This is a genomic window from Trinickia sp. (assembly GCF_051954495.1).
Lineage (GTDB): Bacteria > Pseudomonadota > Gammaproteobacteria > Burkholderiales > Burkholderiaceae > Trinickia.
In genome coordinates this window covers 1-47,489 of sequence record NZ_JBQCHR010000152.1, presented here as the reverse complement: position 1 = coordinate 47,489, position 47,489 = coordinate 1, and the positions used below count along the sequence as shown (strand labels likewise).

Below are 47,489 nucleotides of genomic sequence, written 5' to 3'. Positions count from 1 at the left end.
GCTCCGTTATAAAGCGATCGCGCACGGGGCGCAGTTCGAGGAAGTGAACGAAGCGTTTTCTTCCGTAACCTGTTCTGCGTGCCATGCGCGCAGCGGCCCTAGCGGGCTGAAAGGCTTGCGAATAAGAGCATGGCGGTGCGGTGGTTGCGGTTGTGTACATGATCGCGACATCAATGCTGCGCTGAACATTCTCCGATGCGGACGTGCATCGCCAGTTGTGGGAATCACCCGTCTTTAGGCGGGCGAGGACGTCAATGAAGGTTCTCCCTGATAGGTCGAATGACGTTCGCACGTTGTGCGTGCATGGCCTGAACGCCGGCATGTGCGCGCGGTAGCGCGCGTCGTCTTTCTTCTGCCTGCGCGAGCTTACTCCGTTGCGAGGTGCTCGTGCAGTCGCACCCTAGTGCAATTATTCGATTGCTCTAGCGTCCCAAACTTCGAACCCATAGCGTCGCGCGCGATTCTGATTGGGGGCGCCTCACGCGTCACTTCGGGTCTGCACCAGAGGCGCCCTCTAACGGTTGATAGCTGCACAGGAAGACGGGCGCATGTTCTGATGTGTCCATGCAATCGGTCGATTGCGTTCTTCCCGCCGTACTCGTATTCAATTCGTCATTCGCCACCATGAAAGCCACGCATTGGTTTGCGACGGCGCTATTCGCGCTCGTCCTCGTCGCATCACACGCCGCGCACGCGGCGCTCATTGCCTCCGACGTCAAGCTGGCTCCGGTGCAAGCCCTCACGCGCCAGCTTCCGGCCGAAATCGAATCGCTCGATCCCGCGCATATCGAGTCGTGGTCCGCCAATACGGTCGGGCTCGATCTGTTCGAAGGTCTGACGCGCATCGATGCGAGCGGCGCCGTCGTCCCCGGCGTCGCGCAGTCGTGGACGCGCATCGGGCCCGACACCTGGCGGTTCACGCTACGCCCGGACGCCAAGTGGAGCGACGGCGCGCGCGTGACGGCAGACGACTTCGTCTATGCATGGCGCCGCGTGCTCGATCCGCAAACCGGCTCGAAGTATACGGTGCTGGCGGAGTTCGTCAAAAATGGCAAAGCGGTGGTGGCGGGTAAAGTGAAGCCGTCGGCGCTCGGCGTGCGCGCGCTCGATCCGCTCACGCTCGAAGTGCAGACCGAGACGCCGGCTGCGTTCTTCCCCGAACTGGCCGCGATGTCGTCGATGGCGCCGGTGCCTCGGCACATCGTCGAGCAAGCGCGGGACGGGTGGACGAAGCAACGTCCGCTGGTTGGGAACGGCGCTTACGTGCTCGACGATTGGCAGCCGAACAATCGCCTTGTCCTTTCGAAAAACGGCCGGTATTGGAATGCGCATGCCGTCGCGCTGACGAAGGTCACCTACGTCCCGATCGAGGACGACGGCGCCGCCTTGCGCATGTACGAGGCGGGTCAATTCGACTACACGTATCGCATCCCGTCGGGCCTTTATCCTCGAGTGTCGAAGCAATTCGGGCCCGAACTGCGCGCCGGCATGCAGATCGCCACGTATTACTACAGCCTCGACAACCGCGATCCGGCGTTCAGGGACAAGCGCGTGCGGCAGGCGCTGTCGATGGTGCTCGATCGCGATCTGTTGACCAAGCGCCTGCTGCAGGCGGGCGAGGCGCCGATGTACGGGCTCATCGCAAACGGCACCAAGAGCGCCAGCCCCTTCGTGCCCGATTGGGCGAGCTGGCCCATGCAAAGGCGCATTGCCTACGCACGCGCGCTGCTGAAAGACGCTGGGTACACCGATGTGAAGCCGCTGGCTTTCACGCTCACGTACAACACGAACGACTTGCACAAAAAAGTCGCGCTGTTCGCCGCTTCCGAATGGCGCGCAAAGCTCGGCGTGCAAGCGAAGCTGGAAAACGTCGAATTCAAGGTGTTGCTTCAGGCGCGTCATGAGGGGAAAGTGCAAGCTTCGCGCGATGGTTGGTACGTCGACTACAACGATGCCATGTCGTACTTCGACGTCCTGCGCTGCGGCAGCATTCAGAACGACCAGCGCTATTGCAACCCCAAGGTCGACGCACTCGTCGAACAGGCGAACCTGCTGCTCGAGCCCGACCGGCGCGCGGCATTGTTGACGCAGGCTCACGCGCTGGCGATGCAAGACTACCCGATGATCCCGCTGTTTCAATACTCGGCGGATCGTCTCGTCAAATCCTATGTGGGCGGATACTCGGCGACGAACTACGTCGATCAGCGCGCATCGCAAGACTTGTACGTCATCGCGCACTGAGGCGGGGGACCGATGCTCGCCTACACCTTGCGCCGAACGTTATGGGCGATTCCCACGATGCTGGGCGTCGTCACGGTCTGCTACCTGCTGCTGCATGCGACGCCCGGCGGACCATTCGACTCGGAGAAACAGCTTTCCGCCGCCGCGCTCGCCAATCTCGACGCGAAATACCACTTCACCGAACCATTGTGGCGGCAGTACCTGCTCTACCTCGGTGCGCTCTTTCGAGGCGATCTGGGCGCGTCGTACCGGTATGTCGATTGGAGCGTCAACGAACTCGTCGCGAAAGCGCTGCCCGTCAGCCTCGGCATAGGCGGTGCATCGATTCCCATCGCACTGGTTTTGGGTATTGCGTTAGGCGTGGCGGCGGCCGTGCGTCGCGACCGGCCGATCGATCGATTCGTCATGCTGCTGGGTAACACGGGCAATGTCGTTCCGCCGTTCGTTCTTGGTCCCGTCCTCGTTTGGGTTTTCGCCATCGTGCTGAAGACGCGCGAGGGGCACGGGTGGCTGCCCGCGGGCGGATGGGGCGAAGGCGCATGGACGCATCGTGTCCTACCGATTGCGTTGCTGGTCGTCATCAACGTATCGACCATCGCGCGCGTGATGCGTGCCAGCATGATCGAGGTGCTGTCGAGCAACTTCATTCGGACCGCGCGCGCAAAAGGGCTGCCGCCGCGCATCGTCGTCTGGCGTCACGCGCTCAAGCCGGCGCTCATGCCCGTCGTCTCCCTGCTCGGTGCGATCGCCATTTCCTCGATCACTTCGGCTGTTGTCACCGAATCGGTCTTCGCGCTGCCGGGCTTGGGGCAACTCGTCGTCAACGGCGCGATCAACCGCGACTACACGCTCGTGCTCGGCATCGTCGTACTCACGACGGTTGCCGCCGTGCTCTTCAACCTGCTCGTCGATCTCGCCTATGCGTGGCTCGACCCGCGTATTCGGTATTGAAAGGATCTCCATGGCGCCTTCTTCTTCTCCTTCTTCTGAGCTTTTCGACGCATCCGATTCCGAACGCGGCCCACTCGGCAGGCGAGCGCGATTCGCCGCTCGCTTCATGCGTAATCGCACCGCGCTCGTGTGCTTGGCGATCCTCGTCACGATCGCGCTCGTCTGCTTCGCGGGCCCACTGATATCCGGGCAAGACCCTGCCCGCAACGATTGGGCCGCCCTGGCTTCGCCGCCCACGTTAGACGGCGGACATTGGTTCGGCACCGACGAGCTGGGCCGCGATCTGTTCGCTCGGACGCTGGTAGGCGGACGCGTTTCCCTCGAGGTGGGATTGCTCGGGACGAGCGTGGCTTGTCTGATCGGCGTCGCTTACGGCGCCTGTGCAGGCTACTGCGGCGGCCGTGTCGATGCGGTCATGATGCGGATCGTCGACCTCATGTATGCCGTGCCGTACATGCTGATCGCCATCCTCGTGATGACGCTTTTTGGCCGCGAGTTTTACTTAGTTATCCTAACGATCAGCGCATTTTCGTGGCTAGATATGGCACGCATGGTGCGCGGGCAAACGCTTTCGCTGCGCACGCGCGAGTTCGTCGACGCCGCAAGGGCAATCGGCGTACCGGGGCACGCAATCATCTTTCGCCACATCGTGCCGAATCTGCTGGGCATCGTCGCGGTATACGCGACGGTCATGGCGCCCGGCGTCGTGCTGACCGAATCGGTGCTGTCGTTTCTCGGGCTAGGCGTGCAAGAGCCGATGACGAGCTGGGGCGTACTCATCGAGGACGGCGCGCAAAAGCTCGAGGCCATGCCTTGGTTGCTGCTGGGCCCGGCGGCGATGCTGTGCACGACGTTGTACTGCGTGGGTTTCGTCGGCGACGGCTTGCGTGACGCACTCGATCCGAAGGAGCCCTGAACATGGCGCTGCTGGAAGTGGAGCGATTGAGTGTGCGCTTCTTGCGCCGGGGCGCGTCACCGGTCCATGCGGTGCAAGACGTGTCGTTTTCCGTCGAAGCGGGCCGCACGCTCGGCATCGTGGGCGAGTCGGGATCGGGTAAGAGCCAAACGGTGATGGCGATCATGGGATTGCTGGCGCCGAACGCGAGGGTGAGCGGCGCGGCGCGCTACGACGGGCGGGACATACTGCGGCTGGATGGGCGTGCGCTCAACGCGTTGCGGGGTGAGCGTATCGCCATGGTCTTTCAAGATCCGATGACTTCGCTCAATCCGTTCTTGACGATCGAGCGGCAGTTGACGGAGTCGCTGCAAACCCATCGAGGAATGTCGCGTCGAGCGGCGCGCCTACGCGCGGTTCAAGCGCTCGAACGCGTCCATATCCCCGATGCCGCGCGCCGCATGGGCATGTATCCGCATCAATGCTCGGGCGGCATGCGCCAGCGCATCACGCTCGCCATGGCGCTGCTCACTCGGCCGCGGCTTTTGATCGCGGACGAACCGACGACCGCGCTCGACGTCACCGTGCAGGCACAGATTGTCGAATTGTTGCGCGAGATCACGCGTGATGCGGGCATGGCCACGATTCTGATCACGCACGATATGGGCGTCGTGGCCGGGCTGTGCGACGACGTGGCGGTGATGTGGAGGGGACGCGTCGTGGAGCAGTCCGATGCCGTCTCTTTGTTTGCCGCGCCCGCCCATCCGTGCACGATGGGCCTCATGAATGCGGTGCCCAGACTCGACGTATTCGAGGAGGTCGATCGTGGATGAGTTGGCGCTGCTGCGCGTGCGGGACCTGAAGGTGACGTTTCGGGTGAAGCAAGCGGCCCATCCCTGGGCGATGGCCCGTCCCGGTGGAACGCTGCGCGCGGTCGACGGCGTGTCTTTCGACGTGCGGCGCCGCGAAGCGGTGGGGCTCGTCGGCGAGTCGGGTTGCGGCAAGTCGACGCTGGCGCGCGCCATTGTCGGCCTTGCGCCGATCGCAAGCGGCAGTGTCTGCTGGCGTGGCCGGGAGACGGTCGATGGTCCGCACCGGCCGCGCGATGAAATGCGATGCCTGCGGCGCGAGGTACAGATGATTTTTCAAGATCCGCTCGCGTCGCTCGACCCGCGCATGACGATCGAGCGGATCGTTGCCGAGCCGCTCCTCACGCATCGCCCGTGGATGCCGCGTGCCGAGGTGGCCGCGCGCGTGCGCACGATGCTCGAACGCGTGGGTCTCGATGCGAGGCACGCCTCTCGCTATCCGCATGAATTCTCCGGCGGGCAATGTCAGCGAGTGGGCATTGCACGGGCGCTCATCGCCGAACCGCGGCTCGTCATATGCGACGAATCCGTCTCCGCGCTCGATGTGTCGATTCGCGCGCAGATCGTCGATCTACTGCGCGATCTGCGGCGCGAGCTCTCGCTATCGATGCTGTTCGTCGCGCACGACCTTGCCGTCGTCAAGGCGATCAGCACGCGCGTGCTCGTCATGTATCTCGGCCGAATCATGGAATTCGGCGAGTGCGCGTCGATCTACGGCGCACCTCGGCATCCCTATACGCGTGCGCTTTTGTCGGCCGTGCCCGTGCCCGATCCGCTGCGCGAGCGCAACAGGCGCCGCGTGCTGCTGACCGGAGATTTGCCTTCGCCGGTCGATCCACCGTCGGGCTGCGTATTCCGCACGCGCTGTCCCAACGCCCTCGAAGCATGCGCCCAAGGCGTGCCGCCGCTCGAGACATACGGTGGCGGACGTTCGCACGTGGCCTGCATTCGCGCGGGCCACATCGATTCCACAAACCGAATATAAGAAGCCATGAGACGATATACAACAATCGATGGCGCCTCTCGCGCCGTCGCGGCGGCGTGTTGCTGCGCCGCCATGGTCGCCTTCTGCCCAACGGCGCGCGCCGACGAAGCGCCGATACGCGCGCCGATGGGCGCGCCTCTTCCCGCACCGCCGGCCTTGGTCGCTCCGATGCCGGAAAAGCCCGTCGCCGATAGTGCTCCATCGACGCAAAACAAATCGGCAAAGCTCGCACAAGAGGCAACGACGCCCAACGCCGTGGTCAGCGCCGAGGCGGGATTGACCGTAAAACCCCCCATCGGTCGATCGAGTCAAGCGGCTAGCAACGGTCTCATCGCCGACAGCCGGCTCAACCTCGAATGGCGCAACTACACCGACTACTTTCACGCGGCCGGTTCCAACCATCGTCATGCGTGGGTCGAAGGCGTGCAGGCCAAATTCGAATCGGGCTTCACGCGTGGCCCGATCGGCTTCGGCTTCGATGCCGCGCTGTTCGGCGCGCTCAAGCTCGACGGAGGACGCGGGGCGGGCAACATGGTGCATGTAGGCAAGCACGGCGGCGGGGAGAACCAGCTTGCCTGGGCCTATCCCGGGCTTTACGCAGTGAAGGCGCGCATGTCGGAATCGACGCTGACGTACGGACTTCAAAACGTCTCGAACCCGTTCCTGGACCCGCATGACAATCGTGCGCTACCGCCTGCGTTCCTGGGCGCGGCGTTGCTCAGCCGCGAAGTCAAAGGCCTTGCGCTGCAAGCCGGCAGTTTCACGAAGGTCGCCGCCCGCGGTCATACGAATTTGACGGGGCTGCGTACGACCTACGGCGGCGTGCCATTCCAGCGCGTGAGCTACGCCGGGGCCACGTGGGACTATTGCGCGAACGGTTCGGCGTCCCTCTATGCCGATCAAGCCGACGACGTATGGCGGCAATACTATGCCTCCCTTCAGCACGCGATCGGCGCGGTCGATACCGTCAGGCTGACAGGCTTCGCGAACGTGTATTCGACGCATGACACGGGCGCTGCGCTGCAGGGCCCTCTCGAGAACAACGCCTACAGCGTGTCGCTGTCGGCGCAGCACGGGCCGCATGCGCTGCTCGTCGGTTATCAAAAGATACTAGGTGATCAGTTCTTCGATTACATCGACGAAACCGCCGGCGTCTATCTCGTCAATTCGATGGATGTCGACTACAACGCGCCGCATGAGCAGTCGCTGCAACTGCGCTATACGTTCGACGGAAAGTACGCGGGGTGGCCGGGCTTGCAGGCGACAGTGTGGGCGCAGCAAGGGTGGGGCGCCGACGCGTCGGCCGGGGCGGGCCGATACGGCGTGGGCGGACCCTCGTTCAGCGCGCTCTACTTTCGGAACGGGCAGCCCGTGCACGGCCGGCATCACGAGTTCGGATTCATTCCGACGTATGTGGTGCAGCATGGGCCATTGAAGAACGCGAAAGTCACGTTCATTGCGGAATGGCATGTGGGCTCGGCTTATTACTCCGACAGCACCAATCAGTTGTATCGGCTTTTGGTCACGCTGCCGGTGCGCGTGTTCTAACCGTCGATGCGTTTGCGGCGGTCCTTTTGGCCGCCGCAAACCTTCGCAAACGTGGGCAAACGTCAGCAAACAAAAAAGCCGCGATGGAAAAGCCCGATGCCGGGCCATTCGGAAATTAAGCGAGGGTGCGGAAAAAAGGAAATGGGCTTCCGGTAAATTCAACGAGCGTGCTGCTCGCCCGGTAATTCTGCCCCGTGCGCACGAATTGCCGCGATGAGCTCGGCCGGCGTGATCTCGTAGCGAACTTCCCGGTGGATGCCGGGCTTGCGTTCGTCGATTTCGATCAGATGAATACTCTTTCCGTCGTCTGTCGCTTCAAGCCGCAAGGTGCGGACGACATGTCCGCCCGTGTCGTGGATTTCGGTGAGCAGGGCCATTGCCCCGGAAGAGCCGGTGGTGCGCATCGAACATTTCCTCGAGTCGTGGTGAAGCGATTGTACGGGCTTACAGAGGCTTATGTCTGTCGCCGAGCGCGCATAGCGCTCGTACGGCAGGCAGGCGCGCGCCTCCCGCCCATTTCATGCCAATGAGTGTATCGCGAAGTCCAGGCGCGCCAGCGTCTTTTAAAAGTGCACGAACACAAAGCGCCACACAAGGTGCGCTTGGGGCTTGACGCTCCGCAAGACTTCAACACCGGCGCGACGGCCGGCGTAGATCGTCAGGCGACGTGCACGCGCTCGTTTTCGATCAACGCTTGCGCGATCTGCCATGCGTCGCGCGCGGCGTCGACGCGGCCGCTCAACTGCCGCGCGAGCGTGGCGCCGTCGAGCAGCAACGCGCAGCGGCGCGCTAGGCGCTCGGCCGTCTGGCCGTCGAAACGCTCGTCGAGGATGCGTTGCATCGACTTGACGAATGCGTCACGTTGCGCTTCCGACGCGCTGAGGATCTCGTTCGCTTCCGCGTGGAATTCGGCGGCTGCATGAATGAGCATGTTGCCGGTGAACGTGTCGGAGCGAAACCAGTTGTCGTGCCATTGGAAAATTGCATGAAGCTTGTCCAACGCATCGGTGTGCGCCGCGACGGCCGCTGCGATCCCGGCCGCGAGGGCCGCGCCTTGTTCGTTCAAGACTTCGACCACGAGCCGGCTCTTGGAAGGGAAATGCTTGTACATCGTCATCTTCGCCACGCGCGATTCGGCAATGATCCGATCGATGCCGACGGCGTGAAAACCGAACTGAGAAAATAGCCGAGTCGCGGTGTCGATCAGCGCTTTCTTTTTTTCGCTCATTTAGAGGCCCGCTTCTATAGTGGAAGTTATGTGTTCACGTCGAACCCGGCCATGCGTGATGCTTTTCCCGTCAACGACGGTATGGCGAAGAAACGCTTTCGCCCTGCATGAGTCGGTTCGGCCTGCCGCGCAGTCTCTCAATGCACGGCAATGATCTCGAAGCTTCGTCATTCAAATCGAAGCGCTCGATGAAATCAAGCCCCATCGAATAAGAATCGGATTGAACGCACGATTTATTTCAAGCGGCGATGCCATAGGCGAGCCGTTTTCCGGCGTCGGCGCGCAAGCCTGACAATTTCCTTGCAGCCCTGTTCGCATGCGGCGTGGGCCGATGCGCGGCATCCGCGCTTACGTGGCCGGCGGCCTTGGTGATACGATCGACGACGCCGTCCACTTCCCTTCCACGAACCATGGTGACGTTGTACGAAACGCTCGGCGTGCACGATGGCGCCTCCGACGAGGAGATCAAACGCGCCTACCGCAAGGCCGCCATGCGGGCGCATCCCGATCGCAACAAAGGCCGTGAAGCGGCCGCTCACGATGCGTTTCAGGAAATCAAGCAGGCGTATGCGATTCTCGCCGATCCCGAGCAGCGGCGCGTCTACGACGCCGTCTTCGCGGAGGAAATGCGCAAGCTGCGCGAGCACGAGGAAGAACAGGCGAGAGCGGCGAGGGAGGCGCGCGAAGCCCGCGATCGCGCGGAGCGAGAGCGTTACGAGCGATACGTCGCCACAGCGATGCGCTATGCGGAGCGCGGGTACACCCGCGACGTGGTGTTCGGTGTCTTGCTCGGGCGCGGCTGCGACGAGGCGCTAGCGGCGCGGATCGCCGACGGCATCGCGGCGCTGTGCGCGTCGCGCGCGCAGGCGCCGGCTGCCGACAGCGAAAGCGAGCGTGGACACGATGCCGGCAAATCCGCCAAGGCCGCCGCGCGGGCCGATGTCTCCGATGCCTTGGAGCCCGAACTTGCCGCGCATGCGGGCCTGTTCAGCACGCTTTGGCACGGCATGTTCGGCATTCGTCCGTAGAACCGACGGGTTCGCCGATCTCGAACGAACGTTCACGTTCGGCGAATCACGACGAAAAGTCGGTCGACGTCGACAACGATTCCCAGGCGTCGAGTTCGGCGCGCAGCGCATCGAGCTTTTCCCGCACGCGCTTGACCGCATCGACGCCGAGCAGCAGATGCACGGGCGGGTTCTCCGCCGCCACGATCTCGAGAATCGCCCTGGCGGCTTTGGCGGGATCGCCGGGCTGCTTGCCGCTGATCGACTGGCGGTGTGCGCGTAGCGGCTCGAATACGGCGTCGTAGTCGGCGATCGAGCGTTCCGTGCGCACCATCGATCGGCCGGCCCAATCGGTGCGGAACGCGCCGGGCGCGACGGCCGTGACCTTGATGCCGAGGTCTTTCACTTCCTTGGCCAGACTCTCGCTGATCCCTTCGAGCGCAAACTTCGTGCCGTTGTAGGCGCCGATGCCGGGCGCGGCGAAATACCCGCCCATCGATGTGATGTTGATGATGTGCCCGCGCTTGCGTCGGCGCATGTAGGGGATGACGGCTTTGATCATGGCGACGGCGCCGAACACGTTGACGTCGAACTGCTTGCGCCATTGGTCCAGCGTCGTTTCTTCTAGGATGCCTTCGAATCCGTAGCCCGCATTGTTGACGAGTACGTCGATCGGGCCGACCTTGCCTTCGACGTCGGCGATCGTATCGGCGATGGCATCCGTGTGCGTGACGTCGAGCAGCTTGCCGATGGCGCGGCCTGGGCTCAGCAGTTCGAATTCGCCGAGGGCGGTTTGATCGCGCAGCGTGCCGACGACGCGATGGCCGTCGGCGAGCGCCGCCTGCGCCAGCGCGCGGCCGAAGCCCGTGCTGACGCCGGTGATGAAGAACAGCTTGCTTTGCGTGAGGGACATCGATCTCTCCGGTGAAAAGTGGGAGTGCGCTCGACTGTCTATGCTACGGCAAGCTGCGATTTCGGGTAGGCGCGGTGCGCGCCTTAAACAATGCCCGTCGCGTAATACACGCCGATCACGAAGAAGACGGCGAGCGTCTTGATCAGCGTGACCGCGAAGATGTCGCGGTACGACTCCTTGTGCGTGAGCCCCGTCACGGCCAGCAGCGTGATGACGGCGCCGTTGTGCGGCAGCGTGTCCATGCCGCCGCTGGCCATCGCCACCACGCGATGCAGCACTTCGAGCGGAATGTGTGCGGCCTGCGCGTTCTTGATGAACCAATCGGACATGGCTGCCAGCGCGATGCTCATGCCGCCCGATGCCGACCCCGTAATGCCGGCCAGCGAACTGACCGACACGGCCGCGTTGACGAGCGGGTTCGGAATCGACTTCAACGCGTCGCCGACGACGAGGAACCCAGGCAACGCGGCAATGACGCCGCCGAAGCCGTATTCCGAGGCAGTATTCATCGAAGCGAGCAGGGCGCCCGCGACGGCGCCTTTCGTCCCTGCAGCAAAGCGTTCGCGCACACGATTGAAGGCAGTCAGCACGACGAGCACGATGCCGGCGATCAGCGCGCCTTCGACGGACCAGATGGCCACGACCGTCTTGATCGTCGCCGACAACGGCGCGTGCACGCCCGGCAGCACGTCGGGCGGCACGGTGTAGGTGTCCGCGCCGTACCACTGCGGAATGAGCCGCGTGAGCGCGAAATTCGCCACGCCGACGAGCACGAGCGGCGCGATGGCGACGAGCGGATGCGGCAGCGTTGCCGTTCCCATATGTTCGGGCTCGTTCACGAGCGAGGCGCCGTACCCTTCGCCCTTGGCCATGGCCGTGCGGCGACGCCACTCGAGATACGTTAGACCCACGACGATGATGAACAGTGAGCCGATCGTGCCGAGCGCGGGCGCGGCCCATCCGGTGGTCTTGAAGAACGCGCTGGGAATGATGTTCTGAATCTGCGGCGTACCGGGCAGCGAATCCATCGTGAACGAGAACGCGCCCAATGCGATTGCGCCGGGCATCAATCGCTTCGGGATGTTGCTTTGACGATAGAGCTCCGCGGCGAACGGATAAACCGCGAATACCACTACGAACAACGACACGCCGCCATACGTGAGCAAGGCGCAGACGGCGACGATGACCGCATTCGCGCGGCCTCGGCCGATGTAGCGAATGGCGGCGGCAACGATCGCCTCGGAAAAGCCTGCGAGTTCGATCACTTTGCCGAATACGGCGCCCAGCAAGAAAACGGGGAAATACAGTTTGACGAAACCGACCATCTTTTCCATGAAGATGCCGGTGAACACGGGCGCGACGGCCGCGGGGTCGGTCAGCAAAACGGCCGCGAGCGCGGCGATCGGCGCGAAGAGGATCACGCTGTAGCCGCGATAAGCGGCGAACATCAAGAACGCCAATGCGGCAAGAACGATGACGAACGACATCGAGTCTCCAAATTGTGATTGTGAGTCGTGCGAGCGCACGGAAAAATGCAGGGAGCGAGCATCGCAGGTTCCGTGCCATCAGCCGTGAGAGCGGGCTGCGCGCCCCATTCGAGCGGATTTTGACGAAGCTGTGCGTTCGTTTCGCTGCATACCGGTCTACAAACAGAGATTTGCGCCTGAATTCCACCGCAGCCTGGCTGCCGGGAGCGCGGTGCATCAATGCTTTTGGCCGTGTCTCGATTCTGAGATATGCTGTCGCCGATTCGAGACTCGGCCGCCCAGGCCTACATAAGCACAGGTAGATTTTCAATGACGACCGACCTCATCGGCGTGCCCGCGCAATACGGCGCCATCCTTCGCAGCGCCATGGATTCGCTGTTCAAGACGTTCGAGAATTTCAGCGAAGGGACGCTGATCGTCGACGCCGATGCGCGCATCGTCTGGATCAACGAACGCTATGCCGCGCGGTTCGGCTTTACCGATACGCAGCAGGCGATCGGCCTCGATTGCGAAACGGTCATTCCGAACAGCCTGATGCGCGAAGTCGTGCAGACGGGCAAGCCGATCCTGCTCGATGTCCTCGAAAACGGGCGCGAGCCGTTCGTCGTCATGCGTCTGCCGCTGAAAGACGAGGCGGGTCGAACGGTAGGCGCGGTCGGCTTCGCGCTGTTCGACGAGCTGAAATCGCTGACGCCGCTGTTTTCGCACTATTCGCGCGTGCAAGAGGAGTTGATCGCCGCGCGGCAATCGCTCGCGCAAGCGCGGCGTGCCAAGTACACGCTCGCGAGCTTCGTCGGGACGAGCGCGGCCAGTCTCGAGGTCAAGCGGCAAGCGCGGCGTGCGGCCAACGTCGATTCGCCCGTGCTGCTGCTCGGCGAAACGGGCACGGGCAAGGAACTGCTCGCGCATGCGATCCACGGGACGTCGGCGCGCGCGGGCGGCCCGCTCGTCACGGTCAACGTCGCCGCGATTCCCGATACGCTGCTCGAAGTCGAATTCTTCGGCGCGGCGCAGGGCGCCTATACCGGGGCCGACCGCCGCGGCCGGGTCGGCAAGTTCGAACTCGCGCACGGCGGCACATTGTTTCTCGATGAAATCGGCGATATGCCCTTGCCGCTTCAAGGCAAGCTGCTGCGCGTGTTGCAGGACCAGGAGTTCGAACCGCTAGGTTCGAATCGGATCGTACGCACCGACGTGAGGATCGTGGCGGCCACTTCGGCCGATTTGCCTGCCCTCGTTGCGGCCGGCCGTTTTCGCGCCGATTTGTTTTATCGGCTCAATGTGTTGACCATTCACGCCCCGCCGTTGCGAGCGCGCCGTTCGGATATCGAGGCATTGGCTTACGCGATCTTGGAGGAATTGTGCACGCCGGGGCGCGGGGGCCATGGGCGCCACCTCGAATTGCAGGACGATGCGCTGCGGTTGTTGATCGCGCACGATTGGCCCGGCAACGTACGCGAACTGCGCAACACCCTCGAGCGCGCGATCATGCTGTCCGACAGCGAGCGCATCGACGCGCGCACGCTGACGCCGTTCATCGGCGGCGTCGTGACGCCGAGGCCATTCGCGGCCGTCCCGGCGGGCGGGCGAGAAGCGATGCCAGAGGTGCAACCGGGACTGGACGATTCGAACTCCTATACGCAAGCGATGGCCGATTTCGAGCGGCGATTTCTTAGCGATGCGCTGCGCGCCACGGGCGGGCGCGTGGCCGACGCGGCGGCGCGAATTGGGATTGGCCGCGCAACGCTCTATAAGAAGATTGCCGCGCTCGGTATCGCCATTTGACCGATTGCGTCGCGACCAGGTATTAGGGAAAGCCCATGCCCGTTATGCCGTGGCATACTCCGGCCATTCGAAAAAGAATGCTTAGGCCAAAGGAGTTCATTCATGCAGGACACGTCTTTCTTTCAATGGCGCCTGGGTGCGGTTCTACGATTCGCCGCTGCGGCACTGCTCGGCTCGGCCGTTTTGACGGGGTGCGGCGCGAGCGCCCCGCTCTTTACGAGCGACGGACGTCCGACCACGGCGGTCCAATGTTCGGGCGCCGGCCCTTGGGACAACTGCATCGAAAACGCACGTGGAATATGCCAAGGCGGTATTGACGTTATTCAGCAATCCGAGGTCGATGGAGCGCATAAACTGCTGTTTGCCTGCAAGGCCCGATGAATCGCCGGCGCGGGCGGGCGGGCCGTTTCGAGCCCGAGGCCGCCGAGCCGCCAGGCCAAAGCCATCGCGGTCCGCCGCTTGCTCTCGCGATCAATGACGAATGATTGCACTTTTGTGCAATTGGGCAGTCAGAAGAGCGTTTACCATCACTTTAAACCAGGAGGCGAATTTCTATGGCGACGTACCGGCAGTTGGTCGAGCAAATGTCCAAAGTCCAAGCGCAGATGGAAGCGGCGCGCGAAAAAGAGCTGGCGAGCACCATCGAGCAAATCAAGGCGCAGATCGCGGAGTACGGCATCACGGCCGAGGAGCTTGGCTTTGCGAGCAAGCGTACGGCGTCGCGTAAAACGACGGGCGGCCTACCCCCGAAGTATCGTGACCCGAAAACGGGCAAGACCTGGAGCGGCCGCGGGCGCGTGCCGGCATGGCTCGGCAAGCGGCGCGAAAAGTTTCTCATCGAGCAGTAACAGCGCCGTTCGGCGCTTACCGAGCCGAAGGAAAAGCGCAATGGCGCTTTTCCTTCGGTTTCGCCTCCCGTTTTTCTCAGCATCGCCGCCTGTTCAACGACAATTCCAAATTCGACAGACACATGGCCTCGATCGCGCGCAATCTTCTTGGCATCGCCGCCTTATTGGCGATCGCATTCGTTTTTTCGACCAACCGCCGGGCCATTCGGCCCCGCACCGTCGTGACGGCGCTCCTCGCGCAAATCGCGATCGGCGCATTCGTTCTATTCGTACCGTTCGGTAAAGTGGCCCTCGCCGAGATGGCCGCGGGCGTCAATCACGTGTTGGACTACGGCAATGCCGGGATAGAGTTCCTATTTGGCGGGCTCGTCCAGTCCAAGATGTTCACGCTGTTCGGCGACGGCGGCTTCGTGTTCGCCGTGCGGGTGTTGCCGGCCATCATCTTCGTTACCGCGCTCATTTCCGTGCTTTATTACATGGGGATCATGCGCTGGATCGTGATCGTGCTCGGCACGTTGTTTCAACGGCTCTTGGGCGTATCGAAACTCGAATCGTTTTCGGCTGTCACTACGATCTTTCTCGGCCAAAGCGAAATGCCGGCTGTCGTCAAACCATTCGCGCGCGACATGACGGGCGCGGAGCTGTTCGCCGTCATGTCCAGCGGCATGGCGGCCGTGGCCGGCTCGGTGCTGGCCGGGTACGCGGGTCTGGGCGTACGCGTCGAATACCTGCTTGCGGCCTCTTTCATGGCCGTGCCCGGCGGGCTCCTGTTCGCGAAGATCATCCACCCGACGACCGAAGCCAGCAGGGTGCGGCTCGAGCAGATGAGTTTCGACGAGCGGCGGCCGGCCAATGTGATCGAGGCGGCGAGTTCCGGCGCCGCCGTGGGGCTCAAGATCGCCGTCATGGTGGGCGCGATGCTGATTGCATTCGTCGGATTGATCGCACTCCTAAATGGTCTCGTGAGCGGCGTAGGAGCTTGGTTTGGTCATCCGCAGCTGTCGATGCAGTCGATTTTGGGGGCGATTTTCGCCCCGCTTGCCTATTTGATCGGGGTGCCGTGGAACGAAGCCATGGTGGCAGGCAATTTCCTCGGGCAAAAAATCATCCTCAACGAATTCGTGGCCTATGCTTCGCTCTCGCCTTACTTGAAGGACAGTGCAAGCGCGGTTGCCGCGGGGCTGCCGGTGCTGGATCCGCGCACGCTCGCCATTTTGTCGTTTGCGCTGTGCGGGTTCGCGAATTTCGCCTCGATCGCCGTATTGACGGGCGGCTTCAGCGCGGTCGCGCCCGAACGGCGTTCGGAAGTCGCTCGTTACGGACTCCGAGTCGTGCTGGCCGGTACGCTCTCGAATCTCATGAGCGCGACGATCGCCGGCATGTTTTTGACGTTTCACTGAATGAATGCTGAAGAGGCCGTCTATGACGCTGGATGAATTGCTCGCTAGAGCGAAGGCGGCGCGCGAGCGGGCCTACGCACCGTACTCGAAATTCAAAGTGGGTGCCGCCCTGTTAGCCAAGGACGGACGCGTGTTCGAAGGATGCAACGTCGAAAACGCCTCGTACGGCCTGTGCAACTGCGCCGAGCGCACGGCGTTTTTCAGTGCGATCGCGGCTGGTTGCCGGCGCGACGAATTTTCGGCGCTCGCGGTGGTCGGCGATACCGATGGGCCGATCGCCCCGTGCGGCGCTTGCCGGCAAGTCATCATCGAACTCGGCGGCCCCGATCTGGTCATTCGGCTCGGAAACCTGCGCGGCGATACGCGCGATACGACGGCGCGCGAACAACTGCCCGACGCTTTCTATCTTTGAACATGCACAAGGTCATCTACGATACGGACCCGGGCGTCGACGACGCCATGGCGCTCGTTTTTCAGGCGCTGCATCCAAACATCGAATTGCTTGGCGTAACGAGCGTATTCGGCAATTCGACGATCGAAATTACCACGCGCAACGCGCTGTATCTGGTGCGTCGTTTCGCGCCGAACGTGCCGGTCGCGCGAGGGGCCGCCGCACCGTTGCGGCGAATGGCGCCTGAACCCGTGAACTGGATTCACGGCGACGACGGCCTTGGCAATACAGCGTTGCAATCCGATAGCGCGGCTGCCGCCAGCGCGCTCGACGCGCGCGCCGCGCATCGCTTCATCATCGATACGGTTCGCGCTTCTCCCGGCGAAGTCACGCTCGTGGCCGTCGGGCCGCTGACCAATCTTGCGCTCGCGCTGCGGGAGGATCCCGAGATCGCCCAGCTCGTGAAGCAAGTGGTCGTGATGGGCGGCGCGTTCGGCACGGACGGTGTGAACGGCAATGTGTCGCCGGCCGCGGAGGCGAACATGCTGGGCGATCCGGACGCGGCCGATCTCGTCTTCGGCGCGGCTTGGCCTGTGGCGATCGTCGGCCTCGACGTGACCGAGCGCACGATCATGACGACCGACTATCTGGCGAAACTGCGCGACGAAGCGGGGGAGGCGGGACGCTTCGTATGGGACGTGTCTCGGCACTACGAAGCCTTCCACCAAACGAGCGCGGGGCTGGGGGGAATCTACGTGCACGATTCGTCGGCGGTGGCGTATGTGCTGGCGCCGCAGCTCTATACGACGCGCAGCGGGCCCGTGCGCGTGTTGACCGACGGCATTGCGGCCGGCCATACGATTCAAAAGCCGACGGCATTCGCGGCGCCCGCGCCCGACTGGGACGATCGGCCTTCGTGCGAGGTGTGCGTCGGCGTGGACGCGGAGCAGATGCTCGCGCTCTATGCTCGGACGTTGCGCGGCGAGGTATAGCAGCGCGGTGCCGCGCCGCGGGCCTTATGCCGGTGCCGGCGCTTCCGGCCCGAAGAAAATGACCCACGTGCTGAAATCGGCGGTGAACTGCTCGAACCGGTGCTCGACATGCGCGGGCACGAACAGCAGATCGCCGGCGCGGAATTCGGTGCGCTCGCCTGCGCGCATGAACACGCCCGATCCCGACGCGACGATGTACAGTTCGTCGCGTTTATGGGGGGATTGCGTGTCGGTCCCGCGCGGCGCGAACAATTCGACCGTTACATCGCCACGCTGAAATAAAACCGCGAACGGTTGCGGTAGGGCGCAGAGGGCTTGCGCGGCATCGCTCAATGCAATGCGCGGGACGTCGTCGGGAATCGGATGCACGGTCGGCTCCTAGTGGCGAACGCTGTGGGTGGCATTGTCGATCCAGCATTGCGTCGTCGAACAGAGACAGTTGCACTGGCGCGGGGCGTGCCAGTCGCTCCCGAAAACACTCACCTTTGGCATCGTTGGTCGCGCCTGCGCGCGCCTGTGCGGGCGGCTTCCGTCCATCGCAGCGCGGGTGGTCCCGAAAACACTCACCTTTGGGGTTCGGCGACACGCCGAGCATCGACACGTTAGCCCTTGCGCCGACGCGCGGCCTCGCCCTTCTTCTTGTCGCCGCTCGTCGATTTTCGCGCCGGCGCCTTTGCCTCGCGTTCGCCGGCCCACATCAGCAATAGCGCACGTGAGTTCGTGAAAATCGTTTGCTTCACGAGATCGACCTTCTCAGCGTCGATCTCCGACCACCCCAGCAGCGTCATGACACTGCGCGGCGCCAAGTGAAACGCCATGAATTGGCCGTGCAACGCGAGCAGCCGAAGAATGGTGACTGAATCGTCAGGGGCCGTACCCGTGATCTTTCCGATGATCGCCGTCGCGACGCCGTTCAAAGGACCGCGCACGCGCTGCTGAAAAATCTCCGTTGCGATCGGCGGCTCCTGTCCGCCTTGTTCGCGTACGAAAAAGAGCTTCAACGTCGGCTCGGCCGGCGCACTGAGCGCCTTGTCGATCATCACGCCTTGGATCTCGATGAACGCTTCGATCAGCCGGGCTGTGTCGTCCGTCGTGTCGAGCGTTTCGGTCGCGCGCTGCACGACTGGACCGAATTTGCGCCACACCTCGTCCGCCAGATGCTCGACGCAGGCGCGGTAGACCCCTTCCTTGTTTTCGAAGTAGTACTGCAGCGCCGGCGCGTTGACGCCCGCGCGCGCGGCGATGTCGCGCGTCGAAGCCGCGACGAACCCATGTTCGCCGAACAGCTCGATCGCCGATTGAATGATGCGAAGCCGCGTTTCCTCGCCGCGTGCATACCCGCTTTCGGTCGAACGGCGAAGGCGCTTCGTTTCGCTCATGGGAATTCCTTTCAAACGATGGCGGAGGGGTTGGGTAAGAAATATATCACTTGACACAATTTTTCCGACTGGAATAATTGTGGCCGCTTCACCCCACGAGAGGATGCTAAGGATGTCAACGACAATCGACGCGCGGCCACGCGGCCAGGCGCAACAAGAGTCCGGCGGCAACGCCCCGCGGCGCGCACGCAGCCGCGGCTGGCTCATCGGCGTATCGCTCCTCTTGCTCGTGGCCGGCATCGCGTGGTTCGCGCACTGGTGGACGGTCGGTCGTTTCATCGAAAGCACGGATGACGCGTACCTCCAAGCCGACAGCGTGACCGTCGCACCGAAAATCAGCGGGTACGTCACACAAGTTTTGGTGCGGGACAACGAAACCGTGGCTGCGGGTGCGCCGCTCGTTCGGCTCGATACTCGGCAGTACGAAGCATCGCTCGCGCAGGCGCGGGCGACGGTCGATGCACGAGAGGCGGACCTGGCGCGCGCTCAAGCGGACTTGAAACAGCAGCAGGCCAGCGTCGCGCAAGCGCTGGCGCAAGAGCAGGTGGCGCGCGTCGCTGCACAGCATGCGCAAGACGACGTCAATCGATACACGCCGCTGGCGGCCACAGGCGCCGAAACGAGCGAACGGCTGGCGAGCCTCGTCAGTACGCGCGACCAGGCGCGCGCCACGCTCGCGGCCAATGCCGCCGGCGTGCGGTCGGCGCAAACGCAAATCGATGCGACGACCGCCCAGATCGCGCAAGCGCGCGCACAGTTGGAGGCCGCGCAAGCCTCGTTGCGCCAGGCGCAACTCGACGTCAACGACACGACGCTCTACAGCCCCATCGCCGGCCGCGTGGGCGATCGTTCCGTGCGGATCGGGCAGTACGTCCAGCCCGGCACGCGCTTGTTGACCGTCGTGCCCGTGCAGAGCATTTATCTCGAGGCGAATTTCAAGGAAACGCAGATCGGCCACATGCTGCCGGGTCAACGCGCGACCCTGCACGTCGATGCGTTGCGCGGCGTCGATCTTCATGGTGTCGTCGATAGCTTCGCCCCTGGCACCGGCGCCCAATTCGCCTTGCTGCCGCCGGAAAACGCCACGGGCAATTTCACGAAGATCGTGCAGCGCGTGCCGGTGCGCATCCGAGTCGACGCCGATGCGCAAACGCGCAGTTTGCTGCTGCCTGGCCTATCGGTGACGGTCGATGTCGATACGCGCACGGTGCGCGCGGGCGACCAACGGCTCGCGGCCGCCAACAGCCATGGCTGAGGCCACCTTGACAGCGGGCGCCGGCGGCGCGCCAGGGCACCCGGAGCGCGCGAGCGCCGGCGATTGGATCGCCGTCGCGGCCGGGGCGCTGGGCGCGCTGATGGCCACGCTCGACATCTCCATCACGAATTCGGCGCTGCCGCAAATTCAAGGGTCGGTGGGGGCGACCGGCACCGAGGGCACGTGGATTTCGACGGGCTACCTGATGTCGGAAATCGTCATGATCCCGCTGGCCGCATGGCTCACGCGCGTGTTCGGCCTGCGCAACTTCTTGCTGACGAACGCCGCGTTGTTCATATTTTTCTCGATGATGTGCGGGCTGTCGCATTCGCTCGACTGGATGATCATCGGGCGCGTCGGTCAAGGTTTCACGGGCGGCGCGATGATTCCGACCGGGCAGACGATCATTCGCACCCGGTTGCCGCGCGCGCAGCTCGCGGTGGGTATGACGATCTTCGGCCTCATCGTGTTGCTCGGGCCACTGCTCGGGCCCGTGCTCGGTGGGTGGCTTGCCGAGAACATCTCGTGGAAATGGTGCTTTTTCATCAACCTGCCCGTGTGCATCGCGTTGATCGCGTTGCTGATCGCGGGGCTGCCCTCCGATCCTCCGCACTGGCACGACTTCATCAACGCGGATTGGATCGGCATCGTCGGCCTTTCGATCGGGCTGAGTTCCTTGACGCTCGTGCTCGAAGAGGGGCAGCGCCATCAATGGTTCGAATCGAGCGAAATCACGATGTTCGCCGCCGTCGCCGCGCTCGGTTTCGTACTGATCGGGATTTCGCAGTTCGTCGCGCGTAAGCCCATCATGCGCCTTTCGCTGCTGCGCAACCCGCGCTTTGCGAGCGTCATCGTCATCGTGTTCGCCGTCGGCGCGGGCTTGTACGGCGTGGCTTATCTCGTGCCGCAGTTTCTCAGCTTGATTTCGGGCTACAACGCCGAACAGTCGGGCGACATCATGCTGCTCGCGGGCGTCCCCGCGTTCTTCATGATGCCGATTTTGCCGCGGCTGCTCGGCAAGGTCGATTTTCGCGTGCTCGTCATCGGCGGATTGCTGTGCTTCGCCGTGAGTTGCATGCTCGATACGAGTCTGACCGCGCAAAGCGCCGGGATAGACTTTCTGTGGTCGCAGTTGCTGCGCGGCGTGGGACAAATGCTGGCGATGATGCCGCTCAATCAGGCGTCGATGTCGGCGGTCTCGCGCGAGGAATCGGGCGACGCGGCCGGGTTGTACAACATGGCGCGCAACATGGGCGGCTCGGTGGGGCTGGCTGTGATCGGCGTCATCATCGATCGCCGCACCGCGTTTCACGCCGCGGCGCTGCGCGAATCGGTCACGGCCAATTCGTCGATCGGTCAGGCGAGGATGGCGGCGAGCGCGGCCGACTGGTTCGTGCGCACCGGCGATTTAGCCTACGCGAAGATGCAGGCGCTCGCGCAATTTGCCGCGCAGATCCAGCAGCAAGCGTCCGTCATGACGTACTCCGAAACGTTTTACGTGCTGGCCATTGCGCTCGCCGCCTGCATTCCGCTTGCGCTCATGCTGAAAACGCCGGCCGCCGCGCCGGGCAGCCCGCCTTCCGCGGGACATTGACGCTTCAGGTCACCACCATGTCGATTCGCCGTTCTTCCTATTTGTCTCAACTTGCCGCTCCCGCCTGCGCGCTGGCCGCACTGTGCATGTTGTCGGCTTGCGCCGTGGGCCCCGACTATCACGGCGCGCCGAGCGTCGCGGCCGATTCGCTGAAGGCGCCTGCGTTCGTGCGCGCGCCGGCCACCGGCGTGGCAGCCGGCGCACCCGCCGCGAGCGCATGGTGGCGCGAGCTCGGCGATCCGCAGCTCGACGCGCTCGTCGACGCGGCGCTCGCGCACAATCCGGACATCCATGCCGCGCAGGCCCGCTTGCGGGAGGCGCGCGCGCAGCTCATGGGACAGCGGGCGAACGAGCTTCCGAAAGCATCGGCCACCGCGGCCGCGGTGCGCATGCGCAGCCCCGATCTGTCGGCGTTGTCCTCCGGCAACAACGGGGGCGGCGGCGGATCGGGCCGGGGGCCGCTGCAGCTCTATACGCTGGGCCTCGACGCGTCGTGGGAGATCGATGTGTTCGGCGGCACGCGTCGCGCGGTCGAAGCGGCCTCGGCGCAAGCCGACGCGATCGACGCCGATCTCGCCGACACGCAAGTCTCGCTGGCCGCCGAAGTGGCGCAGGCCTATATCGATCTGCGCGACGAGCAGCAACGGCTCTTGCTTGCGCGGCAATCGGCCGATCTGCAGCAGCGCATGCTCGCATTGACGCAAGAGCGGCGCGCGCACGGCACGGCCGCCGATGTCGACGTCGAGCGCCTTTCCGGGCAAGTCCAAACCACGCGCGCCGCGCTCGTACCGCTCGACGAACAAATTGCCGAATCGCTCGATCGATTGGCGGTGCTGACCGGCCGCGCACCGGGCGATCTCGATGCCGAGCTATCGGCTCACAAGCCATTGCCGACGTTGCCGTCGACGGTCCAGGTGGGCGATCCGGCTTCGCTGCTGCGGCAACGCCCCGATATTCGCGCGGCCGAGCGCCGGCTGGCTTCGAGCAACGCGCAGATCGGCGAGCACGTCGCCGACTACTTCCCTAAGGTATCGCTGCTGGGCGATCTCGGCTTCACGGCGGCCGACCCGGGCCATTTGGTTAGGAAAGCTAACTTTTCTTGGCTGGGCGTGCCGTATCTGCAGTGGAACATCCTCGACTTCGGCCGGACGGCGGCCGATGTGAATTCGGCCAAGGCGTCGCGAGACGAGGCCGCGGCGCACTATGAACATACGGTGCTCGCCGCGCTCGAGGATGCGAACTCGGCCCTGTCGCGCTACGGTCATCAGCGCGAGCACGTCGTGCGTCTCGAAGAAGTCGACGCATCGGCGCAGCGCGCATCGACGCTCATGCGGCAGCGCTACGCCGCGGGTGTCGCGACGGCGATCGACCTGCTCGATACGGAGCGCACGCAGTTTTCGGCCCAGCAAGACGTGGTGGCGGGGCGGGCCGAGCTGCTCAAGGATTTCGTCCTGCTGCAAAAGAGCCTGGGCTTGGGCTGGCATTCCGACGCCAGCTAAGCGTGCGACACCGGCCTGGTTCGATTCGCGCTTGCACGCGCCGTCGTTCGCCGGCGCGCCACATGCATAGGCCTTCGATGCGTGGGCAGCTATCAGCCTAGGTAGCTGGTCACCCGCCGTGCGCCCTCCTAGAGTCGTTCCGTCGGCGAGCTACCCGCACACCGCGCGTTCCGCTCTCGCCGACCGGTGACGGGAGGGGTGATGAGAACAATCGTACGTGCGGCATGCACCGCCATGCTGGGTTTGACTTGTGCGTTCGCGATGACCGGCAGCTACGCCGGCGGCATCGACGCTCGGCATCGAAACGCAACCGACGTGGGCGTGGCCGACACGCATCGGCATGACGTTCCCATGCCGCATAAGCCGTCGCTGCTGCCGCCGACGCAAATCGAGCAGCGCTATTATCTGCCGCCTAGCGGCCGGTTGCGGCAGGAATTGATTCCACCCGAACTGCGCAAGTCGATGCATGCCGGCGAACTCACGCCCAGCGAAACGGCATGCAGCGACATGACGGCGCTGGCAAGCCACCAAGCCGACGATCTGGCCGACTACCTGGTCGGTCTGCCCAGCGCCGATTGCTTGACGCCGCTGTTTGCGCTCGCGCCTTCGCTGGCGGCGAGTGTCTTCTCGCATGGCAATCTGCTAGCCGTCGCACAGCGCTTTGCGTTCGCGGGCATCTCCTATACGTCGAAGGGCACGGCGCTCGCCAATCTAGGCGTGTTCTTTCGCGCGGCCTATTCGCTCGCGAACGAAGGACGCATCAAGGCGATCGGCGAAGATGTCCTCGCGTGGCTGCGGCCTTCGATCGTGGCGCTCGTCGCGGGCGATAGGTTGTTCGCCCCCAACGAGGACGCGCCGACCACGGCAGGCACGGTCATCATGCTGATCACCGACATGCGCGACGAAGCCAATTACCTCGATCTCATGAAGTGGTGGGTGACGCGCTTCACCAATACGCCGAGGCATCCTAATGCGGCCCATGCGCTCGACGATCCCACGGTAGGCTACGGATTTACCGGGCTTCTAACGGTTTTCTACTTCGCTCACTCGAGAGCCGACGCGCTGCCTCTGTTGGAAAACGACCCCTCGTATGCGACGGCCCTCTACCGCTTCGTGACGGCGAACAAGCCGATGCTGCTGAACGACAGCGCCGCGAGCTTTCAACTCGAGCAAGCCGAGAACGAGGCGTTCCGCTTCGCCCAGCACCCTGCGCTATTGCCGACCGTTCGTACGATGATGTCTGACGCGCTCCAACACTCGACGATGGCCGGCGCCGATCGCTATATCTGGCTGGGCGCCGCCCAAGCCGTGAAAGCCTACGACAACGCGAACTGCAGTTTTTACAAAACGTGCAATTTCGAAACGGTGCTGGCGAGTGCGATTCTTTCGAATAACTATCAGTGCGACGGCGGCGCGGTGCATTTACGGACGCAATCGCTGAACGCCGACCAAGCGCGCTCGGCCTGCACGCTGATGGCGCAGGAAACCCCATTCTTTCACGCCATGCTCGCCACGCATGAAACGCCGGTGGCGGACGACCACAGCACGACGCTGGAGGTCGTCGTTTTTGCCGATAGAGAGGAATATCATCATTACTCTCCGGTCTTTTTTGACAACGACGTCGATAACGGCGGCGTCTATCTCGAAGGCGAACCGTCGCAGCAGGGGAATCAGCCGCGCTTTATCGCCTTCGTGGCGACCTGGCTGCAGCCGCAGTTCTCCGTTTGGAATCTGAAGCACGAATTCGTGCATTACCTCGACGGTCGATACGATATGTACGGCGATTTCGAGGCGGCCACGGTGAAGCCCGATGTCTGGTGGATCGAAGGGCTGGCCGAATACCTGTCGCGCGGCAACGACGATCCCGAATCGATCGCCGCGGCCAAGACAGGGCAATATCGTTTGAGCGAGATCTTTGGCAACACGTATTCGATGGATGACTACGTGAATCGAACCTACCGCTGGGGCTACATGGCGATGCGCTTCATGTTCGAGCGCCATCCGGAACATCTGGCCGCTATCGTGCCGATGTTTCGTGCGGGGCAATACGGGGCCTATTGGGACTATATGCAACGGTTGTCGACCTCGCTGGACGACGAATTTGCGCAATGGGTCGGTACGGCGACGACGGACGGCGCCCCCACGCCGCCTTGGCATGCGCGCTGATCGCTGCAAAAAAATTGATCAAAAACGGGAGTGTTGCGCGCCTCTCGCGCCTGCAGGATGGCGCTGCGGCAAGCATAGCGGCGCTTTCGCATTTTTTTGAAATATTTTGAGGGTTTACGCGGAATACTTTGTTCGTAGGCTTAGGCGCTTAGAGGAGAAGCGCATGAGCCACGATATTTTCGCCGATGGACCCGCCACGCTCGATCGTCAGCGCGAGGCATCTCGCACCTCGCCGGGGGCGCCGATTTCTCGTCCGCCTCGCGTTGCGATCGTGCACGACTGGCTCGTGACGTATGCGGGCGCCGAGCGCGTGCTCGAGCAGATGATCGCCTGCTTTCCGCAAGCGGACATCTTCAGCCTGGTCGATTTCGTCGAGGACCGGCATTTCCTGCAAGGAAAGCGCGCCACGACGTCGTTCATTCAACGGCTGCCGCTCGCGAGAAAGAAGTACCGAGCGTATTTGCCCCTGATGCCGCTCGCGATCGAGCAGCTCGACCTCAGCGCATACGATCTGGTGATTTCGAGCAGTCACGCGGTAGCCAAGGGCGTCTTGACGGGCCCCGATCAGGTGCACGTCAGTTATGTTCATTCGCCGATTCGTTACGCATGGGATCTGCAGCATCAGTATCTGGAGCAGTCGAATCTGACGCGCGGCCTGCGCTCGGTCATGGCGCGCATGGTGCTCCATTACATCCGCAATTGGGACACGCGCACGTCCAATTCGGTGGATCACTTTGTCGCGAATTCGCGGTTCATCGCCCGTCGCATCAAGAAGGTGTACCAGCGCGAAGCCGATGTCATCTTCCCGCCGGTCGACGTGCAATCGTTCGTCGTGGGCGAGCAAAAGGAGGACTTCTATCTGACGGCGTCGCGGATGGTCCCTTACAAGAAGATCGATTTGATCGTGGAGGCGTTTTCGCGCATGCCGGGCAAACGTCTCGTCGTGATCGGCGACGGTCCCGAGATGAAGACGATACGGGCCAAGGCGGGTCCGAACGTCGAGATCCTCGGCTATCAGCCGTTCGCGGTGCTGCATGATCATATGCGCCGCGCCAAGGCGTTCGTGTTCGCCGCGGAAGAAGACTTCGGCATCGCCCCCGTCGAAGCGCAGGCGTGCGGCACGCCCGTCATCGCATTCGGCAAGGGCGGCGCGCTCGAGACGGTGCGCGAACTCGGTCAGCCGCACCCCACGGGCCTGTTCTTCCGCGAACAGACCGTGCCGGCCGTCGTTGCCGCCGTGCGCGAGTTCGAGCAGCACGCCGCGCGCATTTCGGCGCTGGATTGCCGCGCGAATGCGGAGCGCTTCTCGACGGCCACCTTTCGCCAGCGCTTCATGGCCTACATCGAGCAGGTCATGCCGGGCGCATCGCGGCATGGCGACGGCGGCCATCGAACGAACGGCTCAGGCGGCGTGCAAGCGGCCGGCGCCGCGCCGGTCAGAGTGCTGGCGCTCGATCAAAGCGGCGGCCTAGATGAAGCGGAAGTTTCGTTGTTGAACGTCGCGAGTCATATGAAGGAATCGGTAGAAGTCGTGCTGTTCGACGACGGACCGTTCCGGCTTGCGCTCGAAGAGGCCGGCGTCGCCGTCGACGTGCTGGACGCACCGCTCCTGCGCGGGATGAGCAAGCGACGCAGCGTGCCGAAATCGCGCACGCTGTCGGGGATCGTTTCGCTTGTGCGCGAGACGGTAAAGCGCGCGCGGCACGTCGACGTCATCTACGCGAACACGCCGCGCACGATGCTCGTGGGCGCCCTGGCGGGCATGGTCGCGCGGCGGCCGGTGGTATGGCACTTGCATCGAACGGTCGGCGCCGATCCGCTGGGACGAGTTCAACGGCTCGCGCTCAAATGGTGCGCGCGCGTGGCGCTCGATCGCGCGATTGCCGACAGCGCTGCCTCGAAACACGCATTCGAGGCGTTCGCAAAAGGATCGCGCCTGCGCATCGACGTCGTCGACGAAGCGCCGCCCGCCGACGTCGCGAAACGCGCATCGAGCGCCCCGGGCAGACAGTTCGAGAGCGTGTCGGCCATTCTCGCGCAGGCGGCGATGCGCGCCGCGCGTTGACTTCATGACGGATAACTCATAACCCACCATTTCCCTAAGAGAACGAACGATGTTGAAAGTCACCAAAGCGGTGTTTCCAGTGGCGGGATTGGGCACGCGGTTCCTCCCGGCCACGAAGGCTAGTCCCAAGGAGATGCTGCCGGTCGTCGACAAGCCGTTGATTCAGTACGCTGTCGAGGAGGCGATCGAAGCGGGCATCACCGAACTCATCTTCGTGACGGGCCGCGGCAAACGCGCCATCGAGGATCATTTCGACACCTCGTACGAGGTGGAGGCGGAGCTCGAAGCGCGCGGCAAGGAGAAGCTGCTCGATCTCGTGCGCAACATCAAACCGAGCCACGTCGATTGTTTCTATGTTCGTCAGCCTGCCGCGCGAGGCCTCGGTCATGCGGTGCTATGCGCGGAAAAACTCGTCTCGGGCAGCCCGTTCGCCGTCATCCTCGCCGACGATCTGCTCCACGGCGAGCAGCCCGTGATGAAGCAAATGATCGACGTCTTCAACCACTATCACAGCACGATCATCGGCGTCGAGGCGATCGCGCGCGAGGATAGCCGCTCATACGGCGTCGTCGACGGCCGCGAGTGGGAGGAGGACATCTTCAAGCTTTCGGGCATCGTCGAAAAGCCGTCGCCCGAGGCGGCGCCGTCGAACCTTGGGGTGGTCGGCCGCTATGTCCTCATGCCGAGCATCTTCGATCACCTGCGTCAGCTCGAGCCCCGCGTGCTGGGCGAGTTGCAATTGACCGACGCCCTTCATTCGCTGCTGGCGGAAGAGCAGGTGCTCGCCTACCGCTACTACGGGCGGCGTTTCGATTGCGGCAGCAAGCTCGGCTATTTGAAAGCGACGGTCGAATTCGCGCTGCGGCACCCCGAGATCGGCGCGGCGTTCGACACCTACCTGCGCGATTACGTCGGCAACCTGACGTCTGCAACGTCCTCCGCGTCCTAAGGCCCCGCCGTTTCGCTTCTTCTTTTCCCCCTCTCCGTTTTCCTCGATGCACGCCCGGCGTTCGCCCGGGCGTGTGCGCATTGGGCGCGTCTCGCGACATTCATCGTGCGGACATGATTCGTTTCTATGCTGGTCCGCCATTCCACCGGATTCGTTACGCGCATGCATCGGACAGTGCGCGTACCGGTGCAGCGTCGAAATGGGAGGGGCAGTGACGATCATCGTGCCGCGGTCGTGGACAGCTCGCGCGTCTTCGAGCAAACGTTTGTCGGCGGGCCGGCGGCCCGCGACGGTGCTGGCCGTGCTGGCCGGTGCGCTGGCGTGCGCGTTGGCGGCCGGATGCAGTCGCGGGGAGGATCGCATGGAGCAGGCGCGCGCAGCCGATTCGACGCCCATGCTTCCGGGCACCCGCGGCGCATTCTCGGCTCAGGCGAACGCCGACGGCAAGGCGCAGGGCTTCGATACCTCGGGCGGTTCGCCCGAGGCGGGCGCGCCCGGCGCACTGCTGCCGCCGGTCATGCATACCGCCGATTGAGCCGACGCGGCGGGTGGCCGCTCGTTTTGCACGGGCCACACGCAGCTTTTTTCGCTTCATTGTTTCAAAGGCGAGCGTGGCGGTTGCCGCAAGCTATCGCCCATCGTCTATCTTCGTAGTGCCGTCCGTTGCCTTTAGTGGGTGGGTTTTGCCGTAGTGCGTCGGCGCGCGTCGCTTTTGCGAGGCCGTCTTTCGTTCCACTTCTTCGTCAGATACACGAAACCAATATGACATCGACAAGCCGCCGAGATTTTTTGCGCGCCGCCGCTCAAGCGGCAGGCGCGGCTGCCGCGATGGGCGCGCTGCCCGCCGGCATTCGCAATGCGCTGGCGATTCCCGCCCACGACACGACGCGCAGCATCAACGACATCGAGCACATCGTGATCCTCATGCAGGAGAACCGCTCGTTCGATCATTACTTCGGTACGCTTCGCGGCGTGCGAGGCTACGGCGATCGCCGCGCGATTACATTGCCTAACGGCAAGAGCGTTTGGCATCAGCCGCTGGCCGGCGATGCCGGATACGTGCTCCCCTTTCGCCCGAGCGCATCCGATCTCGGCATGCAGTTCCTGCAGGACTTGCCGCATGATTGGACGACGACCCAGCACGCTTGGAACGGTGGGCGCTACGATCAGTGGGTGCCGTCCAAAGGCACGACGACGATGGCCTACCTCACGCGTCAGGACATCCCGTTCCACTACCAGCTCGCCGACGCGTTCACGATTTGCGACGCTTATCATTGCTCGGGCATGACGCCGACCGATCCGAATCGCTATTACATGTGGACCGGCTGGGTGGGCAACGACGGCAAGGGCGGCGGCCCGGTGATCGACAATGCGGAGGCCGGCTATTCATGGTCGACGTACCCCGAAGTCCTGCAATCGGCCGGCGTATCGTGGAAGGTCTACCAGGACATCGGCACGGGGTTGAACGCAGCCGGCGCATGGGGCTGGACAGTGAACGCCTACATCGGCAACTATGGCGACAATTCGCTGCTGTATTTCAATCAATATCGCAACGCGCAGCCCGGCGATCCGCTCTACGAGCGGGCGCGCACCGGCACCAACGTCGCCGCGAACGGCGGGTACTTCGACATCCTGAAGAAGGATGTCGAAAACGGCACGTTGCCGCAGGTTTCGTGGATCGTGGCGCCCGAGGCGTATTCCGAGCACCCGAATTGGCCGGCCAACTACGGCGCATGGTACGTCGACCAAGTGCTGCAAGTGCTGACGTCGAACCCGCAGGTATGGAGCAAGACGGCGCTCTTCATCACGTACGATGAGAACGACGGTTTTTTCGATCACATCGCGCCGCCGTACGCCCCCTGGTCGAAGGAGGCGGGGAACTCGACCGTCGACACGATCAACGAATATTTCGCCGGCGATGCGAAGTACCCGGCCGGCCCATACGGGCTCGGGCCGCGCGTGCCGATGCTCGTGGTGTCGCCCTGGTCCAAGGGCGGCTGGGTCTGCTCCGAAACGTTCGACCATACGTCGATCATTCGCTTCATCGAGCGGCGGTTCGGCCATGGGCATAAGCTGTGCGAATCCAACATTACGCCCTGGCGCAAGGCCGTCTGCGGCGATCTGACGCGCGCGTTCGATTTCGCGAATCCCAATGCGGCGTTTCCGACGCTGCCGAGCACGAGCGCCTATGCGCCCGCCGATCAGCAGCGCCATCCCGACTACGTGCCGCTGCCTCCGCTCGTGCAAGCGCAGCCGCGTCAGGAACCCGGGGTTCGCCCGGCGCGCGCGTTGCCGTACGAGCTTTTCGTGCGAGCGCGCGTGGAGGCGGGGCAATCGCGGCTGCAGCTCAAATTCACGAACACGGGCCATGCCGGCGCGGCGTTTCACGTCTATAAGGCGGCGAGCGCCGATGCGCCGAAGGCCTACACGGTCGAGCGGAACAAGCATCTCGTCGACGGCTTCGCGCTCGATGCCGACGGTACGTACGATTTCGCGGTGCATGGCCCCAACGGTTTCGCTCGCCGCTTCGCCGGCCGCGCCGTCGCCGCGCACTTCTGGAGCTCGGGCGTGGCCATGCCCGAAGTGGTCGAGTCGTACGACGTAGCCAACGGCAACATCGAGCTTCGTCTGCAAAATGCGGGGTCCGCCGCATGCACCTTCACGATCGTCAACGCGTACGACGGTACGAGCTTGACGCGCAAGGTCGCCGGCGGCGAAAACGCGGACCTGTATCTCGATTTGCGCGCGCATCACGGTTGGTACGACCTGCAAGTGACCGTGGACGCCGATGCGAAATTCGTCCGCGCGCTGGCCGGCCACGTCGAAACGGGGCGTCCGAGCATGAGCGATCCGGCGCTCGGCATGGCCTGAAAGCCCTGAAATTCAGGGCTTTTCCTCGGGTTGGTCCGCTCCGGGCAAACCCTTTGCGCCCGTCGTCGAAAGCCTTCGACTTCCGACGACGGGCGTCAAATGCGCCGAAATAGTCAGCGCCGCGCAACAAAACCCCCTGTAAACATGCTCTCGAAACACAAAAGAGATGCATAAACGCGCGCAGCGCTTGTAGAATCCGGCCTTGAAGCCGCGTACGTCGTACGCGCTTCGTGCGTTCAACGACCAACAGGTAGGAGAAACATGTCGACTTCCGCAAAGAAGGTTGCGAAAAAAGCTGCCGTCGCACCGGCAAAGAAAGCAGTTGCCAAGAAAGCTCCCGCGAAGACTGCCGCGGCTAAGAAGGTCGCCGTGAAGGCGTCCGGCGCTCCGACGCCGATCAAGGACACCTTCACGAAGGCCTCGCTGGCTGCCCACCTCGCGGATCGCTCGGCTGTAGAGCCGAAGTCCGTCAAGGCGGTGCTCGCGGCGCTCGAAGACACGATCCTCGGCACCGTTCACAAGAAGGGCGCCGGCGAATTCACGCTGTCGGGTCTGCTGAAGATCGTCGTGCAAGCCGTGCCGGCGAAGAAGAAGCGCTTCGGCAAGGACCCGTTCACGGGTGAAGAGCGCTGGTTCCCGGCCAAGCCGGCGAGCGTGCGCATCAAGGCGCGTGCGTTGAAGAAGCTGAAGGACGCGGCTTCCGCCTAAATTCGGTTTCGCCGAAGTAAAAATCCCGCGAAGGCGTCATGCCTTCGCGGGATTTTTTATGGGTCGGCGCGATGCCTAGCGCTGAGTGCTTAATGCTTAGTGTGCTTTTGCATCCGGTTGGTAGCCGTCGTTCAGCGTTTGCAGGAAGGCGATGATGTCCTTGATGTCGGTTTCGGTCATCGAAGGGGCGTCGCCCGGCTTGCGATCGAAGGGGGCGTCGGCCTTGTCGATGTTCGCGTGGTATTTGACCGGAAGGTCGTCGTACTGCGCCACCTTGCCTTTTGCGTCGCGCGGATAGATCTTCCCGGGCTCGATGTCGCGCAAGTTGTAGAACGCCAGCACCTGGTCGAGCGAGTGATAGACGCCGTTGTGGAAAAACGCATGACGGGTAGCCGCATTGCGCAGCGACGGCGTGAGGAACATGCCGCAGTACTGCGTTTGCGTGGCCAGATCCGTGCGATGAGGGCCGCACAGTCCCATGTCGTAAAAGCCGGCGTTGCGATTGACGGCGAGCGCGGTGTTGCGCGGGACGCCCAGCGCTTCGTATTCATAGTCGGTGAACATCGGCGGGAGCTTGTCACGCGAGGGTTGCGACAAATGGCAGCCCGCGCAGTTCGCCTTTTGCGGATCGTTGAATAGTTTCAAGCCGCGCAGCTCGGCTTGCGTCAGCCGCGCACGCCCTTCGAGCCAGTAATCGTACTTGCTCGAATAGGGGTGAAAGGAAGGATCCTCGACCTGGTAGCGCGCAACCGCGAACATCGCTTCCGAGAGCAGCATGCGCGGGTTCTTGAAGATGTCCGGCCCGAACAGCTGGATAAAGACCTTGCGGTAGGCCGCGCTGTCGAGTTTGCGCGCGACGTCTTCTTCGCTCGCGTTGGCCATTTCGACGGGATTCATCAGCGGCCCGAACGCCTGCATCTGCAGCGTATCGGCGCGGCCGTCCCAGAACATGCCGCCTTGCGGCACGATGGCCGGCGCGGCGGGTGCTGCGCCGGCCGTTTTTTGCGCACGCGCGGCGCCCGATGCTTGCGCGGCTTCCTGCGCGAAGTTCGCCGGCGTGTCGTTGTCGGCCTGTTCGGGGCCGATGCTGAAGTTCGGCTGCCGGTAGAGGTACATCAACGAAGGCGGTGGACGATCGCCTTGCAGCGTCATGGAAGGGCCGCCGAACTGCACGGGCAGGGCGTTGGGCGGACCGTACGCGTGGGCGGGGCTATGGCACGACGCACACGAAAGCTTGCCCGACGCCGACAAGCTCGCATCGAAGAAGATCTGCTTGCCGAGCAGCGCCATCGCGCTGAGCGGGGCGACAGGGGGGCGTACTAGATGCACCGGGTGCGGATTCGCGCCCGTCAATTGCTCCACGATGTCGCCGACGGCCGCGGGTGTTTGGTCCGGATAGGCGAACGCCCATGCGCAGGCGCCGGCGGCGGCGATGAGCACGCCAAGGGCGACGATGCGGACGAAGAAACGGCGGCGTGTCGCGGCAAGGCGGCGACCGGCGGGCGAGTTCGGCAAGGCTGAGTCGAGCGGTTGCATCGTGGTAAGAAGTAGTACGTCGAATGCCAACAGACAAAAAGCCACAGCCCGTTGCCGGGCTGTGGGGTCGAGATGCGTTGCGCTAGCGCACCGTTTCGCGCGCTAGGCTGGCGACGTGATCGTCTTGCTTACGGCGCCGTGGCCACTTGCGTGCCCAGCGTCGGATCGAGGAACAGCGGCGTCGTGCGCGGCGAGCTCGTGAAGTCGAACATGCTCGAGATGCTGCCTGCGGTCGCGTCGAACGAACCGCCGCCGATGCGTTGACCGCCGAGCCAGTTGTCTTCGATGAAGCGCACGATCGAGGCTTGGGAGACCGGCGTATGGTCGACGAAGTTCTTGCGGGCGTACGGCGAGATGACGAGGAACGGAATGCGCGTACCCGGGCCGCAGCGGCCGTTCACGGGCGAGCCGTTCACGCCGAGGGGCGCCGTGCCGCTGCCGCAGACGTTCGTGCCGTTCAACATGTCGGCGCTCGAGAACGAAGCGGACGTCGGGCTCGCGTAGGCGTGGTCGTACCAACCGTCGGAGTCATCCCACGTGACCAAGACGGCCGTGTTCTTCCAATCGGGCTGCTGCTGCAGGAAGTTGACGACTTTCGTCACGAACGCTTGCTCGTCGAGCGGATCCGAATAGCCGGCGTGGCCGTCTTGATACGCGGGCGCCTTCAGGAAGCTGACCGACGGGAAATTGCCTGCCTTGACGGCTGCGAAGAAATCGTCGCTGTCGTACTGGTGGTTGGCCGGGTCTGCCGTCGTCGCGCCGGGCGCCGTCGTGTAGCCCACGGCCGCCATCGAAGCCGGACGCAAATGCTGCGGATTGGCCGTCGACGTGTAGTACTGGAACCAGTTGTGGTGCGGGATGTAGTCGGCCGTCGAAGCGTTGACCACAGTCGAGAGCGTCTTACGTGCGCAGCCCGTCGAGCCGTCGCTGTTGACCGTCGACAGGTTGAAGCCGCCCATGAAGCCGCCCCACGTGATGCTCTTGGCGTTGAGCAGATCGCCGATGTTCTTACCCGTCATCAAGGCCGTGTCCGTCGTGCTCGAGCAGACGTCGGCGCCCGGATCCACGTCGTTGATCATCGTGAAGCCGCCTTGGCCGTCGGCCACGTAGTACGAGCTACGCGACGATTTGACGATCTGCATGCCGTTCGTTTGGCCCGAAATCGCTTCGAGCGCGCCCGGCGTCGACGGGCCGTACGTGTCGGTGTAGGCGTTGTCGCTCATCGCGAAGTTCTGCGCGTAGTTCCAGAGCGCGGTGACGGTGTTGCCGTCGTAGTAGCCCATCACTTGGCCCTTCGTGCCGAACGCGCCGGCGCCGCCGCTCGTGCCCTTGCCCGTGAACTTCGGGAAGAGATCCATGAGGCCGTTGTCGTACGCTTGTTCTTCAGCCGTGTAGGCGTGATTCTGGTCGGCCGTCGCAGCTTGCGTGCGGTCCAGACGGAACGGGTTCGAGGCGTCCGTGCCGTTCAGCGCCGCATTCGCGTTCGCGTTGGCCGTGAGCAACGTGCCGCTCAGGCCGTTGACCGTCGGCGTGCCCGAGGCGGCCGTGAAGGCCGGTTCGCCCGCCGGGTTCGTCGAGCTCGGGTACGTGGCGAAGTAGTGATCGAAGGAGACGTTTTCGCCGTAGATGACGACGACGTGTTTGATCGGCGTCGAGGTGGCGAGGGCGTCTTGCACCGAGACCGACGCAACGGGCGCGGCCGGCGTGTCATTCGAACTGCCGCATGCAGCCAGTACGGCGAACGAAGCGGCTGCTACGGCGATAGGGAAGAGCTTGCGGCGAAACATGGGGACGCACTCCTGGTTTGTCGTTGTCGCAAGCTTCCGGACGGGTATGCCGTCACCCTTTCCCGGTGAGATGACAGCGAAGGAAGCCGCGGCGAACGGTGGTTATTCTTGGAAGAACGGCGCATTGGACCATGCGCATATGAAGCGTCCGCGACATAAAGCTTTCTAAATGGTTTCGATTGCTTTCGATTGGGTTGGGCGCCATCTGCCGCGATTCCGCTTCGATCGGCCTCGTTTGCACCGGTTCATGCCGGGCGTGCGTCGGCGGATGCGGCAGGCGCGGCAAACGCGGAGGCAACAAAAAAGCCAGCCGGGGTCGCCCCCGGCTGGCTCGATGCTGCTTATTGCCGACTATGCTTCTAGACTGTCGTCGATCGCTCGACTAGGCCGATTAGAACTTGTGGCGCAGGCCCAAAGCGACGAGTTCTTGCGAGCTCGTGCCGTTGTAGCCGTACGAACCGATCGAGGCTTGCGCGGCAATCTTGCCGCCGGCGCCGTCGCTCGTTTGGCCGCTTGCGTGCTGATACGCGCCCACGAGGTACACGTCGGTGCGCTTGGACAGCGTGTAATCCGCGCCCAGCGAAGCTTGGTGGTACGTAGCCGACGTATCGCCGCTCGACTTCGTGTAGCTATAGCCCAGGCCCAGCAGCAGCGCCGGCGTGGCTTGATAGTTCAGGAAGCCTTGACCGACGTTGTACTTCTCGGTCGAACCGAACGTCGACAGGCTGTCGCCCTTGTACTGCGCGTTGCTGTAGCTCGCGCCCATCGTGAACGGGCCGACCGTGTATTGCGCCGCAAGACGTGCGATGCCGATCGACTTCGCCGAAATGTAACCGAGGTTGATCGGGCCGTCGAACGTGCCGCCGGACGTACCGCCCCACGTCGAGCGGAAGCCGTTCGCGCCCACGGTGTTCGTGTTGTCGGCGCGGAAGTAACCGGCGGCTACGCCGAGCGGGCCGTTGTTGTACGCGGCCGCGAGCGACCACGTTTGGCCGCTGCCGGTCGAGCCGGCCACACCGCCGAGCGCGTACATGGCTTCGAATTGGAAGCCGGCGTACGTGGGCGACAGGTACTTGATCGCGTTGTCCGTGCGCGAGCTGTTGTCGTAGTTGTCGACATCGCCCGGCGTGGCGAACGCGCTGCCGAAGTAGTTGTCGGCCGTGATGCCTTGGACCAGATCGACCACCGGGTCATACTGGCGGCCCAGCGTCAGCGTGCCGTACGTTTGGCTCGTCAGGCCGACGAACGCTTGACGGCCGAATTCGCGATTGCCCTGGCCCAGACGGCCGTTCGACGGATCGAAGCCGTTTTCCAATTGGAAGATCGCAGCGAGACCGCCGCCCAAGTCTTCTTGACCCTTGAGGCCCCAGCGCGTGCCGGCCAAGTCGCCGCCGCTTGCATTGCCGAGCGCCCACAGGTTCTTGTTGCCGTCCGCGTTATGCACGTACGTGAGCGACGTATCGATCACGCCGTACAGCGTCACGCTGCTTTGCGCATGAGCTGCACCGGCTGCACCGAGGAGGGCGAGCGAGAGGGTTGACAAAGCGATTTTTTTCATCATTTCTCCACGCGAAGCGTTATTAGACTGTTGCGGAAAGGAGAGTAGCGCAATGCACTTGAAAGGATGAGTGAAAAAAATTCACTGTCGTCAAAATGAAACAAAGGCTCCTTCAAAGCGGTAAAAAGCGAACACCCGATTATTGCTGCCTCTGAAATACTGAATTAGACAGAATGCAAAGAAGCTGCAAAATTGCGTCGCAATTGCGCAACTTTCCCTGAATGCGTGCGGTCGATCGCCGCAGTGGGGCGGCTCTGGCGCCCGCCGCGGCGGTGAACGGACCACAGATGCGATATCCGAGTGCGCAATGCACGTCGATGCAGCGCAATGCCCCGAAACGGCGCGACGCATCGCGGCTAGACAGGGCCGCACAAATATGCTGACTCGAGTAACGGTTCTAATGATCTGCTTTATTGGGCACGCCTGGTTTATTGGCGGCGACTCGTCGCCGCCCGCGAGCGGCGGCATATTCAGCCCCGAGCAATAGCACGGCTGCGGAAAAGTACAGCCACATCAGCAATACCGCCAGCGAACCGGCGGCCCCGAATGCATTGGCGAGCCCGGCGTGGGCTAAATAGATGGCGAAAAGCTTTTTACCGGCTGTGAAAAGCAGGGCGGCGACGATGCCGCCCGTGAGCGCGTCGTGCCAGGCCACGTGCGCATCGGGCAGGAATTTGAGCAAGGCGGCGAAGGAGAAAGCGAGCACGACCACACCCAGCACGAGCTGCAAGATGTCGCCGACGACGACGAACGGCGTTCCGCCCAGCAGCCATTCGCCGACGAAAGTCACGACCGTATCCAGCACGAGCGAGACGATCGCGAGAAAGGCCACGCCGAGCACGAGCCCGAACGAAATTAGTCTGACTTTGACGAGTGCGAGCACGGTCGAGACGCGGGCCGACGAATCGGTTGGCCACACGATCGAAAGCGCGGTATTGAGCGAGGCGAACGTCGCGGAAGCGCCGAGCGCGAGGGCGACGAACGAAACGAACGCGGCCGTGCCGCCCGTGCCGCTGTGCGAACGGGCGTTGATCACGATCATCTGCACGGCGGCGGCGGCTTCGTCGCCGATGAGGACGTGCGCATCTTGGAAGATCTGGCCGCGGATGGCATTCGTGCCGAAGAACCAGCCGGCCACGGCGATCACCATGACTAGCATCGGCGCGAGCGAAAACGCGGAGTAAAAAGCGATGCCGGCGGCCATCGTGGTGCAGCGGTCCTCGCTGAAGTGCTGCATCGCGTCGACCGCGCACGCGCCCTCGCGGCGAGCCGCGCGCGGCAAACGGCTGAGGGAAAGTGAAGCCATCGATCGAACCCCGTTCTATGTATGCCCCGATGCCTGCGCCGTTGCAGGCCGCATGCCTGTCCGTCGCATGTTGCGGCGCAATATGGACTGATTCGCGAATCGCTCCGGCGCCGCCTACACTTTTAAGCACTCCATAGCGTGCAATGGCGCGGAGGAGACCCTCATGTTGCAACTCACACGACGCCAGTTCCTCAAGGTGACGGCGTCTTCCCTGGCCGGTTCCAGCCTGGCGCTGCTCGGCTTTTCGGCGGACGACGCGCTGGCCGAGGTGCGGCAATACAAGCTTGCGCGCACAACCGAAACGCGCAACACGTGCCCGTACTGTTCGGTCGGCTGCGGCATTCTGATGTACGGGCTCGGCGACGGCGCAAAGAACGTGCGCACGAGCATCGTCCATATCGAAGGCGATCCCGATCACCCCGTCAATCGCGGCACGCTGTGCCCGAAAGGCGCGAGCCTGATCGATTTCATCCATAGCCCGAGCCGTTTGACGCATCCCGAGTTTCGCGCGGCGGGCAGCGATCGCTGGCAGCCGATCTCGTGGAACGATGCGCTCGAGCGCATCGCCAAGCTGATGAAGGAAGATCGCGACGCGCATTTCGTCGAGACGACCGACGACGGCCTGAAGGTCAACCGCTGGCTGACGACGGGCATGCTCGCGGCATCGGCGAGCAGTAACGAAGTCGGCTATCTGACGCATAAGACGGCGCGCAGCCTCGGCCTACTGGCTTTCGACAATCAAGCGCGTGTCTGACACGGCCCGACGGTGGCAGGTCTTGCCCCGACGTTCGGCCGCGGCGCGATGACGAACCATTGGGTCGACATCAAGAACGCCGACGTGATTCTCGTGATGGGCGGCAATGCGGCCGAGGCACACCCTTGCGGCTTCAAGTGGGTGACCGAAGCCAAAGCGCACCGCAAGGCCAAGCTGATCGTGGTCGATCCGCGCTTCACGCGCACGGCGTCCGTTGCCGATTTCTACACGCCGATCCGCACCGGCACGGACATCGCGTTTCTCGGCGGCGTCATCAATTATCTGCTGACGCACGACAAGATCCAGCACGACTACGTGCGCGATTACACGGACATGTCGTTCATCGTCCGCGAAGATTTCAAGTTCGACGACGGCCTTTATTCAGGCTACGACGAAACCAAGCACGGCTACCCCGACAAATCGACGTGGGACTACGAGCGCGGCGACGATGGCTTCGTCAAGGTCGATCCGACGCTGCAGCACCCGCGTTGCGTCTATGCGCTGATGAAGGCGCACTATGCCCGGTACACGCCCGAACTCGTGGAACGCGTATGCGGTACGCCGAGCACGTCGTTCGTTCAGGTGTGCGAAGCATTGGCGTCGACGGCCGTGCCCAATCGCGCGGCCACGATCATGTACGCGCTCGGTTGGACGCATCACTCGGTGGGCGCGCAGATGATTCGAACCGGGGCGATGGTTCAACTGCTGCTCGGCAATATCGGTGTGGCGGGCGGCGGCATGAATGCGTTGCGCGGCCATTCGAACATCCAAGGGCTGACCGATCTCGGCCTCATGTCGAATCTGCTTACGGGCTATATGACCTTGCCGATGCAGGCGGAGCAGGATTTCGACGCCTATATCGCGAAGCGGGCCCTGCAACCGCTGCGGCCCAATCAACTGAGCTATTGGAAGAACTACCGGGCGTTTTTCGTCAGCTTGATGAAGTCTTGGTGGGGCGACGCGGCCACGGCCGACAACCACTGGGGCTACGACTATCTGCCCAAGCTCGATAAATCGTACGACCTGATGCAGGGGCTCGAACTCATGTATCAGGGCAAGATGAACGGCTACATCGCGCAAGGGTTCAATCCGCTCGCCGCCGCGCCGAGCAAGGCGAAAACCGCGGCGGCGCTCGCCAAGCTCAAATGGCTCGTGGTAATGGATCCGTTGGCCACCGAAACATCGGAGTTTTGGAAGCACTACGGCGCCTACAACGATGTCGATACGGCGCACATTCAAACAGAAGTGTTTCGCTTGCCGACGACTTGCTTCGCCGAGGAAAACGGCTCGCTCGTCAGCTCGAGTCGTGTTTTGCAGTGGCATTGGACGGGCGCGCAGCCTCCAGGCGAGGCGCGCAGCGATCTCGAGATCATGGGCGGCTTGTTCGTGCGCATTCGAGACCTCTACCGTAAGGAGGGCGGCAAGTATCCGGACCCGATCGTCAATCTTTCCTGGCCGTACGCCAACCCCGAGAGTCCCACCCCGGAGGAATTGGCGAAGGAGTACAACGGCCGCGCGCTGGCCGACCTACCCGACCCGAAGGATTCGACGAACGTGCTCGTGAAGAAGGGCGAACAGCTTGCGGGCTTCGCCCAATTGAAGGATGACGGCTCGACTGCCAGCGGGTGCTGGATCTTTTGCGGCGCATGGACGCAAGCGGGCAATCAGATGGCGCGACGCGACAACGCCGACCCCACCGGCATCGGGCAAACGCTCGGATGGGCGTGGGCCTGGCCCGCGAACCGCCGCGTGCTGTACAACCGCGCTTCTTGCGATGCGAGCGGCAAGCCGCTCGACCCGGCGCGCAAGCTCATTGCTTGGAACGGCAGCGCCTGGGGCGGGGCGGACGTGCCCGACTTCAAGCTGGACGAGCCGCCCGAGAACGGCATGGGGCCGTTCATCATGCTGGCCGAGGGCGTGGCGCGGTTCTTCGCGCGCGACGCGATGGTCGAAGGCCCGTTCCCCGAGCACTACGAACCGTTCGAAAACCCGCTCGGGCACAACCCGCTGCACCCGAACAATAAGCTCGCGACGAGCAACCCGGCGGCGCGCGTCTTCGCCGACGATCGCGCGATGTTCGGCACGGCCAACGAGTTTCCGATCATCGCCACGACGTACCGGCTGACCGAGCACTTCCACTACTGGACAAAGCACGTGCGGCTGAACGCGATCCTGCAGCCCGAGCAGTTCGTCGAAATCGGCGAAGAGCTGGCGAGTCAGATCGGCGTGAAGCACGGCGAGCGCGTCAAAGTCTCGTCCAAGCGCGGCTATATCGTCGCGGTGGCGGTCGTAACCAAGCGGATCAAGCCGTTCACGATCGAAGGCAAGAAGGTGCAGATGGTGGGCATCCCCTTGCATTGGGGCTTCATGGGGCTGGCGAAACCGGGCTACTTGACGAACACATTGACGCCGTCGGTTGCCGACGGCAACTCGCAGACGCCCGAGTTCAAGTCCTTCCTCGTGAAGGTCGAAAAGGCGTAAGGGGACAGTCATGGCTCTGCAATCGCTCGACATCAAACGGCGCTCGGCCACGACCGTTGAGCCGCCTTCCGTGCGCGAGCCGTCGACGGGCGGCGTCGCCAAACTCATCGATGTGACGAAATGCATCGGCTGCAAGGCGTGCCAAGCCGCCTGCATGGAGTGGAACGACCTGCGCGACGAGATCGGCCAGGCGAGCGGCGTGTACGACAACCCCGCCGATTTGACCGAACATTCATGGACGGTCATGCGGTTCACCGAATACGAGAACCCGCAGGGGCGGCTCGAATGGCTGATCCGCAAGGACGGGTGCATGCACTGCGAGGATCCGGCTTGCCTCAAGGCATGCCCGTCGCCGGGCGCGATCGTGCAATACGCGAACGGCATCGTCGATTTCCACGAGGAGAACTGCATCGGCTGCGGCTATTGCGTCAGTGCGTGCCCCTTCGACGTGCCGCGCATTTCGAAAAAAGACCATCGCGCTTACAAATGCACGCTGTGTTCCGATCGCGTAGCCGTCGGGCAGGAGCCGGCTTGCGTGAAGACATGCCCGACGGGCGCGATCATGTTCGGCGCGAAGGACGATATGAAAGCCCAGGCGGCCGAGCGCATCGTCGACTTGAAGGAGCGCGGTTTCGACCACGCCGGGCTGTACGACCCCGCCGGCGTGGGCGGCACCCACGTCATGTACGTGCTGCATCATGCCGATCGCCCGTCGCTCTATCACGGCTTGCCCGACGATCCGCGCATCAGCCCGTTCGTATCGCTGTGGAAGGGCGTGACAAAGCCCCTCGCGCTCGGGGCGATGGCGCTGGCGGTGCTGGCGGGCTTCTTCCACTACGCGCGCGTCGGGCCCGATGAGGTGACGGACGAGGACGAAGCGACGGCGCGCGACGAAGCGCAGCGCATACGCGCTGAACGCAAGGAACGATCATGAAGACCGACGACGTCGAAACGATCGAGCGCTATACGCCGAACGAGCGCACGCTTCACTGGATCACGGCGATCGCATTCGTGCTGCTCGCGCTGTCGGGGCTCGCCCTGTTTCATCCGGCCATGTTCTGGTTGTCGGCGCTGTTCGGTGGAGGGCAATGGACGCGCATCCTGCATCCGTTCATCGGCGTGGTGCTGTTCTTGTCTTTCGCCCTGCTCGCGGGGCGATTTTGGGCGAACAACATGCTCGATGCCGACGACCGACAATGGCTCAGGCAATTTCACGACGTGCTCGCCAAACGGGAAGACGCGCTGCCCGAGGTTGGGCGCTACAACGCGGGGCAGAAGCTGCTGTTCTTCCTCATGGTGGTCTGCGTCGTCGCTTTGCTTTTGAGCGGACTGGTCATTTGGCGCCGGTATTTCGGCGATGCGTTTTCTCCGGCTGTCATTCGCGCCGCGGCTGTCGTTCACGCGTTTTTCGCGTTCGCGATGATCGTCGGCATCATCGTGCACGTCTACGCGGCGATCTGGGTCAAAGGCTCCGTCGGCGCGATGGTGCGGGGCACGGTCACGCTGGGATGGGCTCGCAAGCATCACGCCAAGTGGTTTCGGCAGAGCGTGAAGTAAGCGAGGCGTCAGGCTGCGCGGCCCCGTTTGAGCGCGCTCCGCGCGAATGCGACGAAGCGCTGCGTGACGATGTCGTCGCGGCCGGCTTGCCATGCGAGCCCGACGCGCCAGCGCGCCTCGGCGCCCGGTAACGCCAGTACGGTAGCGTCGCGCAGCAGAAACTGCATGTGCGAAGGCACGAACGCGACGCCTACGCCCGCGGCTACCGTCGCCAAAACCGATTGCACGTCCTGCGCTTCCTGAACGACCCTCGGGACGAACCGACGCTGCGCGCACCAGCGATCGATTTGGTCCGCCGTGCCCGCGCCCCGCGCGCGGGACAGCGCGACGAAGCCGATGTCGTTCAATACGTTCAAGTCCTTCGGCAGTCGTTCAATGCGCGCTTCCCGCGGAATCGCCAAGGCGAGCGATTCCTCGACCACGGCAAACGCTTCCAGTTCGCCGCCTTTCGGCATCCGCATGAAGCCGACGTCAAGCGTACCGGCGAGCAGCCGCCGCGATTGCTCGGCCGATGAGAGATCGACGAGCGTCACGCTCACCTGCGGATGCTGCCGCCGAAAATCCGCGATCAATCGCGGCGCGATGGTCAGCACCGAGAGGCAAAGGCCTACGCGCAAGCGTCCGCGTTTGCCGCCGCTCGCTTCCTTTGCGCGAAGCAGCATGTCGTCGGCATCGCGCACGAGCGCGGCGGCGTCGGGCAGAAAGTCCGTGCCGAATGCGGTCAACTCGGCGCCGTGCCGGCCGCGTTCGAACAGACGTGCGCCAAGTATCGATTCGAGCGAACCGATTTGCTTGCTCAAGGCGGGCTGGCTCGTATGCAGCGCCTCGGCGGCTCGCCCGAAATGTCTGAGCTCGGCCACCGTCAGGAACGCACGAAGCAGTTTTAGATCCATTCTTTTGTGGAATCGAACGAGGAAAACGATTCATTTTACTTATCGAAGGCGCGGCGATTCAATAGAGGCATTCCGTTGCCGATTCGCTCAAGCCATGTCCACGCCCGCTTGCCGCCCGCTGAGGGTGGCCGCCTTGCCTTTCTCTTTGCCGCCCACCGGTATTGCCGCCGAGCTCGATCGAGCTGCGCACGAGGGGGTGGGCTTGGCGGTCTTCCCCGAATTGAGCCTGGCCGGAGCCGTGCGGGTCGGCCGCTTGCGGCGCCCCGAACTCGAAGCGTTGTCCGAACCGTTGTTCGGTCCGTCGATCGACGCCGTGGCGCAAGCGGTCGAGGCGTCCGGCGTGGCCGCGGGCGTTGGATGGCTCGAACGCGGCGACGACGGCGCGCTCTACAACAGCTATGTCGTGTGTATGCCCGGCGGCGCGCGGCATCGCCATCGGAAGGTCTACTCGATGGAGAACCCGCATCTGCGCGCCGGCGAGCGCATCGACGTTCATGACACGCCGTGGGGCGTCACGATGAGCATCTTGGTCGGCGCCGACAACTATCTGCCGGAGAACGCGCGCGTCGCGGCGTTGAAGGGGGCGACGTTATTGGTTGCGCCGCATCGCAGCCGTATCGGCGCGGCGCAAGCGGTGACGACGCAGCGCGATTGGTACGTTCGCGCACTGCCGGTGCGCGCCGGCGACAACGGTTTGTTTGCCGTCCTGAGCGACGTGCGGGAATCGGCGCGGGGGCCGAACTGCCCGGGCGCGGCGTTGATCGCCGGGCCATCGGGCGCCGTGCTCGCATCGAGCGACGCGCCGCAATCGCCGATTGCCGCGGCCGACATCGATCCGGAGCACGCGAGGCGGAGCATCGCGCGGCGCTGGCTGAGCGAGCGACGGCCCGAGCTGTACAGCGCATTGATCGCGTCGGAAGTGCAGGACGGCGAAGGTGGGCGGACGCACGCTCCGGCCTGGGCCACGACGACGCACGAGACGCATGGGCGCTGATCGGTCGCCGTCAGTTTCGCTGTTGTCGGACTAAAGCGATCGCTGCTGTAGCGCGTGTCGGATATCGCCTCTCGTCATCGGCCGACGTCTCGGCTCAGCGCCGATCGGTATGTAAAAGTCCGTAGATTGCGCTGTCGGAGACGTTGCCGTCGACCATCCATCGCTCGCGCAGCAGCCCCTCCTTCACGAAACCGAGGCGTTCGAGAATGCGCGCCGACGCCCCGTTGCGAGGATCGATCTCGGCCTCGATGCGGCGCAGATGCAGCATGTCGAACGCACAATCGACGACGGCGCGCGCGGCTTCGCTCATATAGCCCCGCCCCCAAAAAGCGCGCTGCAGGCCGAAGCCGATTTCGGCACGCTTCGATGCGGCGTCGAGATCGAACAGCGAGCAGATACCGATGGCTTCATGCGTGGCGGCGATCTCCACGGCCCAGACGATCTCCGTTTCGGTGGCCGAGCCTTGCATGCGACGGGCGAGGTAATCGACGACTTGTTCGAAGCGCGTCATGACCGGAAAAGACCAATAGCGCATGAATTGCACGTCCGAATACATGGCGAACAGCGGCGCGGCGTCTTCGGCGCGCAGCGGACGCAACGTCAGGCGTGCGGTCGACAACATGGAAGCATCGGGTGGCGGCATGAGAATGCAGGAGACAGAGGATACGGGGAATGCGGGCTTTGCGATTTGCGTGGGCGGATTGAATGAAAGGCAGTGTATACCGACATTTACCTTACGTGTTTTTTGTCATACAACGCATATAGGCCTTGTTCCAATCAATCTTCAATCACTCGGCGTCCGGTCGCGCGGGGCGGCAAGCATAGCCGATGTCGGTTCAAGCGATCGGGGTGAGCTCGTGACTCAGCGGATCTTACAACCTGGCGAAATCGAAGCGCTCGACCGCACGGCCATCGCGCGCCTGCGCTTGCCGCTGCGCGAAACGGTGTTCGCCGATCGCGCCGTGCGGCTCAGGCGCTTGGCGCAGGGGCATCCGATCGCCGGCTACCTTCGACTGATGGCGACGCTCGTCGAGGCGCAGCAGCAAGCGTTGGCGACGGTGTCGGCACGCATGCCGTCGGCGGAGGCCATCGAGCATGCGCAAGCGCATTCGATGCCGATCGCCGGCGCGCTCGGCAGCGCGCGCGACCCCGCCTGGCGCGACGTCCTACGTCGCCTCGTAGACCGCGTAGACGGGGCGGGCGCCGCAACGCCATCGCTGGGTAGATTGCTCGATGGGTTACGCGCCATGAGCGACGCCCAGCTCGACAGCGCCGCCGACGCCGTGCTCGGACTGCGCTTCGGCGAGATCGATCCCGCCACGGCGCCGTTCGTGGCGGCCGCGCTGCAAGTCATCTGGACCGACATCGCGAGCCGCCTCGATATGCGCGATGTGCCGTATCTCGAGACCCCCGGGCTATGTCCCGTTTGCGGATCGATGCCGGTTGCGAGCGTCGTGCGGATCGGGGGGCAGTACGACGGCTATCGGTTTCTGCAATGCAGTTTATGTTCGACCGAATGGCACATGGTGCGGGTCAAATGCTCGAATTGCGATTCGACGAAAGGCATTGCGTATCACGGCATTGCCGGGGGCGACGAGGCGCTCAAGGCCGAATCGTGCGACACGTGCGGCGTTTATCGGAAGATCGGGTACCAAGAGAAGGACCACGACATCGAACCGATGGCCGACGATCTGGCGAGTTTGGCGCTCGACCTGCTTATGAGCGACGCCGGGTTCCGCAGGGCGTCGCCCAATCCGATGTTGTGGCCGCAAGCAGCGGGCGGCGAGCCCTCGCCGGCAGGGTGAATAGTGGCATTGAGCTAGAGGCGTTGAGCGGCCATGTCGGATGCGACGACGGATTCGCGGCGGAAAGAGAGCGCTCGTGCGCATGGCGGCGAGGCCGCGACGCGCAAGGACTTGCCTCGGCTGCCGTCGGTCGAGCGCGTGATGTCCGCGCGCGAGATCGCGCCGCTCGTCGAAACGTATGGGCGGACGTGCGTGCTCGGTGTCGTACGCAATGTGCTGGCGGCATGCCGGGAGGCGATGCTGACGGGTGACTCGCAAGCCGCTTTCCCCGACTTGGCCGGCGTTGCGTCGATGACGGCGGCTCGATTGGTGGAGGAGTCGGCCAGCCGGCTGCGCACAGTCTTCAATCTGACGGGCACCGTGCTGCACACGAACCTCGGCCGCGCCCTGCTGCCGGAGGCCGCGGTGCGAAGCGTCGTCGATGCGATGACGCAGCCCGTCAATCTCGAGTTCGATCTAGCGACGGGCAAGCGCGGCGATCGGGACGATGTCGTCTCCGAATGGCTTTGCGAATTAACCGGCGCCGAGGCCGCGACCGTGGTCAACAACAATGCGGCCGCGGTGCTCTTGATGCTGTCGGCGCTGGCCGCGCGCAAGGAAGTCGTCGTTTCGCGCGGGGAGCTGATCGAGATCGGCGGATCGTTTAGGATCCCTGACATCATGCGCAGCGCGGGCGCGCGGCTGCGGGAAGTCGGGACGACGAATCGCACACATCTTTCGGATTACGAGCACGCGATCGGCTCGCGCACTGCAATGCTGATGAAAGTGCATTGCAGCAACTACGCGATCAGC

The 47,489-nt window shown here is 63.6% G+C and carries 38 protein-coding genes and 2 pseudogenes; 28 read left to right on the top strand and 12 right to left on the bottom strand.

Translation table 11 applies throughout. The features are described from left to right. The 7 genes and pseudogenes from ACTHNR_RS20555 to ACTHNR_RS20525 all read left to right on the top strand — a co-directional run. Positions 1-238 (top strand): zinc ribbon domain-containing protein (locus ACTHNR_RS20555; protein WP_440549502.1); only part of this gene is annotated, 238 nt, incomplete at its 5' end. A 386-nt stretch (positions 239-624) separates the two neighbouring features. Next, a complete protein-coding gene (locus tag ACTHNR_RS20550) occupies positions 625-2,241 on the top strand; it encodes a peptide ABC transporter substrate-binding protein (RefSeq protein ID WP_440549504.1) in 1,617 nt (538 codons plus the stop codon). 12 nt (positions 2,242-2,253) lie between these two features. Next, the gene (locus ACTHNR_RS20545) at positions 2,254-3,192 is read left to right on the top strand and encodes an ABC transporter permease (protein ID WP_440549501.1); all 939 of its coding nucleotides are present in this window, start codon (positions 2,254-2,256) and stop codon (positions 3,190-3,192) included. A 10-nt stretch (positions 3,193-3,202) separates the two neighbouring features. Further along, a complete protein-coding gene (locus ACTHNR_RS20540; RefSeq protein WP_440549500.1) occupies positions 3,203-4,108 on the top strand; it encodes an ABC transporter permease in 906 nt (301 codons plus the stop codon). Between the two features lie 2 nt (positions 4,109-4,110). Then, positions 4,111-4,890 (top strand): annotated as a pseudogene (locus tag ACTHNR_RS20535) (ABC transporter ATP-binding protein); the annotation flags it as partial. Positions 4,891-4,912: 22 nt separating this feature from the next. Beyond that, positions 4,913-5,941, top strand: coding sequence for an ABC transporter ATP-binding protein (locus ACTHNR_RS20530; RefSeq protein WP_440549499.1), 1,029 nt, complete (start codon positions 4,913-4,915; stop codon positions 5,939-5,941). 6 nt (positions 5,942-5,947) lie between these two features. Then, positions 5,948-7,489 (top strand): OprD family outer membrane porin, encoded by a 1,542-nt coding sequence (locus ACTHNR_RS20525; RefSeq protein WP_440549498.1) that lies wholly within the window; start codon positions 5,948-5,950, stop codon positions 7,487-7,489. A 158-nt stretch (positions 7,490-7,647) separates the two neighbouring features. Here the strand turns inward: ACTHNR_RS20525 and ACTHNR_RS20520 are convergent, their stop codons facing one another. Further along, positions 7,648-7,893, bottom strand: coding sequence for a hypothetical protein (locus tag ACTHNR_RS20520; protein WP_440549497.1), 246 nt, complete (start codon positions 7,891-7,893; stop codon positions 7,648-7,650). 254 nt (positions 7,894-8,147) lie between these two features. Continuing rightward, positions 8,148-8,717 carry a TetR/AcrR family transcriptional regulator gene (locus ACTHNR_RS20515; protein ID WP_440549496.1) on the bottom strand — a complete coding sequence of 190 codons (570 nt, stop codon included), beginning with the start codon at positions 8,715-8,717 and terminating at the stop codon, positions 8,148-8,150. A gap of 410 nt (positions 8,718-9,127) precedes the next feature. On the opposite strand from ACTHNR_RS20515, the gene ACTHNR_RS20510 reads away from it, so the two are divergent. Further along, a complete protein-coding gene (locus tag ACTHNR_RS20510) occupies positions 9,128-9,745 on the top strand; it encodes a J domain-containing protein (protein WP_440549495.1) in 618 nt (205 codons plus the stop codon). Between the two features lie 46 nt (positions 9,746-9,791). On the opposite strand, the gene ACTHNR_RS20505 is transcribed toward ACTHNR_RS20510, so the two are convergent. Continuing rightward, positions 9,792-10,637 carry an oxidoreductase gene (locus ACTHNR_RS20505; RefSeq protein ID WP_440549494.1) on the bottom strand — a complete coding sequence of 282 codons (846 nt, stop codon included), beginning with the start codon at positions 10,635-10,637 and terminating at the stop codon, positions 9,792-9,794. Between the two features lie 83 nt (positions 10,638-10,720). After that, positions 10,721-12,124 (bottom strand): GntP family permease, encoded by a 1,404-nt coding sequence (locus ACTHNR_RS20500; RefSeq protein WP_440549493.1) that lies wholly within the window; start codon positions 12,122-12,124, stop codon positions 10,721-10,723. Positions 12,125-12,433: 309 nt separating this feature from the next. On the opposite strand from ACTHNR_RS20500, the gene ACTHNR_RS20495 reads away from it, so the two are divergent. From ACTHNR_RS20495 to ACTHNR_RS20475, 5 genes are all read left to right on the top strand, one after another. Then, positions 12,434-13,909: a sigma-54 interaction domain-containing protein gene (locus ACTHNR_RS20495; protein WP_440549492.1), complete on the top strand. Its 1,476-nt coding sequence runs from the start codon at positions 12,434-12,436 to the stop codon at positions 13,907-13,909. A gap of 554 nt (positions 13,910-14,463) precedes the next feature. Beyond that, positions 14,464-14,757: an H-NS histone family protein gene (locus tag ACTHNR_RS20490; protein ID WP_440549491.1), complete on the top strand. Its 294-nt coding sequence runs from the start codon at positions 14,464-14,466 to the stop codon at positions 14,755-14,757. 122 nt (positions 14,758-14,879) lie between these two features. After that, complete coding sequence (locus tag ACTHNR_RS20485; RefSeq protein ID WP_440549490.1) at positions 14,880-16,157, top strand: NupC/NupG family nucleoside CNT transporter; 1,278 nt, start codon at positions 14,880-14,882, stop codon at positions 16,155-16,157. 22 nt (positions 16,158-16,179) lie between these two features. Then, the gene (locus ACTHNR_RS20480; RefSeq protein WP_440549489.1) at positions 16,180-16,569 is read left to right on the top strand and encodes a cytidine deaminase; all 390 of its coding nucleotides are present in this window, start codon (positions 16,180-16,182) and stop codon (positions 16,567-16,569) included. Continuing rightward, positions 16,566-17,540 carry a nucleoside hydrolase gene (locus ACTHNR_RS20475; protein ID WP_440549488.1) on the top strand — a complete coding sequence of 325 codons (975 nt, stop codon included), beginning with the start codon at positions 16,566-16,568 and terminating at the stop codon, positions 17,538-17,540. The genes ACTHNR_RS20480 and ACTHNR_RS20475 overlap by 4 nt, the downstream gene beginning before the upstream one ends. A 24-nt stretch (positions 17,541-17,564) precedes the next feature. On the opposite strand, the gene ACTHNR_RS20470 is transcribed toward ACTHNR_RS20475, so the two are convergent. Together ACTHNR_RS20470 and ACTHNR_RS20465 are read right to left on the bottom strand one after the other, a co-directional pair. Then, positions 17,565-17,909 (bottom strand): cupin domain-containing protein, encoded by a 345-nt coding sequence (locus tag ACTHNR_RS20470; protein ID WP_440549487.1) that lies wholly within the window; start codon positions 17,907-17,909, stop codon positions 17,565-17,567. A 233-nt stretch (positions 17,910-18,142) separates the two neighbouring features. Then, on the bottom strand, positions 18,143-18,919 hold the full coding sequence (locus tag ACTHNR_RS20465) for a CerR family C-terminal domain-containing protein (RefSeq protein WP_440549486.1): 777 nt from the start codon (positions 18,917-18,919) through the stop codon (positions 18,143-18,145). A gap of 112 nt (positions 18,920-19,031) precedes the next feature. On the opposite strand from ACTHNR_RS20465, the gene ACTHNR_RS20460 reads away from it, so the two are divergent. The 9 genes and pseudogenes from ACTHNR_RS20460 to ACTHNR_RS20420 all read left to right on the top strand — a co-directional run bounded on the left by ACTHNR_RS20460 (position 19,032) and on the right by ACTHNR_RS20420 (position 32,026). Then, entirely contained in the window at positions 19,032-20,174 is a 1,143-nt protein-coding gene (locus ACTHNR_RS20460; protein ID WP_440549485.1) for an HlyD family secretion protein, read from the top strand. Further along, a complete protein-coding gene (locus ACTHNR_RS20455) occupies positions 20,167-21,768 on the top strand; it encodes an MDR family MFS transporter (RefSeq protein ID WP_440549484.1) in 1,602 nt (533 codons plus the stop codon). The genes ACTHNR_RS20460 and ACTHNR_RS20455 overlap by 8 nt, the downstream gene beginning before the upstream one ends. A 17-nt stretch (positions 21,769-21,785) precedes the next feature. Beyond that, on the top strand, positions 21,786-23,267 hold the full coding sequence (locus ACTHNR_RS20450) for an efflux transporter outer membrane subunit (protein ID WP_440549483.1): 1,482 nt from the start codon (positions 21,786-21,788) through the stop codon (positions 23,265-23,267). 201 nt (positions 23,268-23,468) lie between these two features. Continuing rightward, the gene (locus tag ACTHNR_RS20445) at positions 23,469-25,433 is read left to right on the top strand and encodes a collagenase (RefSeq protein WP_440549482.1); all 1,965 of its coding nucleotides are present in this window, start codon (positions 23,469-23,471) and stop codon (positions 25,431-25,433) included. A gap of 163 nt (positions 25,434-25,596) precedes the next feature. Further along, positions 25,597-27,489: pseudogene (locus ACTHNR_RS20440) on the top strand (glycosyltransferase); the annotation flags it as partial. Between the two features lie 58 nt (positions 27,490-27,547). Then, positions 27,548-28,447: a UTP--glucose-1-phosphate uridylyltransferase GalU gene (gene galU, locus ACTHNR_RS20435; RefSeq protein WP_440549481.1), complete on the top strand. Its 900-nt coding sequence runs from the start codon at positions 27,548-27,550 to the stop codon at positions 28,445-28,447. 211 nt (positions 28,448-28,658) lie between these two features. Further along, entirely contained in the window at positions 28,659-28,982 is a 324-nt protein-coding gene (locus tag ACTHNR_RS20430) for a hypothetical protein (RefSeq protein WP_440549480.1), read from the top strand. A 227-nt stretch (positions 28,983-29,209) separates the two neighbouring features. Then, positions 29,210-31,318: a phosphocholine-specific phospholipase C gene (locus tag ACTHNR_RS20425; protein WP_440549479.1), complete on the top strand. Its 2,109-nt coding sequence runs from the start codon at positions 29,210-29,212 to the stop codon at positions 31,316-31,318. 261 nt (positions 31,319-31,579) lie between these two features. Beyond that, positions 31,580-32,026, top strand: coding sequence for an HU family DNA-binding protein (locus ACTHNR_RS20420; RefSeq protein WP_440549478.1), 447 nt, complete (start codon positions 31,580-31,582; stop codon positions 32,024-32,026). A gap of 96 nt (positions 32,027-32,122) precedes the next feature. On the opposite strand, the gene ACTHNR_RS20415 is transcribed toward ACTHNR_RS20420, so the two are convergent. From ACTHNR_RS20415 to ACTHNR_RS20400, 4 genes are all read right to left on the bottom strand, one after another. Beyond that, entirely contained in the window at positions 32,123-33,562 is a 1,440-nt protein-coding gene (locus tag ACTHNR_RS20415) for a cytochrome-c peroxidase (protein WP_440549477.1), read from the bottom strand. Between the two features lie 128 nt (positions 33,563-33,690). Further along, complete coding sequence (locus ACTHNR_RS20410) at positions 33,691-35,349, bottom strand: phospholipase C (protein WP_440549476.1); 1,659 nt, start codon at positions 35,347-35,349, stop codon at positions 33,691-33,693. Between the two features lie 391 nt (positions 35,350-35,740). Next, entirely contained in the window at positions 35,741-36,907 is a 1,167-nt protein-coding gene (locus ACTHNR_RS20405; protein ID WP_440549503.1) for a porin, read from the bottom strand. Between the two features lie 397 nt (positions 36,908-37,304). Next, positions 37,305-38,213, bottom strand: coding sequence for a YihY/virulence factor BrkB family protein (locus ACTHNR_RS20400; RefSeq protein ID WP_440549475.1), 909 nt, complete (start codon positions 38,211-38,213; stop codon positions 37,305-37,307). A 163-nt stretch (positions 38,214-38,376) separates the two neighbouring features. Here ACTHNR_RS20400 and fdnG point away from each other — a divergent pair, with 163 nt between their 5' ends. The 3 genes from fdnG to ACTHNR_RS20385 are packed head-to-tail and all read left to right on the top strand — an operon-like array spanning position 38,377 to position 43,005. Next, positions 38,377-41,448, top strand: a complete 3,072-nt coding sequence (gene fdnG / locus ACTHNR_RS20395) for a formate dehydrogenase-N subunit alpha (RefSeq protein ID WP_440549474.1) — start codon at positions 38,377-38,379, stop codon at positions 41,446-41,448. A 10-nt stretch (positions 41,449-41,458) separates the two neighbouring features. Beyond that, a complete protein-coding gene (fdxH, locus tag ACTHNR_RS20390; protein ID WP_440549473.1) occupies positions 41,459-42,382 on the top strand; it encodes a formate dehydrogenase subunit beta in 924 nt (307 codons plus the stop codon). Further along, positions 42,379-43,005, top strand: a complete 627-nt coding sequence (locus ACTHNR_RS20385) for a formate dehydrogenase subunit gamma (protein ID WP_440549472.1) — start codon at positions 42,379-42,381, stop codon at positions 43,003-43,005. The genes fdxH and ACTHNR_RS20385 overlap by 4 nt, the downstream gene beginning before the upstream one ends. Positions 43,006-43,013: 8 nt before the next feature. Here the strand turns inward: ACTHNR_RS20385 and ACTHNR_RS20380 are convergent, their stop codons facing one another. Next, positions 43,014-43,898 (bottom strand): LysR family transcriptional regulator, encoded by an 885-nt coding sequence (locus ACTHNR_RS20380; RefSeq protein ID WP_440549471.1) that lies wholly within the window; start codon positions 43,896-43,898, stop codon positions 43,014-43,016. Between the two features lie 94 nt (positions 43,899-43,992). Between ACTHNR_RS20380 and ACTHNR_RS20375 the strand changes: the two genes are divergently transcribed. Beyond that, on the top strand, positions 43,993-44,892 hold the full coding sequence (locus ACTHNR_RS20375; RefSeq protein ID WP_440549470.1) for a nitrilase-related carbon-nitrogen hydrolase: 900 nt from the start codon (positions 43,993-43,995) through the stop codon (positions 44,890-44,892). Positions 44,893-44,986: 94 nt separating this feature from the next. On the opposite strand, the gene ACTHNR_RS20370 is transcribed toward ACTHNR_RS20375, so the two are convergent. Next, positions 44,987-45,535 carry a GNAT family N-acetyltransferase gene (locus tag ACTHNR_RS20370; RefSeq protein ID WP_440549469.1) on the bottom strand — a complete coding sequence of 183 codons (549 nt, stop codon included), beginning with the start codon at positions 45,533-45,535 and terminating at the stop codon, positions 44,987-44,989. A gap of 214 nt (positions 45,536-45,749) precedes the next feature. Between ACTHNR_RS20370 and fdhE the strand changes: the two genes are divergently transcribed. Further along, on the top strand, positions 45,750-46,697 hold the full coding sequence (gene fdhE, locus ACTHNR_RS20365; RefSeq protein WP_440549468.1) for a formate dehydrogenase accessory protein FdhE: 948 nt from the start codon (positions 45,750-45,752) through the stop codon (positions 46,695-46,697). A 33-nt stretch (positions 46,698-46,730) separates the two neighbouring features. Continuing rightward, on the top strand, positions 46,731-47,489 hold a 759-nt coding region (gene selA / locus ACTHNR_RS20360), incomplete at its 3' end, for an L-seryl-tRNA(Sec) selenium transferase (protein ID WP_440549467.1).

What these genes read in the sequence shown, in the direction of transcription:
- fdxH (WP_440549473.1), top strand. Translation starts at nt 41,459, where the DNA reads ATGGCTCTGCAATCGCTCGACATCAAACGGCGCTCGGCCACGACCGTT.
- ACTHNR_RS20370 (WP_440549469.1), bottom strand. Translation starts at nt 45,535, where the DNA reads ATGCCGCCACCCGATGCTTCCATGTTGTCGACCGCACGCCTGACGTTG.
- ACTHNR_RS20525 (WP_440549498.1), top strand. Translation starts at nt 5,948, where the DNA reads ATGAGACGATATACAACAATCGATGGCGCCTCTCGCGCCGTCGCGGCG.
- ACTHNR_RS20465 (WP_440549486.1), bottom strand. Translation starts at nt 18,919, where the DNA reads ATGAGCGAAACGAAGCGCCTTCGCCGTTCGACCGAAAGCGGGTATGCA.
- ACTHNR_RS20380 (WP_440549471.1), bottom strand. Translation starts at nt 43,898, where the DNA reads ATGGATCTAAAACTGCTTCGTGCGTTCCTGACGGTGGCCGAGCTCAGA.
- ACTHNR_RS20400 (WP_440549475.1), bottom strand. Translation starts at nt 38,213, where the DNA reads ATGGCTTCACTTTCCCTCAGCCGTTTGCCGCGCGCGGCTCGCCGCGAG.
- ACTHNR_RS20550 (WP_440549504.1), top strand. Translation starts at nt 625, where the DNA reads ATGAAAGCCACGCATTGGTTTGCGACGGCGCTATTCGCGCTCGTCCTC.
- ACTHNR_RS20455 (WP_440549484.1), top strand. Translation starts at nt 20,167, where the DNA reads ATGGCTGAGGCCACCTTGACAGCGGGCGCCGGCGGCGCGCCAGGGCAC.
- ACTHNR_RS20445 (WP_440549482.1), top strand. Translation starts at nt 23,469, where the DNA reads ATGAGAACAATCGTACGTGCGGCATGCACCGCCATGCTGGGTTTGACT.
- ACTHNR_RS20520 (WP_440549497.1), bottom strand. Translation starts at nt 7,893, where the DNA reads ATGCGCACCACCGGCTCTTCCGGGGCAATGGCCCTGCTCACCGAAATC.
- ACTHNR_RS20425 (WP_440549479.1), top strand. Translation starts at nt 29,210, where the DNA reads ATGACATCGACAAGCCGCCGAGATTTTTTGCGCGCCGCCGCTCAAGCG.
- ACTHNR_RS20500 (WP_440549493.1), bottom strand. Translation starts at nt 12,124, where the DNA reads ATGTCGTTCGTCATCGTTCTTGCCGCATTGGCGTTCTTGATGTTCGCC.
- ACTHNR_RS20415 (WP_440549477.1), bottom strand. Translation starts at nt 33,562, where the DNA reads ATGCAACCGCTCGACTCAGCCTTGCCGAACTCGCCCGCCGGTCGCCGC.
- ACTHNR_RS20495 (WP_440549492.1), top strand. Translation starts at nt 12,434, where the DNA reads ATGACGACCGACCTCATCGGCGTGCCCGCGCAATACGGCGCCATCCTT.
- ACTHNR_RS20505 (WP_440549494.1), bottom strand. Translation starts at nt 10,637, where the DNA reads ATGTCCCTCACGCAAAGCAAGCTGTTCTTCATCACCGGCGTCAGCACG.
- ACTHNR_RS20420 (WP_440549478.1), top strand. Translation starts at nt 31,580, where the DNA reads ATGTCGACTTCCGCAAAGAAGGTTGCGAAAAAAGCTGCCGTCGCACCG.
- ACTHNR_RS20375 (WP_440549470.1), top strand. Translation starts at nt 43,993, where the DNA reads ATGTCCACGCCCGCTTGCCGCCCGCTGAGGGTGGCCGCCTTGCCTTTC.
- ACTHNR_RS20480 (WP_440549489.1), top strand. Translation starts at nt 16,180, where the DNA reads ATGACGCTGGATGAATTGCTCGCTAGAGCGAAGGCGGCGCGCGAGCGG.
- ACTHNR_RS20485 (WP_440549490.1), top strand. Translation starts at nt 14,880, where the DNA reads ATGGCCTCGATCGCGCGCAATCTTCTTGGCATCGCCGCCTTATTGGCG.
- galU (WP_440549481.1), top strand. Translation starts at nt 27,548, where the DNA reads ATGTTGAAAGTCACCAAAGCGGTGTTTCCAGTGGCGGGATTGGGCACG.
- ACTHNR_RS20510 (WP_440549495.1), top strand. Translation starts at nt 9,128, where the DNA reads ATGGTGACGTTGTACGAAACGCTCGGCGTGCACGATGGCGCCTCCGAC.
- ACTHNR_RS20405 (WP_440549503.1), bottom strand. Translation starts at nt 36,907, where the DNA reads ATGAAAAAAATCGCTTTGTCAACCCTCTCGCTCGCCCTCCTCGGTGCA.
- ACTHNR_RS20450 (WP_440549483.1), top strand. Translation starts at nt 21,786, where the DNA reads ATGTCGATTCGCCGTTCTTCCTATTTGTCTCAACTTGCCGCTCCCGCC.
- ACTHNR_RS20540 (WP_440549500.1), top strand. Translation starts at nt 3,203, where the DNA reads ATGGCGCCTTCTTCTTCTCCTTCTTCTGAGCTTTTCGACGCATCCGAT.
- ACTHNR_RS20460 (WP_440549485.1), top strand. Translation starts at nt 19,032, where the DNA reads ATGTCAACGACAATCGACGCGCGGCCACGCGGCCAGGCGCAACAAGAG.
- ACTHNR_RS20515 (WP_440549496.1), bottom strand. Translation starts at nt 8,717, where the DNA reads ATGAGCGAAAAAAAGAAAGCGCTGATCGACACCGCGACTCGGCTATTT.
- ACTHNR_RS20545 (WP_440549501.1), top strand. Translation starts at nt 2,254, where the DNA reads ATGCTCGCCTACACCTTGCGCCGAACGTTATGGGCGATTCCCACGATG.
- ACTHNR_RS20410 (WP_440549476.1), bottom strand. Translation starts at nt 35,349, where the DNA reads ATGTTTCGCCGCAAGCTCTTCCCTATCGCCGTAGCAGCCGCTTCGTTC.
- ACTHNR_RS20490 (WP_440549491.1), top strand. Translation starts at nt 14,464, where the DNA reads ATGGCGACGTACCGGCAGTTGGTCGAGCAAATGTCCAAAGTCCAAGCG.
- ACTHNR_RS20385 (WP_440549472.1), top strand. Translation starts at nt 42,379, where the DNA reads ATGAAGACCGACGACGTCGAAACGATCGAGCGCTATACGCCGAACGAG.